The sequence below is a fragment of the Pseudonocardia oceanicola genome, from assembly GCF_047200735.1.
GTDB lineage: Bacteria > Actinomycetota > Actinomycetes > Mycobacteriales > Pseudonocardiaceae > Pseudonocardia.
This window is the reverse complement of the sequence record NZ_JBJZON010000013.1, coordinates 114826-171734: the sequence shown is the minus strand read 5'-3', so window position 1 is coordinate 171734 and position 56909 is coordinate 114826. Positions and strand designations below refer to the sequence as shown.

Below are 56909 nucleotides of genomic sequence, written 5' to 3'. Positions count from 1 at the left end.
CGAGCTGTAGGCGCGGCTTCGGCTCCGAGGCCGTGGCACTAGCGATCCTTGGTCGCTAGGGGTTTGGAACTTGTCCAGCGTTTCAGGCGGCCGCCGACGGGAGCCGGGCCTCGGCGAAGCGGGCGTTGATGTGCTGGTCGATGGTGCGCAGCGCGGCCCGAAGGGGCGGCGGCGTTGGTGGTGCGCTGGCCATGAGTGGTCTGAGCAGGCGGTTGTGGACCTTGGTGTAGAAGATGGCGAAGGCGAGGCCGTCGTCGGTGAGCCGGTAGAGGTTGCGGCCCTTGACGCGGGTGATCAGGCCGTTGCGGCGCAGTCGGGTCAGGTCGTAGCTGGCCCGGGACATGGGGTAGGGCTGGCCGAGCAGTCCGGTCATCAAGGCGCGCAGGCTCTGGTTGGTGATGCCGGTGACGGCGAGCATGCAGACGCTGAGGGCGCCGGCCAGGGCTTGGACCCGAGGGTCTCCGAACCGTAGGGCCGGGGCCCGCCGCCCCTCCCGGGTGCGGGTGGGGTGCGCGATCCGCTCAAAGGTGTCCCGTCCCGGGTTTGATGGAGGCCATCAAGCCTGGAGGATGATCGACCGATGGTCGCCCCGAGGAAGTACCCCGACGAGCTGCGGGAGCGAGCGATCCGGCTCGTGTTGGACGCGAAGGCCGACCCGGCGTCCGGGAGCGGGAACGTCTACAAGCGCATCGGCGAGCAGTTGGGGATCAACCCGGAGACGTTGCGGGGCTGGGTGAAGCAGGTCGAGATCGACAACGGCACGAGGCCGGGCACGACCACCGACGACGCCGCGCGGTTGGCGGAGCTCGAACGTGAGGTTCGGGAGCTGCGGCGGGCGAACGCCATTCTGAAGTCGGCTTCGGCTTTCTTCGCGGCGGAGCTCGACCGCCCCAGCAGATAGTCCTCGACTACATCGAGGCGAACAAGACCGAGTTCGGGGTCGAGCCGATCTGCGCGGCATTGAAGGACGCCGGCGTGAAGATTGCCCCGAGTACTTTCCATGCGTCGAAGAAGCGGCCGCCGTCGGCGCGGGCGCTCACCGATGCCGAGAATCTGAAAGAGATCGAACGGGTGCACCGCGACAACTTCAGCGTCTACGGCAGCCGGAAGGTGTGGGCGCAGTTGCGCCGCGAAGGCGGGGTGAATGGTCGGCAGGTGGCACGCTGCACCGTGGAGCGGCTGATGCGCCGCCACGGGCTGCGTGGGGTGTCGCGGCTGCGGGTGCCGCGCACGACGGTCCGGGATCGGCGGCAGGACCTGCGGCCGGACCTGGTCGACCGCGACTTCACCGCGCCCGCCCGAACCGGCTGTGAGTTGCCGACATCACCTACATCCGCACATTCTCCGGCTGGGTGTACGCGGCGTTCGTCATGGACGTGTTCTCCCGCCGGATCGTGGGCTGGCAACTGTCGCGCAATCTCTACACCGACCTTGCCCTGGACGCACTGAACATGGGCATCTGGACACGACAGCGCACTGGCGCGGACCTCTCCGAATTGATACATCATTCGGACCGCGGCGTGCAATATGTTGCCGTGCGCTACGGCGAGCGCCTCGCCGAGGTCGACGCGGTCGCTTCTGTCGGGTCGGTCGGTGATTCCTACGATAACGCGATGGCGGAGGCGTTCAACTCGCTGTTCAAAGCCGAACTCGTGCGGAACCGAGGACCGTGGCGCGGGATTGAGGACCTCGAGCTGGCCGTCGCGGAGTACATCGACTGGTACAACCACCGCCGCCTGCACGGCGAGCTCGGCCTGATCCCACCCGTCGAGCACGAAGCTCTACACGCCAACACCGAGACCGCCCGGCAGCCCGCCGGAGCGTGAGAACCGAGCCTCTACGAAACCCGGGACTTGACAGCGCCGCAGGCGGCCGTCTTCGCGGTTCGCCGGGGGCGGGTTGTGTCGTGCTGGCGGTACTGGGTAACTTCGACGGCGGTTGAACATCAGCCCGTTTCGCGGTGGTTGCCGTACGCGCTGGTGTCCTGCCTGTGCTCCTGCTCCTCGTCGCCCCGTGATCGTGTTGTCGGTTGGCGCTCGGGAGGCCCCGGTGGTGGGTGTTGGAGTCATGCAGTGAGAGTCGGGTCGCTGGGGGACGGCTCGTTGTCTGTCGCTACACCGCGCGAGGATCTCTACGTCGTCGCCGTCCAGGGGGTGCTCGACCGCATCCTCAGCACCAGGCTGCTGCGGTTGGTAGACGCCCGGGTGCGGATCAGCTGTGTCCACAGGCGCGCGACCAAACACCTCGTGGTTGACCTGTGCAACGTTCCCGCCGTGGGCCGTGGCGGTCTCGAGCTCCTCGAACATGCCCGACACGCCACCGACGCCCACGGGTTGTCCCTACATCTGGTCGCCCCGGACCCGCAGCCGTGGCCGCTGTCGCGGCGTGCTCGCGAGCTCGTCTCCCGGGTCGGAGTCTTCTCCTCGGTCGATGAAGCGCTGCGGCTGCTGTGAGCACAGGGCGGGGCTGTTGAGCACCGGGGCGGCCAGGGGCACGGCGCCCGAAGAGAACAGGTCAGAGGGGACCAAGTCAGAGGGGACCAAGGCAGAGGGGATCAGGTCAGACGGGATCGGCGAGATCTCCCTGACGTTGTCGGGCGGCGCTGCGATCGCCCGCCCGAGTGGGCGCCTCGACGGGGTGAGCGATCTTGTGGATCTGCTCGTGCGGGGGGCCGGATCGGCGATCGTCGTGGTCGTGTTCGATCTTCACGACGTCACCGAGGTCACGCCCGAGGCGGCCGGGACGATGGCCGAGTTCGCACGTGTCGCCCGCCGCAGAGGCCTCCAGGTCAACGTGATCGGCAACGACGAACGAGTCCTCGGGCCGCTGCGCGACAACGCCCTGATCGCGGTGTGGAACACCGTCGGCCCCAGCGCGACGGCCGCGGCAGGTCCAGACACACATGAGTAGCCCTCTGCGCGTCGTGCCCGCGGCCGCAGCGGTCCCAGTCCCCAGCAGGGATAGCTCATCGACGGACAAGGCGACGAGGGGCCACTCCAGGGGGCTGCCGCGCCGGCTGCTGGCCGTCTTGGTGCTGTTCGCGGCCGCCGCTTGCGCGGGCCCGGAGCCCGCGCCGGTGGCGGTCCCGGTGTTCGTGCCCTCCCCAATCACCGGAGCCGAGGCCCTGTCAGGCCTGGCGCGTTCGGGATCCTGCGAGGCGGTGCTGCCGCCGGGCGAGGTCGAAGCGCTGCTCGCCCTGCCCATCGACTCAATCACGCTACGTGAGACGCGCTACCCGCCTGAACCCGAGATCGGGCGGGACGCACGCATCCGTTGCCAGTACAGCCGCGCGGGCAGCGCCGGTCAGGGTGGCGCCGGTCAGGGTGGCCTCCTGCAACTGTCGACGACCCTCGCCCGGTACCGCGACGCCGACGCCGCGACGCAGCAGTGGCGGCTCAACACCGACGCACAGCGCCGGGGCCGCCCGAGCCAGGACACGCAGCTGGGCACGGCTCCGGCGGTCTTCGTCGAGCATCCCGACGGGCAGGAGCTGATTGTGAACGGCGAGGGCGTGACCGTGACGATCACGGTGTTCGACACCACGGCCCAGGTGCCGGGACGGGGCCCCGGGAGGTGCTCACCGACTTCGCCCAGCGGGTCCTGGCCCGCCTCCCACCCCCACCGGTTCTCCCACCCTCACCTGTTCCGGGGCAGTGATATGAGCAGTGATATGAGCAGTGATGTGAGTAGCGAACCCGAGTGGCATGCCGACAAACAAGCCTTCCTCGACCAGCAGGGCGGACACGACGCCCTGGCGACGCACCCTAGCCCGGACAGCGAGCTGCGGCGCCGACGCGGGGAGTTCGGTCCGCTCGCCGCCCAGTTCGCCCACCTGGCGTCGCGCCTGTTCTCCGCCGGCACCGCAGCCGACGTGCTCGACACGATCCTGGATGCGGCCGCGGGCCTGTTCCCGGAGGCTGATCTGGTCAGCATCACCCTGCGCACCGGCGACTCCGGGTTGGAGACCCCCGCTGCCACGCACGAACTGGCCGCCAAGATCGACGCGCTGCAGCAGATCTATGCCGAAGGGCCCTGCATTGACGCGACCAGTATGGACGGGGCTGGCGTGGGCGGGGCAGCAGATGCCGGCGGGGCAAGCGTGGTCGCCGACCATGACCTGAGCGTGTCGAGCCGGTGGCCCCGCTTCGGGCCTGCGGCCGCCGCACTCGGCGTGCGCAGCGTGGTGAGCTTCGGGCTGCTGCCGGCCGCGCCGGTTCCTCGACTGGGCGCGCTCACCTTCTACGCCTACGAGCCGCATATCCTCACCGCCTTCGACCGCGACATCGGGCTGCTGCTGGCCGCCCACGCCGGAGCGGCCCTGGCCGCCGCGCGCTCGGTCGAGGCCGCCGACCTGCGAGTGGCCAACCTCGAACGCGCCCTGCTGAGCCGCGACGTCATCGGCCAGGCTAAAGGCATGCTCATGGCCCAACGCGGCATCACCGCCGCGGAGGCGTTCGACATCCTGCGCGCCACCTCGCAACGGCTCAACGTCAAGCTCAGTCAGATCGCCCAAGCGGTCGCCGACCGCCGGATCGAGCTCTAGACAAAATCCGATCTCCCTGCGCTACAGCAGTAAGTGCAGCTGTGGTATTGGTGGTTTGTGCGGCGCCGTGGCGCCTGGCCGTACCTGGTAGATCCGGGCGCAGATTCAGCGCCGTGCGCCGGTTCAGCGCACATTCCGTGGTACCGATCCGACGCCAAGGCAGTCGATCCGCAGGCGACGTGGAAGGAGGCAGCAGATCATGCAGGCCGCAGTCAACGACCGGATCATCGTCGAGTCCGCAACGCTGGGTCGGGCCACCCGCCTCGGCGAAGTCCTCGCCGTCCTCGGCGAGCACGGAGCCCCGCCCTACCGCGTCCGATGGGCCGACGGCACCGAATCGCTCTACTGCCCGGGCCCGGACGCCCGCGTCCGCACCACCGGCCAGCCAGTCACCCCCGAGGCAAACGCCGATGACTTCACGCGAGGCTGAGAAACGCACAGCAAGCACTCGGCTTGAGGCTAGGAAGCTAGGGCCGACGAAGTCGGCGTGATCGAGTCATGTTTGGAAGTCATGCGGCGAAGCCGGCCTGGCGGGTGAACTCATCGAGGGCTCGCTGGTAGTCGCGGGCGGCGGTGCGCAGGGCGCTGGGTGTGGGTGGGTCAGGGTCGGCGAGCTGGGCGAGGCCGGGCTGGAGCAGCCGGGTGTGGATGTCAGTGATCAGCTTGGCGTGGGCCAGTCCGGTGTCGCTGACCCGGTAGCGGTGGCTGCCGGGGACCCGCGCGATCAGGCCGTGGGCGCGGAGTCGGCGCAGGTCGTAGCTGACCTGCCCGGCCGATAGCCCGGTGGGGGCGAGGCCGAGCAGCTCGGCGAGCAGCCCACGCAGGTCGGGGTTGCGGAACCCGTTCGGGAGCAGCCGGAACACCAGCAGCGCTTGTAGCAGTGCCTGCGCGGTGATCACCCAGGCGCAACCCGGCGATGCGCTGCCCGTCGGCAGTGTGGATGGGCTGGTGGACGGCGGTGAAGGCTTCGGCGGCGCGGATCGGGTTGTGGCTGAGTCGTTGGGCGCCGAGCAGGCGCCGGTTGGCGGAGAGGCCGATCTCCCGCAGCGCGGGCAGATGGGTCAGCCGTTTACGGATGCCGAAGTCGCCGGGGTCGTTGATCGTGGTCTCGGTGCGCAGCGCCCGTCCTTCCTTGTGGTACTGCTTGATCATGGTGTGCTTGTAGTCGATGTGCAGGCTCGGGGTGACTCCTTCGGTGAGCACCCGGGTGCGGAACCGGCCGGGCGTGGGGCGGGGCCCGCGCCGCATCAGCTTCCGGTTGAAGATCAGCGACACCTGGTCGGGGCGGCCGGCGTCGAGGTTGTCCCGGATGACCTGCTCGAAGAACACCCGCCCACAGATGGGCCGGTCCAGTACCTGGGTCAGGGAGAACTCCGCCTGCAGGACCGAGCACTCGTAGCGGTAGCCCGCGGCCCGGTCGGCGTCGCTGAACGGGTTGGGCAGAAGGGCCAGCCACTTGTCCAGCAGCGCCTGGATCTGTGTCGGGCCCAGCCGAGCGCAGAGCGCCTGGAGCCGCTCGCCATCGCCCGGGTCATCCAGGGCCGCGAACCCGTTGTCCAACGCGGTGTAGCCGATCCCTTCCCGGGTGGCCTGCCGCTTGGCCCACTCATGGCCGTTGAGGCACAGCTTGGCGTTGTAGGGGAAGTAGGAGCAGAACTTGAGGAAGAACGGTCCGAAGTCGGCGTCGACGGCATAGACGTAGTACTGGTTGACCACTCCGGTGGAGGCCACGATCCATGGATAGGCCGCGCCCTCGGCGTTGCGGCGCTTCTCGGTCCGGAACAGCGTGGTCTTCTCCTGGGCGCGGCCGATGAACAGCACCCCCTCCTCGGCGGAGAACTCGGCCAGATGGGCGTGCATGACCTCGTCCTTGCGCTCGCCCTTGGCGAAGTCCACCCACGGCACTCGCTGCTCACGGGCGAAGCGGTGCAGCGCCGCGCTGAAGGCGTCGGTGATCTTGGCCAGTGGCGCGGTGGAGGCGATCGGCAGATCGAGCTGGTGGTGGACGTAGGCGACCAGCCCGGCCGGGTACTGCAGGCCCGGCACGTAGACGTTGAGGTACATCCGGTCGATGCATTCGATCTCGAACAGCACGTGATCAGCGAGGACATCGGCGACACTGCGCGGTAGCGTCATGGCCGGCTCCGGTCGGACGGGCGGCCAGTAGGCCACCAACCGCCTCGACGCGGTTCATACACCGGACCGGCCCGCCGGTCACGGTCTCACCCCGCCCGACTGGAGCCCCGCCACCCCGCCCGGCCACGGCACGGCTCGTCGGGCTGGGGCGCAGCCCCGGTTAGATCTTGCCTCGCAGCTGCTGCAGCCAGTCCCGACGGGCCTGGCAGGTCACGATGGCTTCTCGTCGGCGCACAGGGAGGCCAGCGCCGTGGCGCGCGGCAGCAACGTGCGCGTCGAGGGCCCGGCCTCCCAGGTGCGCCAGCCCCCGCTGAGGAGGTCGAGCGCGCGAAGCTCTGCGGACATCCAGCCCAATGACGACTCGTGATCGTCGGCCGTAGCGGCCCGCCCGCCGACGCCCCACCCGACGCCCATCAGCGGACGACCCGACGGACCAGATCCTCACGTGCGAGCGGGCCGGATGCGGCGAGGACCGCCACCGCCGTCGTGGCCAGCAGCTCCTCGTAGCCGCCCGGCTCGAACCAGCGGCGCAACCGCCGGACGACCTCGACGTCGTCGCCGGCCGCCCGCGTAGGGCTCAGCACCCCGCGGGCGAGCCGGGCCAGCCCGACCTTGCGCAGGATGTCGTGCAGCACCGCCAGCGGAGGCAGGTCCTCCTCGATCGACGCCGGCCGGTCCAGCGGGTACGAGTCCGGCCGCTGCTCTTGCACCGCCCGCACGACCGAACGCGGCAGCCGTCCGCCCGGCGTCAGCTTCACCCCGCCCGCGAGCAGATCGAGGACGATCCCGCACGCTCTCCGGCACCTGGCCGACCGTCTGCCGGATCAGCAGGCTCGTCGCGTCCCGGTCGAAGACCGGGAGCTCACCCGCCCATTCCCGCAGGTGCTCGTGCTCTTCGTGCTGCGGGTCAGCGAGCACCTCGAGCAGGTGCTCATAGCCCGGCGCGCCGCCGCAGTCCTCCGGCGGGCAGGGACCCTCGCCCTCCACACAGCCCGGACCCTCGCCGCCGGTGCCGACGACCTCGACCTCGTGCTCCCAGCTGTCGCCGAAGTCGTAGAGGTACTCGAGCCGCGCCGGCAGTTCTCCGAGTAGGACTGTCGCCTCGTCGCGCGGCTGGAGGTCGTCGTCCCGGTTCGGATCCGGCACGCCGTACCGGACCCCGTCCGCCTCGAACATGTGCAGGTGGCTGTCGGTCCAGCCGAGCGCCACCTGGAGGAGCTGGTGCAGCTCGGCCAGCGTGACGGCGGCGGGCACGTCGATCACCCGGACGACCTCCGGTTCGACGTCCCGCATGGTGATCCGCAGCTGGGTGGTCTGCATGGCCGGCACGGTACCGACGCTTCGCGGCCCGGACCGCTCGGGGCCGGCGGTGACGTGGCCGTGGCAGATCTCGGCGGCGCAGGTGGGCGCCGCGGCGAGGATGTCGGCAACACCGACGAACAGCGTCAGCCGCTGCCAGCGACACCCCGGTAGACCCCAGCATGGCGGCATCTGCCCCGGCCGGCGGCCGGTACGTGATCAGAGTGCCGTCGGGCAGGATGAGAGTGTGGTGGCCTTTGATCGAGTGGACGGCGCGGCCGAGGTGTGGCCGGGTGAGGCCTACCCGTTGGGGGCGAGCTACGACGGTGCGGGAACGAACTTCGCGTTGTTCTCCGAGGCCGCTGAGCGGGTAGAGCTGTGCCTGTTCGACGACTCCGGCGTCGAGGACCGTGTGGAGCTGACCGAGGTCGACGGGTTCATCTGGCATGCCTATCTGTCCGGGGTGGGCCCGGGGCAGCGCTACGGGTATCGGGTTCACGGCCCGAACGATCCGGCGGCGGGGCTGCGGTGCAACTCGGCGAAGCTGCTGCTGGACCCGTACGCCAAGGCCTTGGACGGGCCGGTGGACTGGCACGAGTCGCTGTTCGGTTACCGGTTCGGTGATCCGGCCCGCCACAACGACGACGACTCGGCCGCCCGCCAGGCCCGCGCCGTCGTGATCAGCCCCTACTTCGACTGGGGCACCGACCGGCCCCCACGGATCCCCTACAGCGAGTCGGTGATCTACGAGGCGCACGTGCGCGGCATGACCGTGCGGCATCCGCAGGTCCCGGCCCGGCTGCGCGGCACCTACGCCGGGCTGGCCCATCCGGAGGTGGCCGAGCACCTGCAGCGGCTGGGCGTGACGGCGGTGGAGCTGATGCCGGTGCATCACTTCCTCGACGAGCACCACCTGATCACCCGGGGGCTGAGCAACTACTGGGGCTACAACACCATCGGGTTCTTCGCCCCGCACGCCCGCTACGCGGCCTGGGGTCGGCGCGGCGAGCAGGTGACCGAGTTCAAGGCCATGGTCAAGACGCTGCACGAGGCTGGAATCGAGGTCCTGCTCGACGTCGTCTACAACCACACGGCCGAGGGCAACCAGCTCGGCCCCACCCTCGCCTTCCGTGGCATCGACAACCCGGCCTACTATCGACTCGCCGAGGACCGCCGCTTCTACGTCGACTACACCGGCACCGGCAACACCCTCAACGTCCGCCATCCGCACACCCTGCAGATGATCATGGACTCGTTGCGGTACTGGGTGCTGGAGATGCACGTCGACGGGTTCCGCTTCGACCTGGCCACGGCCCTGGCCCGGGAGTTCTACGAGGTGGACCGGCTCGCGGCGTTCTTCGATCTGGTGCAGCAGGACCCGGTGGTCTCGCAGGTCAAGCTCATCGCGGAGCCCTGGGACGTGGGCCCGGGTGGCTACCAGGTGGGCAACTTCCCGCCGCTGTGGACCGAGTGGAACGGCCGCTACCGCGATGCCGTGCGCGACTTCTGGCGCAACCGGCCCGGCACGGTCGGTGAGTTCGCGTCCCGGCTGACCGGCTCGTCGGACCTGTATGAGTCCAGCGGCCGCCGCCCGTACTCCTCGATCAACTTCGTGACCGCGCACGACGGCTTCACTCTGCACGACCTGGTCAGCTACGAGCACAAACACAACGAGGCCAACGGCGAGGACAACCACGACGGCCACGACGACAACCGGTCCTGGAACTGCGGGGTCGAAGGCCCCACCGACCTCCCCGAGATCGTCGCGCTGCGCGAGCGACAGAAGCGCAACCTGCTGACCACGTTGTTCTTGTCCCAGGGGGTGCCGATGCTCTGCCATGGTGACGAGCTTGGCCGCACCCAGGGCGGCAACAACAACGCCTACTGCCAGGACAATGACATCTCCTGGATCGACTGGGAGCGCGCGGCGGGTTTCGCCGGGCTGACCGAGTTCACCGCGCGGCTGGCGCGGCTGCGCCGCGAACACCCGGTGTTCCGGCGCCGCCGGTTCTTCCAGGGTCGTCCGGTGCGCGGCACCGACCTCGAGGACATCGCCTGGCTGACCCCGTCGGGACAGCCCATGACCGACGCCGAATGGACCGACGGGCTCGCCCACGCCTTGGCGATCTTCTACAACGGAGAGGGCATCCCCGAGCCCGACCGCCGCGGCCGCAAGCTGCACGACGACTCCTTCCTGCTGCTGGTCAACCCCACCCCAGCGCCGGTCGCCTTCACCATCCCCGACCACCGCTACGGCACATCCTGGGCGGTGCACCTCGACACCGCGCACCCACAGCGCGGCCCTGAGCCGCGACCTCACCAGCCGCACCCGACCAGCACCCTCGCCGCGCCGGAACTGCTCGCCCGACGGGGCGCCGCCGCGCTCCCCCTGGCAGCACCCGGCGGGCCCCCCGAGATGGCGGACGAAGTGCCGGAGGGCCGAGAGCTCGTCGGAGCCGGCGAGGCCGTTGTCGTCGACGCGCACTCCCAGCGGCTGCTCATCCGGGTGACCGGCGGGACCGTCTGAACCCGGCGCCCACCTCGCGCCATACTGTCCTCCACCACCCCCGACGCCGAGGTTGCCGACGCCGGCCGGCCGAGCCTGCCGCGGGGAACTGCAGCCCGCCCGATTCACCCCGCCGAAGGCCACCGCGCACGGCTGGCACGCCCCTTCGCCGCCGATCACCCGGGCGTGGGTAGGTCCGTCAATGCCCGCGGAGCGGCCCGAACCCGCCAAAATATCTTCCACTCGCGGGATGAGAAAACTTGCGTCGATGGTTTAAAGTTGTGGCCGGCGGGACAGCACCCGCCCGCAGGCAGCACGGGAAGTTGCTGCAGGTCACTGGTGGAGGTGAACAGCGATGCTGATGCGTACTGATCCGTTCCGTGAGTTGGACCGGTGGGCCCAGCAGGTGTTCGGCCAGCAGGGCAACCACACGCGCCCGGTCGCGATGCCGATGGACGCCTACCGGGCCGGCGAGCAGTTCGTGGTGCAGTTCGACCTGCCCGGCGTTGAGCCCGCCTCGATCGACCTGTCGGTCGAGCGCAACGTGCTCACCGTCAAGGCCGAGCGGCACCAGGCCATCGAGGAGGGGGCCGAGTCGGTCGTGGCCGAGCGCCCCTACGGGGTGTACTCGCGGCAGTTGTTCCTGGGCGAGACCCTCGACACCGAGCACATCGAGGCGCACTACGACAGCGGTGTGCTCACGCTGAGGATCCCGATCGCAGCGCAGGCGAAGCCCCGCAAGATCGAGATCCAGGCCGGGGACGACCACCGGCAGCTCACCAGCTGAGCAGGCTGAACGGTCGCGGGGCTGGCGGGCGCGGCCCTGCCAGCCCCTACCGCGTCCTGAACGCGGAACTCGGACGCGTGTCTTGAACGAGGCTTTCTGACGGGTAGGGAGAGGAGGTGACCGGTTCATGGAGATCGGTCTTGTGCTGCTGCGCGCGGTGGTGGGGTTGCTCATGGCCGGACACGGGGCCCAGAAGTTGTTCGGCTGGTTCGACGGCCACGGCCTCGACGGAACCGCCGGGTTCCTCCAGTCGCTGGGCTGGCACCCCGCACGGAGGTTCGCCGTGCTGCTGGGGGCGTCTGAGCTGCTCGGCGGGCTCGCCCTGGCTCTCGGGTTCGCCACCCCGCTCGCAGCCGGTGTGGTGATCGCCGTGCTCGCCAACGCCGCATGGGTGGTGCACCGACAGCACGGGCTGTGGAACACCAACGGCGGCTACGAGTACCCACTGGCCCTCGCCGGCGCCGCACTTGCCCTGGCCTTCACCGGCCCGGGCATCTACAGCGTCGACACCGTCCTCGGGTGGCCGCTGGCCGGACCGGTGTGGGGGCTGATCGCGCTCGGCATCGGCCTGCTGGGATGGCTGGGCGGCGTCACCGCCAGGATCCTGCGCCCTGCCGGGCGACACTTCACACCGAACCGGCTGCGGGTCGCCTGATCAGCCCCTGAGCAGATCACGCCCTAAGCCGAGGCTCCGCGCCCGTCTCACCGGCGCCCGTCTCACCGCACCCTCGGTGAGACGGGCGCAGAGCCCTCCTACGAGCACGACAACCCCGGCCAACTTCTGGTACCCGGCTGATGGCGGAGTTGCCAGGACCACGAGGCGACATCGCGGATGAGGACGGCCGGCACTTCCGCTCGCCCTTCCGTCCGGTTCTCCAGCCCCTCCCCCGTCCGGCCTCGTTCCCGTCCAGCCTTGACCTCAGGGCGAGCTGGGTCGGTGGAACACCGTCGACGGGGGCCCGTATTCATCTGTGCCTCCCGCGATCTGGACTGGCTCGCGGTACGCAGCGGAAGGTCAGACCTGGCGGCTGCCAGCGCGTGTGTTCTGACGGCGCGCCGATTTGAAGTTCGGCACACTGCCGTGCGGCCTGATGGGCCGATCGGCAGGTGCCGACCGGGGCCTGCCCCCGCCCGGCGGAGGCCGACAGGCCGCGCGCAGTTGCCGAGCACGGTCATGCCCCTTCAGACCAGGTCCTTTCCGCGACGCAGCAGTGGCGAGCTGAGCTTGACAGAGCCGAGCGCGACCAGCGCCCATGGACACCTTCGATGACCTGCTCGACGCTGGACTCGCCCGGGTGTTCCGCCGGGCTGGCCCTGCACCTCATCGCCCTCGAGCTGCCTGAGGACCAGCGCGACCGGCTCGCCGCAATGGTCGACCACCTCGATGCCGCGGCGGCGAATCTTCGGTATGCAGCGTTCCATCAGGGTGGTCGTCATGTCCTGCCACTGCGCAAATCACGAGAGGCAGGCAAGGCCACGGCGTGTAGCTCTCACGTGGTGTCAGCCGAGCGCCGGTACTGGATGGGGCGACATGCCGGGCGATCGTCATGTCTGCGCGCTTCTCCGCGCACTTTGCGCTGCGAGCGGTGACGTCGTGAGCGGTCAGCGCCCGGCAGAGGGGTGAGGCGACCACCTTGCGGCTGCCGAGATGGCATTCGGTCTCGGATCCCGGCGTATCAAAAGCCATCCGAGATCGGCGGGGCGACGGCAGGCATTGCCCCCCGAGCGGGGCCGTCCCGAGGCGCCCCTGCCCGGCCGTCACTGGGCGGCCGCACCGCTTCACGGCGCCTGCTTGTCCCAGGACCTGCTTGGGTCCTGGGAGTTGAGCGAGATCGGGAACTTGCAGGCCCGGCCGGCCGCAGGTGCGGCACAGCCGGGCTCTGCCGGCTCGGCGACGGCGAGGCGGATCAGGCGAGGTCGAACCGGTCGAGTTCCATGACCTTGGTCCAGGCCTTGACGAAGTCGGCCACGAACCTCTCGCGGGCGTCCTGGCTGGCGTAGACCTCGGCGAGGGCGCGCAACTCGGAGTTGGAGCCAAAGATGAGGTCGACCGCGGTGGCGGTCCACTTCAGCTCGTCGGTGGCCGCGTCGCGGATCTCGTAGACGTTCTCCTCGGCCGGCGACGCCTTCCACCGGGTACCGGGCGCGAGCAGGTTGGTGAAAAAGTCGTTGGTGAGCACACCGGGCCGGTCGGTGAGCAAACCGTGGCGGGTGCCGCCGTGGGTTGCTCCGAGGGCGCGCAGCCCGCCGACGAGCACGGTCATCTCGGGCGGGGTCAGGTCGAGCATGTAGGCGCGGTCGACGAGCAGCACCTCCGGCTGGAGCTTCTCGCCCGGGCGCAGGTAGTTGCGGAACCCGTCGGCGCGCGGCTCGAGCACCCTAAACGACTCCACGTCGGTCTGCTCCTGGGTGGCGTCCGTGCGGCCGGGGTGAAACGGCACGCTCACCTCGATGCCGGCGTCGCGGGCGGCCTTCTCGACGGCGGCCGAGCCGGCCAGCACGATCAGATCGCCGAGGGAGATCTTGGCCCCACCGCCGGAGTTGAACTCCCGCTGGATGGCTTCGAGCGTCTGCAGGACCGGCGCGAGCTGCTCGGGCTGGTTGACCTCCCAGCTGCGCTGTGGCTCCAGACGCAGCCGCGCCCCGTTGGCGCCGCCGCGCTTGTCGGTGGAGCGGAAGCTCGCCGCCGACGCCCAGGCAGTGGTGACCAGCTGGGCGGTCGTGAGACCGGATTCGAGGACCTTCGCCTTCAGGGCGGCGATGTCGGCCTCGCCCACGAGCTCGTGGGCGAGGGCCGGCACCGGGTCCTGCCACAGCTGGGGTTCGGGGACCCACGGACCCAGGAAGCGGCTGGTCGGGCCCATGTCGCGGTGCAGCAGCTTGTACCAGGCCTTGGCGAAGGCGAGCGCGAACTCGTCGGGGTCGTCCAGGAAGCGCCGTGAGATCTTCTCGTAGACCGGGTCGAAGCGCAGCGCCAGGTCCGTGGTGAGCATCGTCGGCTTGTGCTTCTTGTTCGGGTCGTACGGGTCCGGGATGATCTCCGGGGCGTCCTTGGCGACGTACTGCTTGGCGCCGCCGGGGCTGGTGGTCAGCTCCCACTCGTAGCCGAAGAGGATCTCGAAGAAGCGGTTGCTCCACTGGGTCGGCCGGTCGGTCCAGGTGACCTCCAGCCCGCTGGTGATGGTGTCGGGGCCCTTCCCGCTGCCGTGGGTGCTCAGCCAACCCAGGCCTTGGGCCTCCAGCGGGGCGGCCTCGGGTTCGGGGCCGACGTGGTCATCGGCGACACCGGCGCCGTGGGTCTTGCCGAAGGTGTGGCCACCGGCGATCAGCGCGACGGTCTCCTCGTCGTTCATCGCCATCCGGGAGAAGGTCTCCCGGATGAAGTGCGCGGCCGCCCGGAAGTCGGCGCTGCCGTGGGGCCCTTCGGGGTTGACGTAGATCAGGCCCATCTCGGTCGCGCCGAGCTCGGGCACCATCTCGGTGTCGGTGAGGTAGCGTTCGTCGCCGAGCCAGTCGTCCTCCGGGCCCCAGAAGATCTCCTCGGGCTCCCAGGTGTCCTCCCGGCCGAACCCGAAGCCGAAGGTCTTGAAGCCCATCGACTCCAGGGCCACGTTGCCGGCGAACACGAGCAGGTCGGCCCAGGAGATCTTCTGGCCGTACTTCTGCTTGACCGGCCACAGCAGCCGACGCGCCTTGTCGAGGTTGGCGTTGTCGGGCCAGCTGTTGAGCGGTGCGAACCGCTGGGCGCCGTCGCCGGCTCCGCCGCGACCGTCATGGATGCGGTAGGTGCCCGCGGCGTGCCAGCTCATCCTGATCATCAGGCCGCCGTAGTGGCCGAAGTCGGCGGGCCACCAGTCCTGCGGGGTGGTGAGCACCTCCTCGATGTCGCGCTTGAGCGCGTCGACATCGAGCTGGGCGAACTCCTTGGCGTAGTCGAAGCTCTCCCCCAGTGGGTTGCTCTTTGAGGAGTGGGCGCGCAGCACCGACAGGTCGAGCTGGTTGGGCCACCAGTCCCGGTTGGTGTGTGGCCGGCCCGACGCCTTCGGCGCCGGCGAGTCGATCGCCGGGTTCTCGCTCTCGCTGCCGTGGGAAGTCACCGAGTCGTGCGCGACCGGGCAGCCGGCCGCCGCCTTCTCGTCCACGGCCTGCGCGCTGGAGGGGACGTTGTTCTGGGTGTCACTCATCTATTTGGCCTTCCGAGCTTGCGATTCCTCCGGGGTGTGGGCGGTCGAGCAGCCGGGGCACACGCCCCAGTAGACGACCTCCGCCTCATCGATCACGAAGCCGTGGTCTTCGGAGGCGGTGAGACATGGGGCCCGTCCGATCGCGCAGTCGACGTCGGCGATCGCACCGCACGAGCGGCACACGACGTGCTGGTGGTTGTCGCCCACCCGGCACTCGTAGCGGGCGGTGGTGCCGGCGGGTTGGAAGCGGCGTACCAGACCGGTGTCGGTGAGCGCCCGCAGCACGTCGTAGACCGCCTGGCGCGACACCGTCGGCAGATCGGCCCGTACCAGCGAGACCACCGCTTCGGTGTCGATGTGGGGATGGTCGCGCAGCGCGGCAAGCACGGCCAACCGCGGTCGGGTCACTCGCAATGACACCGACCGAAGCTCCGCCTCGAAACCGGACGTCACGTCCACGAGCCTAGAACCCTTTCTGGATCGGATCAAATCCTTCAGTCGGTCGCGGGCGAGCGCAGCCACAGCCGGTCTGGAGCGCGTCGAGGTCCGGGTGAGTGCGCGGGTAACGACACCGGACGGCCTGCCGCCCGGTGAGGCCTTGGCGGCGCCTGACCGCAGGAGGACCGGGAGTCGCTCGGCATGAAGGGCAGACGCTGAGCGGCGCCGCGCCACGCGCCCGGCGGCCCCGGTGATACCCCCGGACGGCAGGGTGGCGACCCTCAGTGGATTTCAACGACCGGGTGATAGCGGACGGGACCAACACGCAGATCGGCTGGCGGTGGTGGGGTGTGCCGGCGAACTCGCACCGGGATCTCGTGGCCGCCGGCGAGGTGTGGATCGGGGCGAGGCTCGGGGCGGCGCTGGGGTTCGGCGGGCTGTTGGGCGTGCTCGGCGCGCCAGCGCCGGTAGGCGGTGATCACGGCGGTGCGCCGGTCGCGGTCGGGGTGCGGCGCGGCGGGGTGTCAGTCCCGCACGGTCCGTCGGTAGGCCGCGGTGATCTCCGCAGCGGTGGCGTCAGGGCCCAGCCCCAGTACGGTGTAGGCGTCGAGCGGGTCAGATCGTCCGGTGTTCATCGGAGTTGCGGGGTCAGGGCGTGACGGCGTGGGGTTCGGCCGGGCTGAGCTGGCTGATCGCGGAGTAGAAGTCACGGGCGGCGGTGGAGGCGGCATCGAGTGCCTGCCGCAGATCTGCCAGGTCACGGCTGGCACGGGTCAGCGGCGGGATGCCGGGTTGACCGTCGGCCTGGTACACCTGCTCGGCATGCGCGAGGTGGCCGCTGGTGTGTTCGGCCAGCAGTGCGGCCAGGTCGGTCAGCTCGCCGGTCAGTTGGATCAGCTGCCAGCCGGTGTTGCGCAGAAGCGCCAACGAAGCCGGCCGGGCCGGATCAGCGGCGCGCACGACACGCCGAATGTGACGGACCGCAGCGGACAACGCGGTCGCGATGGTGGCTGGTCCCCGGCTGCTGCTCATCGCTGGGTCCTTTCGCGCGATTCGTCCTCTCGTCATGTCTCTGCCGGCGTGGTGTCTCTGTCGGCTCGATGGGCCTGACCGTGCCGCGCGATCCCACCCGGGCGGTCGGGGACCGCCTGGGTGGGGCAGGCGGCGGGTTGGGTCGGCGGGGTCGGGCTCGGTCGGCGTTCTCAGGCGTTGATCTGCTGGGCCTCGTTCCCGCCGCTGATGGTGATCTTGCGAGGCTTGGCCTGCTCGACGATCGGGATCCGCAGTGTCAGCACACCGGCGTCGTAGTGTGCGGTGATGTTGTCCGGGTCGAGTGTTTCGCCCAGGAGCAGCTGCCGGGAGAACACCCCGCGGGGGCGTTCGGACACCTGCACCTCGGCGCCCTCGTCGTAGTCTGGGGTGCGTTCGGCCTTGACGGTGAGCACGTTGCGCTCTACGTCCAGCTCGATCGAGTCGGGCGCGACGCCGGGCAGGTCGAGCTGCACCACGTACTCGTCGCCGGAGCGGTAGGCGTCCATCGGCATCATTGTCGGCCGGGTTGCGGTGCCGTTGCCCCCGAGCAACTGCTGGGTCAGTCGGTCCAGCTCCCGGAACGGGTCGGTCCTCATCAGCATCGCACGCCTCCTTCTGCGTGGTTCCCACCAGCCGCCTCCGGCGGACCGTCGGCCGAAGGCGACTGAGCCGTCTCCGAGGGGCTCGAACACCCAGCTCAGAGTCCTTCCTGACGTTTCAGAGTCCTTCCTGACGTTCTTCCTGACATGGCGCAATCGCTCGTGACGAGTCCGCGATCCCGGCCCCGCCGCACCTACGGCGGCGGGGCCGGAACCGACGGACGCCGATCAGTGTCAGGCCTTGTTGTCAGGCCGTTGCCGATGCTCTGGACAACGCTCTCCAGTGCGGGCCACCGGCGACGCGTCACGAGACGCAGGGCCAAGGACCGCTGTCAGGTCTGTGCTGCCAGGGTCCGTGGGCGTGGATGAGATCTAGGTGCTCCGCACGGACAACGCCCACCAGACGGCACCGGGCTTCAGACGTATCTACCGTCGCATCACCTGTCTTCCGTGCTGCTTGCTCTCCTGATCGCAGAACAGGGCTGGGCATCGGAGGGGAACGTTGCCGACTCCCACCCCGCACCGCCGGCACCACCTGCGCCGAGCGGGCCGCCCCAGTTCGGGAGACGCGGGTTCGACGGAGGCCGCGACGCGGCCAGAAGGGCCCGGAGTCAGGTCGGGGCTGGAGGAAACGTCCTGGGGGTGAGCCCGCCGGGAGGCCTCGGGAGCTCCCGAAGTTCGCGGCCATGATCGCGTCGAACTCCGCGCGTACCCAGGCCTGGTCCGCGCAGACCAGCTCGACGAACTCGCTGGTCACCGACGCGTGGCTAGTGTTCGGCATCGTCGATTCACTCCCCGGCAACGTCAACTTTCGACACCAGGTCATGTACCGCATCTCGCGCCCTTATCTCTATCGTTTGATGGAGATTCTGTCAAGTGTCTCTTGAAGTTCTAGTAGGCCTGCTCTGGTCTCCGGTGGCCTCTCGATGTGGGCTCGCGCGGCAGCCAAGCGACCGCGACGTGGGACCGCGGTGACGCTGCGGAAGGGATGGGCACCGTTGCCGGCGTGACCGGGTTCAGCTCCAAGGATCGGTCGACTGCGCGCTCGCTGCATGCGGCGGATGGAAGAGCACTTCCCGGCGGGACCCTCAGGTGCGGGGAGCACCGCGCAGCGCCCCGGGCCGGGCGCCGGCCGAGCTCGGCAGGATCCTTCGCTGCAGTAGAACTGCGCCCAGTGTCCGAGGAGGCGCACACAGGAGGCGATGCAACCGGAGTCGCGGTGCGTGCAGAAATGCAGCACCTCAGGCGTGCCCGGGCGGTACTGCTCGAGACCTGGTCGAGACTGCTGCTGCTCGGAAGCGTCAGCTCGGTGCATGAGCCGCGCGCTCCAAGGCCTGCTGGCCTCCTCCCCAGCTTCGACGGGCCGGGAGCGACGACGAGCGCAACGGTGGCGGCGCGGTCGATCGCACATCGGGCAAGGTCCCCGGGCACTCAAGACGGACAGCGCTTCGGCGCTGATGCCTCGCAGTCTGTGCACGTCGATCACCATGATCGTGCTGGGAGGGGCAGCAGCGGGCGCGCACGCCGCGGCGAGCAGGTCCTGCCCCTCACCGATGCCGGCGGGACAGAACACGAAGACTGCAGGGCCGCTGACGCTCACCTGCGTCCTCTCCCCCGCGCTGGCCCAAGGAACGACACCGGCCCCCAGCTGTGCTCCCGGGGACGGCGCAGCCCCCGGGAACGGCGCAGCCCCAGGTACGGCGCAGCCCCCGGGAACGGCCGAAGGCACCCCCCGAGGACCGGCTTCGCGAGTGATCAGTGCGGCGGTCACAGCGTCTGTAGGGCGGCCGACAACGTCGGGAAGGTGATCACAGGGCCGACGTCGTCGCGTCCTCGGGGCGGTTAGGCGCGAACTGCACAACATCCACCGCCATGGCTGTCACCTTCCCCTCGCCGGGCGGCACCGCTCCCCTGAGCGACACGGTGCGCAACCGCGACTCTTGCTTCACTGCCTTGAACCACAGCTCCACATGCCGTGCGCCGCACACGAAGCCAAACTTGTGATCCCTAGTTGCGGAATACTGAAGTAAGGAGTGTATGTTATGGGTGTCGTCAGTGACGATCAGGTCCGGTGGGCACCGCACCGGCCTGGAGCTCAGGGAAGGAGTGCGCCTGCGATGCTGATGCGTGTCGATCCGTTCGGTGAGCTGGACCGGTTGGCCCGTCAGGCCTTCGGCGCTGCGTCCGGGACGTGGTCGCGTCCGGCGCCGCTGCCGATGGATGCCTACCGGCACGGTGACACCTACGTTCTGGAGTTCGATCTGCCCGGTGTGGCTACGGAAGCCGTCGAGCTGACCGTGGAGCGCAACGTGCTCACCGTCAAAGCCGAGCGTCGGCCCACCGCCGCCGACGAGGTGCAAATGCAGATCAGCGAGCGGCCGCTGGGCGTGTTCTCCCGGCAGGTGTTCCTCGGCGAGGGCCTTGACACCGAGCACATCCACGCCGACTACCACGACGGCGTGCTGACGCTGCGGATCCCGGTGGCCGAGAAGGCCAAACCCCGCACCATCGCGATCTCCACCGGCTCCGACCAACAGGCCATCGAGGCCTGATCTCCCCCGGGGGCTGTGCGGTGACCTCGGCCCGGTCCCTGGCGGGAAGCCGGTTGCGCAGACAACGCGGTCCGAGGGATCAGCTAGGGCCCGTGGCGGCTCGGTGTTGGACTGGTCGTGGGGGCGCATACGGGTGCGGGGACAGGTCGCGACGGGTCCCCGCACCCGTATCAACTCTTCAGCGCCTCCGGCTGGTCGGCCCGCTAAGCCGTTGGCAGTGGGTGGGCTGGTCCCCGTGCTGACGCTCGGCATGCGTCCGCTCGCCCGGATTCGGTCTGACACGGGTGGCACGTCGTCGGCGCGCTCCGCTGTATGCACGCTGATGGCCGAGATCAAGCCTCCCAGGGCCAATGCTGAGAGGGGGTGCCTGCGCCTGGATCTCCAGCTCCCGGGCATCCCTACTTCGCCCCTACTTCGCCCACGACGAGCAAGCTCGAGGGAGAGGAACATGACCGTGTCGCATGTGTGGCTTCAACTGCTCGACGGAAGCCTGGTCCGTGCCGATCAGATCACCGAGATCACCGTGCACCAGACCCCGGAGATCGCCGGCAAGCCCGCCCGCTGGCTGCTCGACGCGGTGGTGGCCACTCCGGTCGGCAGCGGCGACCCGGCCGGTTGGCGCAGCGGCCCGCTGCACCGCACCCTCGCTCAGATGGACACCGCCCCGCGCGAGGCGCCAGCCGTACTCGCTCGCCTGCTGGCCCAGCTCTACGCCGTGGACGCGGCCGGCATCGTCCGGGCCGACACCTCCGACCTCGGCACGGGCCCCCACCCAGGGCACACCATCGCCGCCGGGAACGTCCGCTTCGGATTCACCGCCTTCCCCGGAGTGGGCTCCACCCCGGGCTCGAGCGACCGAGGCATCGGCGGCCAGGACGACCCTGCCATCCAGCTGGAGCGCACCCCCGGCTCGGCGGACGGGACTGTAAAACGAGGAACGGCGTAACACCGATCAAGGAGTGTGGCCCCTGATGACCGAGTGAAGCCCTCGGCACGCCCGACCCCAGGTGCTTTCGTGTGACCCTCGAGCCGGCATGAAGCCCGTGATCTCAGAGGAGAAGAACGACGGTGCCGAGTGCGGCGAACACCACTGCAACGAGGATCAGCGTCGCGGACCTTGTCGACGAACAGCGGGTCCTTGGACAGCTTCCAGGTGTCGACCTTGTGGGGGCCAGCCCGAACGTCCGCCACACCCTGTCGGCGAACAAGACACCCAAGATCTGCGCGTGGGCGGCCCGGCACAAGGTCGACCTGTGCTTCATACGACAACCGCCTGCAGATGGCCGACGAGCTGCTCGAGCGCGCCGACCGCACCCCGCGGTGACAGTCCCCGTCCACCGCTTCCGGCTACGCCCTCTCCGATCCCGCCGAGATCGCGCGCTCGCACGACGCGCGGGAATCCCTCGGTGAGCTCGTGGCCGCAGCTCACCCCCGACCCGGCCCCGCGAGCAGCTGCCCCCACGATCTCAGCCCGTCGGCGGCGAGCCCGGCCGAACTGGTGGCTCGACGAGGTCCTCCCACGGGCGGTGCTGGTGCTTCTCGGGATGTTCCTCGCCCTGATCCTTCCGAACCCGGTCAATGTCTACGGCCCTGCCATCGGCGCTGGGACGGCCGCCGTCCTGACAAGCTCCTCGGTCGACCAGGAGTGCCAGTCGGCGCGGACACCCTGAGATCAACCACCACCCCGAGCGGCCGCACCGGCACGGCGTGTCGCCACACCAGCTTTCCGATGCCGGATGCGTCGAGAACAGGCGAGGTGCCGTGCGGGACGTAGTCGTGGCTGGCCCTTGCCGGAGCGCCGGGCAGCATCGGGAACACCGGCTGGGTGCGGTCCAGGGCCTAGATCTGGGTCTTCTCATCCACGCACAGCACCAGCGGGCGTTCGGGCGGGTCCAGGTAGAGCCCGAACACGTCGCGGACCTTGTCGACGAACAGCGGGTCCTTGGACAGCTTCCAGGTGCCGACCTTGTGGGGGGCCAGCCCGAACGTCCGCCACACCCGCGACACCGTGGACTGCGACATCCCCAGGTGGGCGGCGATCGAGCGGGTCGACCAGTGCGTCGCGTCCTTCGGGGCGGATTCCAGGGTCTCGGTGATCAGCCGTTCGACCTGCTCGTCGGTGACCGTGCGGCCGCCCCGCCGCGGCTCGTCGACCAACCCGCCCAAGCGGTGCTCGGCCAAGCGCGACCGCCAGGTCGTCACGGTCGGCCGCGACACCCCCAGTCGAGCGGCGATCTCGGTGTTCGACAAGCCCTCCGCCGCAGCCAGCACGATCTTGCTCCGTGCCGCCAGCCTCTGGCGACTGACCCCCCGCGGGCGGCCGGCGCTGGCCATCAGCGGGTACCGAGCCGGACGGGCCGGAGCGGCCACACCGGCAAGGTGGCGCGATGCTGCTGCATCAGTCGGGTTCCGGACGGGACACGCCGCAGGCATCGCGCGCGCTGCGGGACCAGACCCTGACGTCCCGCTTGTTGTGCTCTCTGCGATGGGCTCCGACGCGTTCACCGACGAGCTTCATACCCCTGAGATCAAGGCCGGGTCGTGGGAGTCAGCTCAAGCCAAGCACCGCTGCTTCGCTGATTTTGTGGCGTCCATGCCGCGGGCCGAGCTGCGCCGTGTCGACGACGCTGGACACTCCGGCCTCATCTGGGAGCGCTCTGATGTCGTCCTCGACGCGATCCGTCACGTCCTGGCAACAGGATCCGGACCGCACACTCGTGTATGAGGTGGGGCGCTCCCGCGAACTCCGTGGCCCGGGTCTACAGGCGGGTGGCCAGCACGACGTGGGTGCGCGAGGTGACGTGCAACGAGCCGCCGAGATCGTCGTCGATGACGCCCCTCAGGGCGTCCACGAGGCGGTTGAGCCGCCGCGGGCCGAGCGCGATGTGGTCGCTGAGTGTCGTCACCAGCCCGAGCCACTCGTCCGCAGAATAGATCCATGCGCCGTTGAGGGTGTGTGACCGGACCCGGGCGAAAGCGGGGTCTGCTACCACGGCGTCGTCGTCGTGGAGCCACGAGGGCGGGCGACCGTCGGAGCACGTCTCGGGTGCGTGGGCGCGGTAGACGGCGTCGAGCGCCGCGAGCGGCTCGTCGTCCAGGATTCGGTGGGTCAGGAACCGCGCGAGCGTCCCGCCGGGAGCGAGCACGGTCGCCGCTTTGCGAGCGCCTCGATGCGGGTCGATCCAGTGCCACGCGGCACCGCAGGTGACCAGGTCGAAACGGCGACCGGCGTCGTCCCACTGCTCGAAGGTCCCGATCTCGACCTCAACGCCGCGGGCACGGGCGACGGAGGCCATCTGGACATCGGGCTCCACCCCGAGAACGTCCAACCCACGCTGGAGCAGCGGTGCAGCCACGCGACCGGTTCCGCAGCCGACGTCGAGGACGCGCTCTGGACAGAGGGCGACGAGTTCGTCGAACAGCTCGACGGGGTAGAGGGGACGGTGTCGGTCGTAGGCCGATGCCGAGACCCCGAAGCCTTCCGCGAGGGCGCGATCGGCGTGCGACATGCCTGCTGCCATGACCCGACGCTAGGCCCTTCGAGGGGGATACTCCTCCCGTTTACCACGCCCGGGTCGAATCAGCTCTCGACCAGAGAACGCGATCCTGCACCACGTGCCCGCCCGCGGGGGGTCACGTCACCCTTGACCTCAAGCCGAGTGCAGGACTGACGATGGCGCTCATGGACTTCGACGTCGATGAGTTCCTGCAGGCGCCGTTGACGGCCCGTGTCGCCACCTCAGGCCCGACTGTGCGTCCCACCTGGTTCCTGTGGGAGGAGAGAGCTTTCTGGATCCTGACCGGCCCCTGGTCCCGGCTGGCCGCACATGTCGCGGCGGACGCCCGGGTGGCGCTCACCGTCGACGTCTGCGACGTGACCTCGGGCCTGGTCCGGCAGGTGGTCGCCCGCGGCCGCGGCGAAATCGTGCCCTTCGACGTCACTCGAGGACGCCGGAAACTCACCCGCTACCTCGGCCCCGACGAAAGCCTCTGGGACACACGGTTCCGCGACTACCTCAGCGCAGGCCCCGCCGGACGAGGCGCCGTCTGGCTTCGGATCCATCCCGAGCGGATGACGGCCACGGACTTGAGCTACCGAGTCCCCGCCGAGTAGGGCCGGACCGCCGAGGTGGGCGCGGTGGCACTGTGGTGGGCATGGGGGATGAGAAGGACTTTCGACGTGAACGGGTACGGCGACAGCGCTTGATGAGTGCACCTCCGAACGAGGTCCCGGTGTGGCTGCCGTGGCCGGCGGTACTGGCGCGGGGTGAGGATGTGGCCGTCCTGTTGGTCGGGCCCCGGCTCTACAGCACGTGCATGCAGCTCGACATCCATGTTCGTGGCCGCGGCGGCGCTGCCTTCGATCTACACATGGCGGCCTCCGGGCGACCGGACGCGAACGGAGACGCGCTGTGTCTGGGAGTCCCCGGAGTCGACGGGTTCGCCGCGACGAACCTGCGCCGCTCGCCGTCCGCGCAGCCGGAGGAGGTCCCCACGCCAACGCCCGGCGGCGGAGGGGGAGGCTTCGGGGCCGTCGCCTCGACCTATCTGCTGCGCCCGTCACCACCGGCGGGACCGGTCACCCTGCGGTGCGCGTGGCCCGTGCGCGGGCTCTGTCAGCAGGCTCGAGGAGACCGGCGTCGAGTTCGACGGCCGCCTGGCCGAACTCGCCGAACAAGCCGAGGTGCTCTGGCCGCTGGAGGACGAAACGCCCTGGTCCATGACGCCACCCGCACCCAACGTCCCACAGAGCGGCTGGTTCGCAGCACACGCGCCCGGCGGCTGAGGGCCGCTCCCACCTGAACCGGAGCGGCAGGCAGCTTCTCAGTCAGAGGTGGTAGGGGGCGAGTGTCTCGACCAGGGCCTCCTCCGTCGTCATCCGGCCCTCGGCGACGGCCTTGAAACGCCGCAGGCCTTCGGGCTCGGTTCAAGTCCGTCGGCGCGGACCGAGGCGAGTGCCTCCGCGACTGCTTCTCGCCGCAGAGAAGCATCGTCATCCGCACCGTCGCTCGCCATCTGCACAGCATCCTCTCCTTCTCCGCGACCAGCGAACGGGATCCGCACGCCAACTCGGCCGCAACCGGGCGGAGCCATACTCACCTCATGCCCGCGCTCACCGATCTCGACGAACTCCGGTCGCGCGCCGCCAGCGCTCTGGACCTCCGTCCCGTGAGGATCGTCGTCGACGACGACGCCGCCCGCGCACTGGAGGACTCGCTCGATCGCGCCGGACTGCTTCTGCTCGGCGAGCTTCACGGCGTCCGGCAGACACCGCAGCTCATCGCCGCTCTGATCGACCGACTCGACATCGGTGTCCTGGCGCTCGAGTGGCCGCAGCAGCTCACCCCAACCGTCGATGGTTACCGCCACACCGGGGTACTGCGCGATCACGACCTGCTCTGGCTGGGCGACGGTCGGCTCACGCCCGGTCATCTCGCTCTGCTGCGCGATCTCGCGCAGCGCGAACCGGCCATCGGCTGGCTGGCCTTCGACTCCTGGGGCGGGGCCCCGGCCCTCGAGGGCGCATCCCCGTGGACCGCTCGTGACCATGCCATGGCTCGCCGCATCCTCGACGGCGCACCGACCACCGGTCGCACCCTCGTCGTCGCCGGCAACGGCCACACGCCCACCGAACCGACCGCCAACGGCATCCCCGCCGGCGCCTGGCTCACGCAGACTCGCCCTGGGCTCCGCGCCATCAGGATCAACTACGGCGACGGCACCATCTACAACCTCGGCACCAGGCCGCTGTCCGGCCGCGGGCAGCCCACCGACGACTATCGGCTACGCCTCGACGACGACCGCCTTCTCCTCGACCATCCCAGTCCGGCTGAGGCCGACGTCCCCCACCGCTCGGACGTTCTCCCAGCCGACCACCCGGACACCCGACGCTGAGCCAGCGATGCGGCGGCATGCGTAGTGCTGGTGCGCGCTCGCCTCTCATAGGCGCCCGCGTCCCGCGGCAAGTCGTTCTCAGAGTCCGTTGTTGCGGCGCGCCCACCGAACCCCGAACACAAGGTGCACCTGCACAGAGCACGACGGCCGCGTCCGACCTCCAGCTCACCGCAAACTATCCATCTCCCGGGGAACCGAGCAGTGTCGGGCATCGGCGGATCCCGCGCTGTGGCTACTCGTCCCGCGGGCGGTACCGGACCCGTACCAGCCAGCCGACCCACGCGATGAGACCGACGAAGTACAGGACGAGGGGCAGCCAGATCGCTACTGGCGCGAGCGAGCCGTCGAGGCTGTTGGCCGCGAGCGTCATCCAGAGCGGAACGAGGGCGAGGAACGCGAGGGTCACGCCCGTCACCACTGCCACGTCGTCGGCCAGCATCCGGCGCACGGTCTGCACCCGCTGAGGCACCGTCCAGTAGCCACGGTTCGGGATGTTCATGGCACCCAGTGGTCCGTGTTGCGCCACGAGGATGGTCACCACAGCCAACGCGGCCATGCCCACCCCCAGCGCGATCCAGACCCCGATGACCTGGCCGGCCGTGCCGAACCTGTCTGCGTCTCCATCGGCGGCGAGGTGCGTCGGGACGGCGCCATCCGGCAGCCGGCCCGCAGCCCAGAACGTGACGAGCGCATAAACGACGCCGCCGGCCCCGACGACGATCCATGGTCGCAACGCGTCCCCCGATCCCGCCCCTGTCCGTATGAACCAGTATCCCGCGATGAGCCGGAGCCGCATTGGGTCCGAGCTCTGACTACTGCGACGGGCCGCAGGCCGGAGCAAGTAAGCCGAGCGGTGCGGGCGTGGCCGCGTCGCCGGAGTGGTGCTCTTGATCCCAAGAGTTCGGCGACGCTCGTCGTCGATCAGGCCAGCTCGAGGGGGTGGGCGCCCAAGGTGGCCGCAGCCCCGGTGGTCACCGCCGTCTCGGCGATCGTCGTGCCTGCGGCGACACCGTGCTCGGCCATCGCCTGGTTCATGATGTCCCGTTCACCGAGGAAGCACCCGTCATCCTGGTCGATGATCACCTCGGTGCGGCGCACCTCGTCCTCGTGCACGAACGCGACGCCTTGCCGTCCGGAGACGTTCCGTGCCCTCTCGACGACGAGGTCGGGAACGAGCTGCAGCGCCTCGCACAGCGTCGCTCGAAGCGGAGCGGGTACCCGCCCGGTCCGCAACGCGTCCCGGGCGTACTGCAGAGGCCCGCAGTACCCCGGCCGCGCGGGTGGGCTGTCCTCGTCGAGACGCGCGAGCAACAGCTGCGGGTCCCGCGGGAGCGCCTCCAGGAACTCGGCGTTCGGGCGCTGCCAACCGCCAGGGTGCGGCCGGGGTGAGCGTCCGCTGCCGGCGGCGAAGTAGTCCCCGAACGGCGCCTGCCAGCGACCGGTGGGCCACCGTGGGGTCACGTCGACGCCGTGCTCACGGGCACGTTCCACGCTGCCTGCGAGCCACCGCTCGGCCCCGGTGAAACGGCGCTCCCAGAGCCAGTCCTCCGCCGGATCGGTGGGAATCCACTCGGTGAGGATCTGTTCGACCATGGCCGTGTAAGGGCCACCCACCTCCGGCCCGAGACCGTGAAAGCCCGTCCACCAGGCCCGAGTCTGCACCCACAGGTAGCCGCCCGAGGGCACCGGCCGATCCCGGAAATCGCGCACTCCAGGGCTGGTCGAACTCACTCCGACGGCCGCCGCTCCTCGCGCCGCACCGTCGCGGTCCCGGCGACACCGGACCACCTCGACGCCCCGCCCGACACCGTCACGGTGCGGTTCCCCGCATCCTCCGGGGCGGTGGGCAGGTCGGGCCACACGTCAATGACCGTCGCGGCGAGCTCGCGGATAGGGCCGGAATCCAACTCTGTCCGAGTCTCGGTGATCTCGTGCTCGAGCCACTGCACGACCACGGTGAGCGGGCCCTCGGGCGGCAGCGGAGTCAGGTACAGCTCCACCATCCGATGGAACTGCCCCCACCGGCTACCGGCCCCCATCACCAGCAACGGCACCCGGGGATCCGGCGGCTGGCCGACACCGCGGCCGCCGCCGTCGAGGTAGGCCGCGCTACGACCGTCCGCGAAGACGACCCCGATGTGCAGACCCACCGGGCGAGGAGCTAATCGAGTCGGCGGCACACCGGAAAGGTCCCGCGGGACACGCATCAACGCCCGCACCGACAGGCTGACCCCCTCCGGCCAGCACTGCGCCGAGTCCAGCGAGACCACCGCCGAGCTGCTCCGACCCAGCCGCACATCCAGCGGGACGATCTTCGGGATCACCCAGTCCCACGGCGGCTGCCCACGAGCCCGGACCCCGGCCGGCCGGGCATACAACGTCGCCGGCTGCAGGCTCGCCTGCCCCGCCGCCAACGCCTCCTCGAAGAACGACATCACGCCCCCCTCGTTGCTTCCCCCGCCGCGAGGCTAGCCCAACTCCCCACGCTCGGCCCTGCGATTCGTCGCCAGCGCGCTCGCCCCCGGTGCGCGGACGTCGAGGTGTCCCGGTTCCGTTCTGCGGTCAGGAAAGTCGGCGTCGATCGTCAGAGTGCGGGCGGCGGAAGGTCTGCACCAAATGGCCCTCGGCGTCGAGGAACATCAACTTCCCCAAGGGACGGTCCACCTCCGCCGACGCTCGCGAGGTCAGGACCTCCGGAGTCGGACAGACCGCGCCCTCCGCTCCTTCGGGCCTGATCAGAGTCAGGAGCGCGCCGTCGTCGGTCAACCACCAGGGCCCGCTCCGGCCTTTGCAGTCGTAGCGGGCGTACCAGGTCCCGTACGCGTGAAAATCAAGCGACGGGCGCGCGGCCAGGTCGGTCGGCACATCGGGCACCTTCAGCGGGATTGCCACAGCACCACAAGTTCTCGCGCCTTCTGCTGGGCTGCGGCTGAGGGGTCGCCTACGACCGAGCAGGCCAGGATGGGTGCGAGAGCGATTGCCCAGGCGCAGGCGCGGTCGGGGTCGACGCCCGGGACGGATCGGCCGAGCTCGTCGGCACGCTCTCGGAGATCGACGTCGCGAGGCAGGGCAGGCCCGAGTACCCAATCGGCGAGATCGAGGTGCGGGTCGCCGACACACGCTCGGGGGTCGATGGCGACCGCGCCGTCCGTGACGCTGCGTAGCACGTTGCCCGGGTGCAGATCCCCGTGGACCAGGTGTGGCGCGCCCTCATAGCTCCGCGCCAGTGCGATCGCTCGCCCTTGCATCGCGTCGAGACCGATGCCGAGGACACCCGACGCCGCCGGGAGCCGATCCAGCCGGAAGCGAGTGAGCTGGATCAGGAACCGGACCCGATCCTCCACACCCACGGGGACGACGTCCGACAGCGTCCCGCTACCGCAGACCCGGCTCCGCCCCCGAGCGGTGCGCTCGACAGGATCCGGCCGGGCATCCGTTCTGCGTCTTTGCGCCCTGAGCGTGCCTCGTCAGGTGAGGTCCCACAGGAGCCGGTAGAAGAAGAGCCGCTCCGGGTCGGGTGCCACGCCGTAGGCGTCGAGCAGGCGGTGTTCGTGTCCAGGGCCGTAGTTCCAGACGGTGCTCCAGGTGGCCGCGGCCAGATCGGCCCAGCGGTCGGCGACACCGAGGCTGCCAAGGTCGACGTGGCCGCAGCAGCGGCCGTCGTCGTCGAGAAGCGTGTTGGGCACGCAGGCGTCGCCGTGGCACACGACGAGCCGGTCCGGCTCGGGAGGGTCGTCCAGGATCCGCAGGGCCTCGTCAAGGGTGAGCCCGAACCGGTGCGGGTCGGGGTTCTGGATGCGGGCGCGACGGGTGGCGACGTCCCAGCTGAACGGGCAGTCGGCCGCCGGGAGCGCATCGTGGAGGGCGCGCAGGCCGGCCCCTACCGCCTCGACCGCCCGCTCGGGCTCGGCCAGCCATCGGTTCTCGACGGCGTTCCGGCCGGGCAGCGGCGCGGTGACCAGCCAGGAACCGTTGGAGTCGCCTCCGTGCTCGAGCAGCGTCGGGACGGTGATGAACGGTGCGACCCAGGCCAGGCGCTCGGCTTCTGGAGTGAGGTCGACGCCGGGCGGGGCCCATTTGATGTAGCAGCGCCCGGGGATCTCGTAGGTGAGGCCACCGAGCATGTTTTGCCAGACCGGGCGCAACTCCGCGCCCGCTGCGAGCCAGGTGACGACCGCCGGCACCGGCACCTCGTCGCCCGGCGGGCCCGCGAGACCAGGAGGACGTCCACATCCACCTCCAGTCAACGACGGGCGAAGGCTTCCGCGACCCTCACAGACGGGTAGATCACGGACATGTCGCCGGCGTGCAGCCGGTAGTTGAAGCTCGCTCGCGGCTGGCGCGGCTCTGAGGGCAGCTCAGGACTCTCTGTCGAAACGCATCGAAGCGACCTGCGCCCATCGGTGATCACGTTCCTCAAATGGGTGTCGGAGTGGAAGGCCGCGTGCATCATGGCGCCGCCGACTCTCGCATCTCCGCCAAGTAGATGTCGATCGAACGAGGCTCCATAGCCTGGCACGACCGCAACAGCGTCAGACACTGGCGCAAAGGGCGAAGCAAGCGACGGGTTCCGCCCTGGCCCGCAACAGGATTCTCGGAACTCGCTCACTTTCGTGTTCGACCTGCTGGCCCTCGAAGGCGAGGGCCTACGCCCCCTGCCGTTCGCGGGGCGCCGTCGCCACCTGGAAGAGCTGCTCGAGCGCCGTCTCTCGGACGGCCTGGTGCTCATGCCCGACTCCACCGACCCGGTAGTGGCGCGACTATGGAAGCGCGAGCACACCGCGTCCGGGATCGAGGGCGTCTTCGCCAAGCGGATCGACCAGACCTACCGCGCTGGCGGGCGCTCGTGGCGCAAGATCAAGGCACGGATGACAGACGAGGCCGTCGTCGGGGGAGTGATCGGCTCGCTGGACGACCCCGACGCGCTCATCGTCGGCCGATACGGCGAGCACGGTCGGCTGCGAATCTCCGGCCGGACGACTCCACTCCGCAGGGACGCCCGAGCCTACCTCGGTGGGGTCCTCGTCGCGGCTGTGTGCACGTCGCGTTCTCGGATGGGCGCCGCGGGTACGAGGAAGGTCAGCACGATGCGCAGAGCCTGATTCCGCCTCGTGACGGGTGGGTGCGGGTCGCTGTCGCGGAGGCGGTGAACTCGGCGAGCAGGGCCGCCGCGGGGCCGGTGAGCGCCGGCAGCAGCTCCGCCGGCAGACCGCTGACCGCGCTCCAGTCGCGATCGACCTCGAAGGGCCGGCCCTGGCCGGGGTCCGTCAGATGCACCCGACGGTGGCCGCGGCGTGTCGTCGGTGGTCGCGTGCTGGCGGGCACGGGAGCACATGGTGGGACCGGATCGCTTGTGCGGGGCGAATCCCAGCATCCCGGCCTGTGTGGACAGCCGAAGGGCGAGATCGCCTGCGAAGGTCAGCTGGGTTTCCCGACCGGGCTGTGGGCGAACTCGCGATGGACCAGCAGACATCCGCGGCACAGCCGCTCGACGGTGTGCAGTGGGATCCGGGCACGTCGGCAGCGTCCACATCGTCCTGGTGGATAGCGGGCGCGGGCGTGGCGCCATGACGACATCCTCGGCAGCGACGCGTGGTGATGCCCCAGCCGTAGCAGTCCTCGCAGGAGCGCACCGGGTGGCGAGGCTGGGCAGGGGCTCTGCGTGGCTGGAGCAGCCCGCCGCGGTCGAGCAGCCGTGCTCCTGCTGCCTTGAGCGGTAGCGCGATCTGGTCGAGCATCTCTTCGGCGACGTGGGTCTCGCCGTCGGCGTCGCGGAGCGCCAAGGCCAGCCGCAACAGGCTCATCACCATGGAAGGCCAGGTCGGGCTCAGACCCGCGTTCGCAGCCGCTTCCTCGGCGAGGGCGGACAGCAGGATCTCCTCCTCGCAGCGGCGCCCCGCGATCCGGTGACGCCGAACGCGAGCGAGGACTTGCCGGAGCCGGACACTCCGGTGACCGCGACGACGGCGTCGCGGGGGAAGTCGACGTCGACCGACCGCAGGTTGTGGACCCGCGCTCCGCGGACCTCGATGAAGCCGCGGTCACCCACCGATGTAGGACATCTCGATCTTGGGTCCGCTCGCCGCTCCGCGGCTGCGCAGCTCCGAGTACCGGTCGTCGCGCTCGCGCCAACGTCGGCCGATCAGGGCGTCGAGCTCGGTGTCCGGGGCTCCGGCCTGCAACGGTGTCCGCAGGTCGGTGCCGGCCCCGGCGAACAGGCAGGTGTAGAGCTGCCCTCTTGCAGAGATGCGGGCGCGGGTGCAGTCCCCGCAGAAGGGCGCGGAGACCGACCGTATGAAGCCGATCTCGCCGCCACCGCCGCGGTATCGGTAGCGCTCGGCAACCTCGCCACGGTAGGCGGGGTCGACGGGCTCGATCCCGAAGCGGGCGTCGAGGGCGGCCACGATCTCAGTGGCGGGGACGACCCATCGAGCCGCCAGCCGTTGGTCGCGCCGACGTCCATGTATTCGATGAAGCGGACGGTGCACCCGGTGCCGCGGAAGTACCCGGCGAGGTCGAGCAGCCCCTGCAGACCGGGACCGTCGTTGATCTCGCGCCGCACCACCGTATTGATCTTCACCGGCCCGAGACCCGCAGCCTGCGCGGCGTCGATCCCGGCGAGGACGTCGGCCACGCCGAAACGGGAGTCGGTCATGGCGCGGAACACGTCGTCGTCGAGCGAGTCGAGGCTGACGGTGACCCGGTTCAGTCCGGCGGCGGCCAGGGCGGGCGCCAGGCGGGCGAGCAGGGAGCCGTTCGTGGTGAGTGCGATGTCGATCTGCTTGTCGGTGTCCGGTCGGCGCAGCTCCGCGAGCCGCGTGATCAGGGTGGGGAGGTCGCGGCGCAGCAGCGGTTCACCGCCGGTGAGCCGGATCTTCCGGACTCCGCCGTCGACGAAGAGGCCGGCGAGGCGGGTGATCTCGTCGACGGTGAGCAGGTCGGGCCGGGGCAGGAAGGCGTGGTCCGGACCGAACCGCTCGCGGGGCATGCAGTAGGTGCAGCGGAATTTGCAGCGATCGGTCACTGAGATCCGCAGGTCCTGCAATGCGCGTCCGCGCTGGTCGGTGGTGGTGGACAGCGGCACGGCGATCGTCATGGGAAGCTCCAGGGAACCCCGCCGCACCGGCCCGGGCGGGCGGGCCGGTGCGGCGGTGTGGTGGACGGGACTGCGAGCGGGCGTGCCCGTGCCCCGTCAGGACCCGGCCACCGGCCGCGCGACCAGCGGGTCCACGACCTTCGCGACGTCGACCAGGTTGTCGGAGTAGACCCCGGCGTTGCCGAGCTGGTTGTGCTTGTCGAGGGTGATGGTGTTGACGGTGCTGCCGGATGCCTTGTTCTGCCAGTGCCCGACGTTCGCCATGACCAGGCCCTTCATCACGATGTCGTCGACGACGGCAGGCCCGGCGAACGCGCCACGGTCGTTGAACACCCGCACGACATCGCCGGCGGCGATGCCGCGCTCGGCGGCGTCCTCGGGGTGGATCCAGACCCGCTGGTCGCCCTGGACGTCCTGCTTGTCCGCGGCGTTGGCGTACTGGCTGTTGAGGAAGGCGTGGGGCTTGGGCGAGACGATGTTGAGCGGGTACTTCGCGGCCAGCTCGGGATTCGACTCGGGCGACTCGAAGGGCGGGACGTAGTCGGGCAGCGGGTCGAGATAGCCGCCGGGCTGCATCTTGTCGTACATCGACCGCCACACCGGGACGACGAAATTGCCGCCCTCGGCGAGGCTGGACTTGAACTCGCACTTGCCCGACGGCGTCGGGAAGTTCCCTTCGGCGTGCGGGGCCCGCTCGTGGGGCAGGCCGACGTTGAGCCGGGCGTAGCCGGTCTCTTTGAGCGAGTCGTAGGTGATTCCCTGCAGTGCGGGGGCGTCCCAGTCGTGGAAGTCCCGCAGCATCTGCTCGTCGGTGCGGTCCCAGTAGTCGTCGGTGAAGCCCATCATCTTCGCCAGCCGGCGGAAGAGCTCCGAGTTCGGGACGCACTCCCCCGGCGGCTCGATCGCGGGCTGGTTGAGCGAGATGTAGAGGTGGCCCCAGGTGACCATGATGTCGAGCTGCTCGGCCTGCATCGTGGCGGGCAGGACGAGGTCGGCGAACTTCGCGGTGTCGTTGACGAAGTGGTCGCTGACGACGGTGAACAGGTCCTCGCGCAGCAGCCCGGCCATGGTCTTGGCCTGCGCGGGCCCTTGGGAGACGGGGTTGGAGTTGTAGACGAACAGCGACTTGAGCGGCGGGTCGAGCTCCATCTCCCCGGTGAGCGCCATGCCCAGGTCCAGCTCGTTGATCACCCGGGTGCCCTCGGGGATCCACTCGGGCATGCAGATCTTGTCGAACAGGGTCGGGAACTCCCAGATCGGCATCTCCATGGTGCCGCCGCCGACGTGCCGCCACGCCCCGACCAGCGCGGGCAGGCAGGTGATGGCGCGGATGGCCTGGCCGCCGCCGCGGCTGCGCTCGATCGCCACGCCTTGGCGGATCGCGGCCGGCTGGCTGGTCGCGTACTCGCGGGCGAGGGTCCGCACGTCGTCGGCGGGAATTCCGGTGATCTCCTCGACGCGCTCGGGCGGGTAGTTCGCCGCGCGCTCGGCGAGCTCGTCGAACCCGACGGTGTACTTCTCGACGTAGTCGGTGTCGGTCAGCCCCTGGGCGATGATCTCGTGGATCAGGCCCATCGCGAGCGCGCCGTCGGTGCCCGGGCGGATGGGGATGTGCCAGTCGGCCTGGCGGGCGGTGCGGGTCCGGACCGGGTCGATGACGACGATCTTGGCGCCGTTGTCCTTGCGCGCCTTGAGCAGGAACGGCCAGCCATGGAGGTTCGTGCTGGTCATGTTCATGCCCCACACGATGATGTACTTCGAGTGGGCCATGGACTCCACGTCGAGCCCGCCGGTGCCGCCGACGGTCATGTGCCAGGCCGTCGACGAGCCGGACTCGCAGTAGGTCTTCTCGGCGACGGTCGACCCGAGTCGGTTGAAGAAGGCATCGCCCGAGGTCAACCCGTTGATCACGCCCTGGTGACCGAGGTAGGCGTGCGGCATGATCGCCTGGCTGCCGTACTCGGCGATGATGTCGGTCCAGCGCTGCTTGATCTCGGCGAGCGCCTCGTCCCAGGTGATCCGGACGAAGTGGCCCGTACCCTTCGGGCCCACCCGCCGCAGCGGGTACAGCACCCGGTCGGACTGGTAGTGGTGCTCCGGGAAGTTCTTCAGCTTCACGCACAGGCCACCCTTGGTCATCGGGTGGTCCGGGTCGCCCTTGACGTCGACCAGCTTGCCGTCGGAGACGTGGAACAGCATCGCGCACGTGTCCGGGCAGTCGTGCGGGCACGCGCCTCGGACGATCTTGAGTTCGCGGCCGGTGGTGGTGCCGGCCTCAGGAGCGAGCGTCATCGGGATGAGCCTCCACAGGACTGGTCTGGGAAAGGGCGCCGGATTCGGATGGCGGTTCCCCTCAAGTCACGCAGTCAGGCATTTCCCCGGCATGACCGGAATGTAACCCCGTGTAAATCAAGGATCGGTATCTGCAGATGCAGATACAGTCGGATAGAGGAGCGGTTCAGCCACGTTTCCTGGCGATGAACGAGCAGCTCAGCTACTTGCCACAGGCCCGGCGGCTCCCTACGGTCCATATTTGCAGATGTCTCGGACAGGCGTCAAACGACTACGGTCGACCCAGTCCGATCCACTCGAAATGAAAGAGCGCGCAATGACGACACAGACCTCCGAGTACGCCCGTTCCGCGATCACCGCCGAGGACTGGGAGCCGTTCGTGGTCGGCGGCGAGGCCATCGGCGAGGTCCACTGGATCCGCACCGAGGGCGCCGAGGGAGCCACCCTGAACGTGGGCCTGTGGCGCTCGGAGCCGCAGAGCTTCCCGTACCCCTTCAACGCCGACGAGACCATCCACGCCCTCGAAGGCGAGCTCGTCATCGACCTGGTGGAGACCGGGGAGAAGGTCGTCCTGGCTCCGGGGGACGTCGCCTCCTTCGTCAAGGGCACCAAGTCCACCTGGACGGTCACCAGCCCGTTCAAGAAGCTCTTCGTCATCAGCGGCTGAGCGTCGCGCCCGCCCCGCCTTTGGCGCAGGCGGGCGCCGCCGTCCGACCTCCCTGTCCCCGAGCCGCGCCCCCGAAGGACCTCAGTGACCGCGACCCCCACACCACCGGGAGAGGAACCCACCGCCGAGGCAGGTTCCGTCGATCCCGACGGCTGTGCGCACGAGGCGCCCTCGTCCCCACACCCGCCCGCCCCCGCGACCGACACGGTGCGTGCCGATCCGGTCGCCGAGGCGTTCCGGTCCTGGCTGCGGACCTGCACGAGGGCGGGCTGGGCACCCGACGCGGTGGTGGAGACGGTGGAGGTGCGGCACTCCCGGGGCAGGGTGACCGCCGGACCGGTCACCGCCCGCTGGTCCGTCCCGGCCTACCGCGCGGCCGCGATGGACGGTGTCGCGGTGGCGGACGCCGCCCTCGTCGACACATATCCCCAGGTCCTCCCCCCGGAGGCGGTCGTCTGGGTGGACACCGGCGACCCGATGCCGGAGTCCGCGGACCGGGTCGTCGTCCGGGAGGTCGTGAACGCGCGACCGGACGGGACGGTGGAGATCCTGGCGGCGCCGGGCGGGTGGCACGTGCGTCCGGTCGGGGAGGACATGACCGCCGGGTCGGCGGTACTGCCCGGAGGCCACCGCATCCGCCCGGTCGACGTCGCCGCGCTCGCCGCGGCCGGGTACGTCAGCATCACCGTGCGGCGCAGGCCCCGGGTGGCGGTCGTGCCGACCGGTGACGAGATCCGCCCGCTCGGCAGCGCGCTGAGCCCCGGAGAGATCCTCGACACGAACTCCCTGATGCTCGAGGGGCTCCTCGCCGATGCGGGCTGCGAGGCCTGGACGCTCCCTGTGGTGCCCGACGCCCCGGACACCCTGGCCACCGCCGTCGCCGTCGCCGCCCACACCGCCGACCTCGTGCTGGTCATCGCCGGCTCCAGCGCGGGCCGCGACGACCACACCGACGCGGTGATCACCGGGCTCGGGCAGGTCGCCGTGCACGGCGTCGCGATGCGCCCCGGTCACCCCGTGGTCCTCGGCGTCCTCGGCGGGACCGCGCCTGAGCACGACCACCGGCGGCCGGTGGCCCCACCCGTCCCGGTCGTCGGCGTCCCCGGGTACCCGGCCTCCGCCGAGCGGGCGTTCGAGGGTTTCGTCGCTCCCCTGGTCCGGCGAATCCTGGGCGTGGACGCCGCCGACGCCCATCCGCTGGCGGCTCGGTTGGCGGTCCCCGTCGCCTCCAGCTCGGGGCTCGACGAGTACGTGCGGGTGCGGGTCGCCGCCGTGACCGACCCGACGACGGCGACCCTGCACCTGATCGCGGTCCCGTTGCCGCGCGGGGCGGGAGCGCTGTCGACCCTCACCAGGGCGGAGGCGATGCTGCGCGTCCCCGTCGGCGTCGACGGGCTCGCCGCGGGCACGTCGGTGCAGATCGTGCCCATCACCGGGGCGACCTTCGCCGCGGGGACCACGGTCGTCGTCGGGCGTTCGTCCGCTGCCGTCGACGCACTCGTCGACGCCCACCGCGTCGACGCGCCCGACTGCGTGCTACACCACAGCGACCTGAGCGACGAGGACGCGCTCGCCGCGCTCGCCGCGGGCCTGTGTCACACCGCCACGGCGGCGCTCCCGCTCGGACACGCCCACGCGGAGGCGGTGGACCGGTTGGCCGAGCGGCTCGGCGCGATCACCGTGCTGGAGATCGCCCGGGCCGGAGACCGGGTGGACGCGCTGATCGTGCCGGCCGCGGCGTTCGACAGCGCCCCGATCGTCGGGCTGCGGAGCACCCTGAGCTCGATGCCGTTCCGACGACGGCTGCGGGACCTGCCCGGACACTCGGGCCGGACCAGCGGCCGGGAGACCTGGCACGCCCCCTCTGTGAACCCGGTGAACGGAGCCCCGTCATGTGCTACACGGTGAAGTCGATCGACGACGTGCGCAGCCTCGTCGTCGCCACCCGCGGCCTGTCCGGGCTCTCGGACGTCCCGTCGTTGATCGCCAAGGCCTGCCGCCGGATGTTCGACCTGGTCGGCGCCGACATGGTGGCCGTGGCGCTCTACGACGGCGCCGACACCCTCGTCGTCGGGGCCTCGGAGGGGATCGCCGCCGAGCTGGGCGGGATCCGCCTGCCCCGCGGCGCCGGACTCGGCTGGCGGGCCCTGCAACGGTCCATGCCCGCCTCCACCGGCAACTGCGCCGCGGACGCCGAGCACCTCGACGACCTCGTCGAGGCGATCACCCCCGAGGACATCCGAGGCCTGGCCGCCGTCCCGCTCACCTTCAACGACAACTGGCTCGGCGTCCTCTATGCGGGAATGCGCGAGCGCCGCGTGTCACCGCGCACCACGCTGCTGATGAACGAGTTCGGTGCGTCCCTGGCCCCACTGCTGGTCACCGCGGTCCGCGCGGACCGCGCCGGGCAGATGGCGGTCGAGGAGGAGCGGCAGCGCATCGCGCAGCAGCTGCACGACACCGCGGGCCAACTCCTGTTCCAGATCTCCATGTCCGCCAAGGAGATCCAGCAGTGCGCAGGCGCTGACCCGGAGTCCGCCGTGGAGGCGGCCCGGTCGATCGAGACCGCGGCGGCCGAGGCCTCGTCGTATCTGCGCGAGGCGATGCACAGTCTCCTACCCGCCGACGATGCGCTCCCGGTCACCATGCGCCGCGACGTGGCCGTCTTCTCGACCAGGACCGGCATCACCACCGAGCTCGTCACCCTCGGCAGCCCCGTCCACGCAGGCCCCGAGGTCGAGGGTGTGCTGCTCTCGGCCCTGCGCGAGGGCCTGCACAACGTCGAGAAGCACGCGGGCGCCTGCGCCATCCTCGTGTCCCTGGCCTACCAGTCCCACCAGCTCTCCCTCGCGATCGAGGACGACGGCAAGGGCCTGCCCGTGGACTTCGACCTCAACCCCGTCCCCGGCCGCGAAGCCGGACTCGGCATCCCTGGGCTGCTCCAACGGGTGATCGGCGCGGGCGGTGTGCTACGCCTGAACGGCAACGACGACGGTGGCACCAGCCTGCGCGTCACCCTTCCCCTCGTGGACGGCGCATGACCACCGCCGCCGGAACCCGTCTGAGCACCGTCCTGATCGCCGACGACCATCCCTTGGTCGCGCACGGCATCGAGCGCGTCCTCACCACCGCAGGTGACGAGTTCACCGTGACCGCCGCCTGCCACTCCGGGCGCCAGACCCTCGTGGCCGCCGCGGAACGACAGCCGGATCTGATCCTGCTCGACGTACGCCTCGGCGACATGAACGGCGCCGAGGTCTGCCGCAGGCTGGGCGCCGAGGCGCCGAGGGCGAAGGTCATCATGATCACCGCGTTCGACGACACCGAGAACCTGCGCCGCTGCCTCGAGGCCGGGGCCGCCGGCGTGCTCCTCAAGGGCTCGCTCGATCTCGACCTCACCCAGGCCCTGCGGGACGTCCGCGACGGACGGATGGTCATCGACGCCGGCATCGCGAGGGCACTCGAGGCCGCAGGAGAGATCCTCGCGCCCGACGGCACGATGGTCCCGCAGCTGCGCCCCCGAGAGCTCGACGTGCTGCGGCTCATGGCCGCCGGGATGACCACGCGCGACATCGCCGCGGAGCTCGCGCTGAGCATCAACACCATCCGCACCTACACCCAAGCCCTGATGACCAAGCTCGGTGCGCACACGCGGGTGCAGGCGATCGTGTTCGCCCAGCAGCTCCAGATGATCTGAAGGACCACACCCGTCCACCCCGCCCACGAGGGCTGCGGGGTGACCCGGCATGCGAGAAGGAACGAGCCGTGCCCACTCCCCTCCGCCACGTCGCCGTCGTCGGCGCCGGTCCCTCCGGGATCTTCGCCGCCGCCGAGCTAGTGAAGCGCCCGGACCTCCACGTCGACGTCTTCGATCGCCTCCCGACCCCGTTCGGCCTGGTGCGCTACGGCGTCGCGCCCGACCACATCACGATCAAGAGGGTCGCGGCGGCGCTGACCAGGACCCTGACCCATCCCCGGGTGCGGTTCGTCGGCAACGTGACCGTCGGGACCGACGTCACCCTCGACCGGCTGCGCGGCGCCTACGACCGCGTGCTCGTCGCGACCGGTGCCCCGCACGCCCGCGAGCTCGGCATCCCCGGCGAAGACCTCCCCGGCGTGTACTCCGCCGCCGACCTGGTCTCCTGGTACAACGGCCACCCTCTCGGCGGCATCGGGTTCACCACCGACACCGACTCCGTAGCCGTCGTCGGCGCCGGCAACGTCTCACTCGACGTCGCCCGGGTCCTCCTCAAGGGCGGCGCCGGACTCGCCGAGACCGACGTGCCCGATCCGGTCCTCGCCGCACTCGATCGACGCCCAGTCCGCGACGTGCACATCATCGTCCGCCGCTCGGTCGCCGACGTGAAGTTCAGCCCACCCGAGCTCGCCGAGTTCGAGCGAATCGACGATCTCGACCTCGTTGTCGACCCGGAGCAGCTCTCGCTCGGGCCCGACGCGCTCGCCCGCTACGGCTCCGATCGCACCGTGGCCGCCCGGGTCGACACCTTCCGATCCTGGGCGGCGCGGCCCCACACCGGCGCCGGGCGCCGGTTGCACGTGCACTTCCTGCGCAGTCCGGTCGAGGTCCTCGGGACCGGGTCAGTGGAGGCCCTGCTTCTACAGGTCACGGCCGTCGGCCCGGCGGGGCGGGTGGCGACGAGCCGGAGCGAGACACTCCCGGTCGGGGCCGTCGTCCGCTCGGTCGGCTACCGGGCCGCTCCGCTCCCCGGTCTGCCGTTCGACGCCGACCAGGGCCTCGTGCCCCACGCCGAGGGCTACGTCGGCGACCGGACCCACGTCGTCGGGTGGGTCAAACGCGGACCCAGCGGGGTCATCGGCACCAACAAGGCGTGTGCGATCGACAGTGTTCGAGTCCTCCTCGCCGCCCTCGACGCCGATCCGGCCCGCATCGATGGCGCCGAACGCACCGCGCTACTCGCCGAGCTCGCCGAGGTCGAGGTGACCTGGCCCGGCTGGATCGCCATCGACGACGCCGAACAAGCCCGGGGCGCCGCCTCGGGCCGCGTCAGGACCAAGATCACCGACGTTGCCGAGATGGTCGCCATCGCCCGCAGCAGCTGCTGACCAGCCCACCACCGAACGGAGTCTCGTGCCCTACGTCATCACCGAAGCCTGCATCGACGTCATGGACCGCACCTGCGTCGACCAGTGCCCCGTCGACTGCATCCAGCAGGGCGAGCGCATGCTCTACATCGATCCCGACAACTGCATCGACTGCGGAGCCTGCGAACCGGTCTGCCCCCAGGGAGCAATTCACCTCGCCGACGCCCTACCCGGCCCCCTCCAGCCCTACGAGTCCATCAACGCGGAGTTCACCGCGGGGACCGCAGGCGGACCAGCCGGAACGGGTGGACGGACAACGCCGGTCGACCACCCCACCGTGGTACGCCGAGACGCCGCTGCGGCGGAATTTCGTGTCGGCCGTGGCGACCGAGCTGGGCATCAGCGACGACGCCTACCACGATGAGCTCTACTCCGGCCGCACCCGAACCGACGTGACGATTCCGGCCGGCAAGCTCGTCAAGATCCTGGGTCTCTTCTTCGGCTTGACCGCCGCGGTGTCGGTCCTGCTCGTGGGCGTGGTCGCACTCGTCGCTCTCTTCCTGTCGGGCCCGTACGGCGAGGACTTCTCCGGCCTCGCCAGATCCGCCGTCACGGCCGGGCTCGTACCGGCAGCGCTGCTTTCCGCCCTGATCGCTCTGACGAACAAGACGCTCCAGGTGGATCGGAGCACCGGCAAGCCGGATAGCGACGAGCAGTTCGAGGCGATCTTCAAGCGCCTGGTGGACAAGTCGAAGGCGAAGCGCCTAGTCGTGTTCGTCGACGAACTCGACAGGTGCGCCGCGGACGAGGTCGTCGCCACCCTCGACGCTATCCGCACTTTCCTCGGGGTGGACAGGTGCGTGTTCGTGATCGCGGCGGACCAGCGGGTCCTTGAAGAGAGCCTGACGCGGGCGGCTCGGCAGGAGACGCCGGTCGACGAGGTCAATCCGTACTACAGCACCGGCAGCGCCTACCTGGATAAGGTGTTCCAGTACCAGATCAGCCTCCCGCCGCTCATGTCCCAACGCATCACCGAGTTCGCCGCAGACCTGGTGCGGGCCCGGGCGGGCCTGTGGTCGGAGATCAACAGCGCCTATGTCGTCTCGGTGCTCATCCCGACCCACGTCGCCAGCCCTCGCCGTGTGAAGCACCTGTTGAACACCTTTGCCCTTACCTACCGGCTCGCCCAGGACCGGCACCGACGCGGGCTCCTGGTCGAGAACCCGATCTCGTCCGCCGCCTCGGTGGCGAAGCTGGTCTGCCTCCGCGTCGAGTTCCCACTTTTCGCCCGGGACCTGGAGATCGACGCACGGCTCCCTGAGATGGTCCTTCGGTTCCATGCGGCGAAGAACGCGGATCCGGACGAGTCATGGCCGGAGCCGGCCGTGGAGCGCGCCAAGGCCTCTGGGATCACCGGAGTCGCCCCCACCACGATGCTGACCGACGACGAGGACGAGCCCTCCGCAACCTCGTCGGAGCCGGCCGCTCAGAGCAATCGTCAGCTCATCGACTACCTGCGCCGGACCACGACGATTCCCGGCCCGAGCCGTGATCTCGTCTTCCTGCACAGCACCGGCACCGCTTTCGGGCTCGAGGGGCAGACCGCCCTCGCGGTGGAAGCAGCGGCCGAGAACGCAGACATCGACGCCGTCGTCGAGAGACTCGACCGTGCAGACCGGACGACGCGCGAAGGCATCGTGCGCCTGCTCGACCACCTGATCCGCACGAGCGTCGGTGTCGGCGCGACGAACGCTGCACGAGCCCTGCTCGGTGCCTTTCGGCACGACGACACGCTGCCGGTCACAGACATCGCCGACTCCACTAGCGCGATGATCGCGATCCTCGCCGAGGCCGAGCCGGGCATCATCGACGCGGATTCAATCACCCCCGCGTGGTCCCTGGCTGCCGCCGGCTCCGAGGCCGGGGCACTGGCGCTGCGACAGGTCGTCCTCGACAAGGCCGACAGCGACCCCGATCTCGATGCCTCCTTCATCCTTCCGGCACCGGAGCCTGCCCTTGCTGGCGACCCGAGCACGCTCGCCAGGCTCGTGACCCGCGAGCTCGTCCGGGAGAACGGCGCGGAGTCGATTCTCCTTCTGCAGGAACTCGACGACCTGACCTCGTCCCGGGTGATGGCAGTGGCTTCCGATGCTCTTGCCGACTCGTTGGCCGATGCGATCGACGCACACGAGGAGACCCGCAAGACGGTGGCGGCACCCGCTCCGACCGCGGGTAAGCCACGAGCCGCGCAGGCCACGACGGTCGAGGAAGCGTTCGATCCCGAGCAGATCATGCAGACCCTCGCGCGCTACGCCGGTGGGCGAGCGAACTCGGGTTCACCGCTCTCGCAGCAGATCGTTGGCACCTTGCTGCGCGCGGACCGCCGCTCGGCCCGAAACGCGGTCGACAGCATCCTCAATGGCCTGCCTCCCACCGACGAGAAGGCCTCTGTGGAAGCGTTCCTGCAGGCGACGAGCAAGCGGAGCCTCGATCAGTGGCCCCGATGGCTCGGAGCGATCAACCCGGACGCTGTCGATGCAGGCCATCGCCGGGCCGTCGTCACCCTCCTGTCGAGCCTGTGGAGGAACACGAGAGACCAGAACTCACGCCTTTCCACGATCGAGGCCGCGGTCCGCAGTTGCGCTGGCCTGGTTGACAGGCTCCCCAGCGGGTCGCGACCGGACCTCACGGCGGACGCGGTGGACGTCGTCGAGAAGCCCGTGACCGACGAGGCGTCCGCCCTCGAGCGCTCGCGGCTGCTCCGCAACTTCGAGCCCCTCGTTGACGCGAAGATCGTGAACATGGTGGCGGTCTACAACGCCGCACTCCCGACTCTGCTCCAGACCTTCGCCTCGGAGATCGACAGCGCCATCACCGTGGACAGCGGGCTCGGGCGGTACCTGTCACGGGACGCCGTCGACATTGTCCGGACGGCCTCGTCCAACGACGAGAACGCCTACCAGCTCGTGAAGGACATCCCCAACCGGGTCGCCGTGTGCACCTGGCTGCCCGAGCCCTTCAGGACCGAACTCCGGTTGAGGCTGGCGCAGGCGGCCGACCTGCCGCTTAGCGCCGATGAGACGCTCCCCGATGCAGACGACATGGTCGAGCTCCTCCAGGACCACGGATCCGCGGGAGCCGTGGCGGTCGACACGTGGCTCTCCTTGGTGCGACCCGACAGCTCCACCGTAACCGTCGTGCTCTCGGCTCTGCGCGAAGCCCGTGCACTCGACGAAACGACCGTTGCGACCATCACCGACCTGCGGCGGGGGTGGACCAAGGGCGCACGTCTCGACTTCCTACGCGCCCACATTGTGGACCCGAACGCCGGTCCGCTCAGTCCCGACGAGGTCGAGTGTCTCGGCCTCCGCGACGCGAGTCCGAGCGAGATCACCGAGCTCATCATCGAGCGCTTCGTCGGGTGCAGGAACAACACCCAACGCAAGGCCGTCGTCAGTCTCATAGGAGCCGCCGGCATCGCCGACGGACCCGCACGCAGGAGGTTGATCGAGACCGTCGTCATCCCCCTGTTGACACCATCCGTAGGCGAACCTCAAATCGGCATGACTGAGATTGGACTCGATGCCTAGCATCAGCTCGGCGCGCCCTTGCCCCACGGTGTTAAAAAACTCTGGGCGAGGCTGTTCGTCAGGCCGTCACCGGGAGCGATGCCCTCGAAAGCAAGGCTGTAAAGGTTCTGGGGCCGCTCGGATATCCGATCGAACGTTCTGACTGGTTCTTCCAGAGGAAATCGGTGAAGTACTCGGGCTGAAAACCTGGTGCACTTGCCCCGGCCGAACGGAGGCGGTCGGCGCAGGAGAGAATCCGCTTTCGGAACGGGGGGCCGATGGAGTCTGAGGAGTGGTTCACTCTCGAACGCGATGTGTATCGCGACGATCTCGTCGAGCGGTGCGAAAGGTTCTCGGATGCCGCTCGTGTCGGCGACTGGGCGACACTTCACCAGATCCTGGACGAGGAGGAGTTCGCCCACCTACCGTGAACATGCCACAGTTCGGCGGACGCAGCGGCTTCGCACCGCTGCACCAGGCCGCTTGGCACGGGGCGGGGCCCGAGGTCATCGGACGACTGCTGGAGCGAGGAGCATGGCGGACCCTGACCGACACCAGCGGCAGACGCCCCGTCGACATCGCCCGTGACCTCGGCCACGACGACCTGGTGCCGCTGCTGAGCCCACACGAGGAGCTGCCATCGAACGCGGCGGACATCACGACGTACCTCCACGCCATGATCACCGTGGTGGCACGTACCGACCGGACCCGATGAAGTGGCTCCCCCAGCTCGGGCCGCTCGTCGAGCTCGGGCCTGAGCGCTCGCTCTGGTTCAGCGTCCAGGGGATGTACGGGGGTTTCGATCTGCGATGGGACGGCGAAGCCGTGATCTCCCACAGCTGGTGCCGCGTCTTCGGTGGGTCGGGGACGCGGCACCGCGCTCATAAGGACGGTGTTGAGGTACTGGCCACCCGCACTGACTTGTAGTTACAAGAGCACGAAGGTCAAGAACTCGCGGCCGTTGCGCACGACTCTGAGCTCGCAGTTCAGGATGTCCTCGGCGAAGCCGATTCGCCGGTGGGCACCCCGGAGCACACGTTCCAGGTCGGACGCGGAATCAGGATCCGCGATCGTGGAGAAAGCGCTCAAGGTCTCGCTGCCACGACGGAGCTCGAACTTGAGGAGCTGCGCTGGAGCTTCTTGTGTTTCGGCGGCCGGGACGGCGGTCTGCTCGGCCACTATCGCAGCGGTGACGACCGGCTGTTGACTTTCGTCACCTTCCACAACGCCCCACTCCCTCAGCAACTTGAAGGCACGATGCACCGTGCTCACGGACAGCCCGCGCTCACGAGCGAGGACCTTCATGCCGGGGAGGTGACTGCCGGGCGGATAGAGCCCTGCGAGGACGTCGCGGCGGGCGACCGCGAGGTCCTCCCGCGGGGTTCTCGGGTCAGCCATCGCCCGCTCATCGGCAGTCGAAGACGCGGGTCGGGCGGGCAGTCGGGTCGACAGACCTGTCGCGGCGCGCTGGTCTGCCTCCGCCAGCCAGGCGGCATAGACCCTAAGGGTCGTCGTCCCTCCCCCGCTATGCCCAAGTCGGCCTGCGACGGTGCGGACGTCCACGCCCGCGGCGATGAGCTCCGTCGCCGAATAGTGACGCAAGGAGTGGAGGTGGGTGTCGATGCCAAGACGAGTGGCCATGCGGCTGTAGCGCTGGGAGACCGAGCCGGGGACGAGGGGCTCGCTGCTGTCGGGTGCCAGCGAGAAGACGAACGCGTCGGCCGGTAGGTCGATGCCGAGGAGCCGGGCTCGCTCGGCCGCCCGTTCGCGGTGTTCGGTGAGGGCGGCGACGGTCTCGGTGTCCAGGGTCACGCGGCGCTGCTGGTGCGTCTTCGTCGGCTTCTCGACGAGCTCGGTGCCGTACTGGGCGATGGCGCGGCGGTAGGTCAGCATGCCGGCGTCGAGGTCGACCTGGTTCCAGCGCAGCGCGCAGATCTCGCCGCGGCGGGCGCCCGTTGTCATCGTCAACCACACGAGAGCGCCCCAGTCCGGCTCGCGCCAGGCCTCGTCGAGGATCCGGGCGCACTCGGCGGTCGTGGGTGGCTGCGGATCGGGTTTGCCCGCCGCGGGCGGTGAGGCGAGGGAGACCGGGTTGAACGAGACCCACCTCCACCGCACGGCCTTCTCGAACGCACTGTGGAGCACGAAGTGGATGTGTCGCACCGTGGCCGGAGCGAGAGGCTTGCCGGCATGCGGACGGCACCGCTCGTCGCACTCGTGCTCGCGCGGGGTCCGGTGATCGACGAGCCCCTTGGTGCGGCAGTGGATCCTGCAGCGGCGGAGCTCGGCGTAGAGCGAGTCCAAGGCGTCCGGGTCGATCGCGCCCGCCTTGACCTTGCCCAGGAACGGGCGGACGTGCTTCTCCAGGTACTTCGTGTACATCTGCTGCGTCGATGGGCCGACATCGAGCACATCGAGGTAGCGGTCGAGCAGCTGGTTCAGGGTGGCGCTCGTGCGCGGGTTGCGTTGCTCGTCGACCTGGTTCGCGAGCCGGCGGAGCGCCTTGTCGGCTTCCGCCTCGGCCTTCGGGCCCGCGGGGATCGTCTCGCGCAGGTAGTGCCGCTTGCCGGAGACCGGGTCGGTCCCGGCGTAGACCATCACGCGGAGTGCGCCGCTGGGCAGCGTCTCGATGCCGCCACGGGACCGCTTGCGGCGTCCCCGTGGAGTGGTCATGGAGCGAGAGTAGAACCCACTTGCACCATGAATGACTCCACGCGACGGATCCGTCGATCATGACGAGAATGAACCCGCTGGTCAAGGCGGTGGGCGCGGTAGGGATCGAACCTACGACCGCTCGGGTGTAAACCGAGTGCTCTCCCGCTGAGCTACGCGCCCGGGATCGGGGCGGGCAACCGCCCCGAGTGCGGCCTACAGGGCCGCCAGGGCTTTCTTCCAGCCCTCCTGGTCGCGGGCCTCACCGGGCTGGTTGACCTCGGCGAAGCGGACCACACCGTCGGTGTCCACGAGGAAGGTGCCGCGGACGGCCATGCCGGCGCCCTCGTTGAACACGCCGTAGGCCTTGGCGACCTCGCCGTGCGGCCAGAAGTCCGACAGCAGCGGGAACGTGTAGTTCTCCGCCGTGGCCCAGGCCTTCAACGAGAAGGTGGGGTCGGTGGAGACCGCGAGGATCTGCACGTCGTCGTTCTGGAAGGACGAGAGGTCGTCCCGCACGGTGCAGAGCTCGCCGGTGCAGATGCCCGAGAAGGCGAACGGGTAGAAGACCACCAGGACGGCCTTGTCGCCCTGGAAGGACGAGAGGCTGACCTCCTGCTTGTCCTGGTCCTTCAGCGTGAAGTCGGGGGCCTTGGTGCCCACCTCGGGTGCCATGGTTCGTCGATCTCCTCGAGGGCGTGCGGGAGCCCGCCGGCGGGGGCCGGCGGGCGGGTCGCACCGAGCCTAGGCCACGGCGGCGTCGGACGGACACCACCGCCCGACCGCCGCGACGCAGGCCCCGGGCTCCCACCGGATCACCCACGCACCCGAGGCGCCCCTACCTCTTCTTGCCCGCCTTCGGGGACATCAGCCGGGCCCCGGCCCAGTCCTCGCCGACACTGACGTTCGATGTCTGCGCCAGGCCGGCGGTGGGCGCGGCCTCCGCGATCTCGCTGGGCTCGAGATGGCCGCTCCGCCCCGTCTTCGGGGTGAGCACCCAGATCATGCCGTTCTCGGCGATCATGCCCCGGGCGTCCACGAGGGTGTCGACGAGATCGCCGTCGCCCTCCCGGAACCACAGGAGCACGACGTCGATGACCTCCTGGGCGTCTTCGTCGAGCAACTCCTCGCCGATGACGTCCTCGACGGCCTCGCGGACCGCCTCGTCGACGTCGGTGTCATAACCCAGTTCCTGGACGACCATGCCCGGCTCGACGCCGAGCTTGCCCGCGATGTCGGACGACCGTCCGGCATCTTCCGCGGCGACCACGCGTGCACCTCTTTCCTCGAGTACGGCGGCACGCCGACGCGCCACCGAGAGTCGGTTCGGATGCGGAATCCGAACACGACCATGCGGCCCCGCGCAACCGCCGTTCCGTGATCACGCGACGAGGGGCACGATAGGGGGTACCGCTCGGGGCACCCGCCAGGCACGACCCCGGGGAACGCGACACACTGCACGAACACCTGTACGAGCCAACCAGGGAGACCCCTTGACCGGCCAGAGCACCACCGGCGGCGACAACCCGGGCCGCAACGGCACCGAGACGCGGCGCGTCCACGTCATCCGTGACGGCCTCGCGGCACACCTCCCGGACATCGACCCCGAGGAGACCGCCGAGTGGCTGGACTCGTTCGACGCCGCGCTGGACAACGCCGGCCAGCAGCGCGCCCGCTACCTGATGCTCCGGCTGCTCCAGCGCGCCCGTGAGCGCCACGTCGGGGTCCCGTCGCTGACCAGCACGGACTACGTCAACACCATCCCGACCGACCGCGAGCCGTGGTTCCCCGGCGACGAGGAGGTCGAGCGCTCCTTCCGCCGCTGGATCCGGTGGAACGCGGCGATGACGGTGCACCGTGCGCAGCGGCCGGGGATCGGCGTCGGCGGGCACATCTCGTCCTACGCGTCGTCGGCCACGCTCTACGAGGTCGGCTTCAACCACTTCTTCCGCGGCAAGGACCACCCCGGCGGCGGCGACCAGGTCTACATCCAGGGCCACGCCTCCCCCGGCGTCTACGCCCGGGCCTACCTCGAGGGCCGGCTCACCGAGGACCGCCTCGACGGCTTCCGCCAGGAGGTCAGCCACGGCGGCCCGGGCCACGGCCTGCCGAGCTACCCGCACCCGCGGCTGATGCCGGACTTCTGGGAGTTCCCCACGGTCTCGATGGGCATCGGCCCGATGAACGCGATCATGCAGGCGCGGTTCAACCGCTACCTGCACGACCGCGGCATCAAGGACACCAGCCACCAGCACGTCTGGGCCTTCCTCGGCGACGGCGAGATGGACGAGCCGGAGTCGCGCGGGCTCCTGCAGATCGCCTCGACCGACCAGCTGGACAACCTGACCTTCGTCGTCAACTGCAACCTGCAGCGGTTGGACGGTCCGGTGCGCGGCAACGGGAAGATCATCCAGGAGCTGGAGGCCTTCTTCCGCGGGGCCGGCTGGAACGTCATCAAGGTCATCTGGGGCCGGGAGTGGGACGCCCTGCTCCACGCGGACCGCGACGGCGCCCTGGTCAACCTGATGAACACCACGCCCGACGGCGACTACCAGACCTACAAGGCCAATGACGGCGCGTACGTCCGCGACCACTTCTTCGGCCGGGACCCGCGCACCAAGGCCATGGTCGATCCGCTGACGGACGACCAGATCTGGGGCCTCAAGCGCGGCGGCCACGACTACCGCAAGGTCCACGCCGCGTACAAGGCGGCGACCGAGCACCACGGCCAGCCGACGGTCATCCTGGCGAAGACGATCAAGGGCTACGGCCTGGGCTCGCACTTCGCCGGCCGCAACGCGACCCACCAGATGAAGAAGCTGTCCCTGGACGACCTCAAGCAGTTCCGGGACGAGCAGCGGATCCCGATCTCCGACGCCCAGCTCGAGCAGGACCCGTACCTGCCGCCGTACTACCACCCGGGCGAGGACGCGCCGGAGATCCGGTACATGCTGGAGCGGCGTCGCCTGTTGGGCGGGCCGCTGCCCTCGCGCCGCACCAGGTCGACGCCGCTCGTGCTGCCGGGCGACAAGGTCTACGAGGCCGTCCGCAAGGGCTCGGGCAAGCAGGAGGTCGCCACGACGATGGCGTTCGTCCGGCTGCTGCGCGAGCTCATCAAGGACAAGGAGATCGGCGGACGGTTCGTGCCGATCATCCCGGACGAGGCCCGCACCTTCGGCATGGACTCCATGTTCCCGACGCAGAAGATCTACAACCCGCACGGGCAGCAGTACACGTCCGTCGACGCGTCGCTCATGCTGGCCTACAAGGAGTCCGAGCAGGGCCAGCTGCTGCACGAGGGCATCAACGAGGCGGGCTCGGTGGGCTCGTTCACCGCCGCGGGCACCTCCTACGCCACGCACGGCGAGCCGATGATCCCGGTCTACGTCTTCTACTCGATGTTCGGGTTCCAGCGGACCGGGGACTCGATCTGGGCGGCGTCGGACCAGATGGCGCGCGGCTTCCTGATCGGCGCCACCGCGGGCCGCACCACGCTGACGGGCGAGGGCCTGCAGCACAACGACGGGCACTCGCTGCTGCTGGCGGCCAGCAACCCCGCGGTCGTGTCCTACGACCCGGCGTTCGGCTTCGAGATCGCCCACATCGTCCGGGACGGGCTGCGCCGCATGGTCGGCGACGACCCGGAGAACGTCATCTACTACCTGACGGTCTACAACGAGCCGTACCCGCAGCCGGCCGAGCCCGAGGGCCTCGACACCGAGGGCGTGCTCAAGGGCATCTACCGGTACCTGGGCTCGAACAACGAGGACGGGCCGCAGGTGCGCCTGCTGGCCTCCGGCGTCGCGCTGCCGTGGGCGATCCGGGCGCGGGACATCCTGGCCGAGCAGTGGGGCGTGGGCGCCGAGGTGTGGTCGGTGACGTCGTGGGGCGAGCTGCGGCGCGACGGCGTCGAGGCCGAGCACCACAACCTCGTCCACCCGGACGCCGAGCCGCGGGTGCCGTACGTGACCCGCGTGCTGGGCGGCACGGACACCCCGGTGATCGCGTCCACGGACTGGATGCGCGCGGTGCCGGACCAGATCCGCCAGTGGGTGCCGGCGCCGTTCGTCACCCTCGGCACGGACGGCTTCGGCCTGTCCGACACCCGGCCCGCCACGCGCCGCCACTTCGCGGTCGACGCCGAGTCCATCGTGGTCGGGGCGCTGCAGTCGCTCGCCGCGCGGGGGGAGGTCGAGAAGAACGCGCCGGCGGAGGCCGCCGCCGAGTACCGGATCGACGACCCGCAGGCCGCCGGCCCCCAGACGTCCGACTCCGGCGTCGCCTGATCGGGGGTGGGGACCGCCGGGCGGGTGCCCGGACGGTCCCCTCCCGACGATCAGGTGACCCTCGCCGTGTTTCGGTCCCGTTCCAGGCCGAATACACAGCTCACGACCCCTCGGCAAGCGACGCGAATCACGCTAGGCTCCGCCCGACGCCGAGCCTCCGCTGGTGGATCGGTGTCCCGACCAGGGCGCGGACAGTAGCGGCCGGCCGGCGTTTCCCGGGGCGAGAGCCTCGAGCACGTACGAGGAGAGCAAGAATGGCAGAGGGCACCGTCAAGTGGTTCAACAGCGAGAAGGGCTACGGCTTCCTCGCTCCCGACGGTGGTGGCGCGGACGTGTTCGTGCACTACTCCGCGATCCAGGTCAACGGCTACAAGAGCCTCGACGAGGGCCAGCGCGTGTCCTTCGACATCGAGCAGGGCCAGAAGGGGCCGCAGGCCACGCAGGTGACGCCGATCGGCTGATCCTGCCCGTCCCGGCCGGCCGGTCGGGACGGCACCCACCAACCGGCGCACAACCCGTTCCGCTTTCCTCGCCCGTCTCGGCGCGAGCCCCGCACGGCACGTGTCAGCGAACGATCCGTACGTCGTCGAGGCCGGGGTGACCACTCGCGCGGTCACCCCGGTCGCCGACGTCCGGAGCCGGTGGTCCACCACGGACCGGCTCGGGCACAACCGTCCGGCGAGCCGCCCCGGGGCGCTTTCGACGTCCGGGTGACTCAGACCGGCCGCAGGTCGCTCCCCATCGCCCAGACCAGCACCTCGGCGCCCTCCGGGCCCGCGGTGAGCGCCGGTCTGCCCGCGGAGGCGACGCGTGCGGAGCCGACCACGGGCGCGCTCACCCGCAGTTCGTCACCTCCGCCCAGCTCTCCGGCGGGGGTGACCGCCCTGCCTGCCGCCAGGAAGACGTGCAGGTAGGGCGCCTCGGGGAGGGTCCAGGCCGCGCCGGCGGGGAGGCGGGCGGCGTGCAGCTCGGCGTCGGCGCGGCGCAGCGGGAGCGGCCCGTCGCCGGCCCGGGCCGCGGTCACCGAGCCCGACGCGACGAGGAACGGGCGGCCCGAGGCCAGCTCCCCCGCCACGTCGCGGCGGGCCAGCGCGGGCTCCTGCAGGGGGCGGTCCGGGACGAGCCACGCCTGCACGAACCGCACCGGCGCCGCCCCGCCGCACCGCTCGGCGTGCTCGACCCCCGTGCCCGCGGAGAGCACCTGCGCCGTCCCGGGCCGGACCACGCACGCGTTGCCCAGCGAGTCCGTGTGCGCGAGCTCGCCGGACACGACCCACGTCACGAGGTCGACCTCGTCGTGGGTGTGCGTGTCGTAGCCCGCGCCCGGCGCGACCCGCTCGTCGTTGTGGGCGAGCAGGGCGCCGAAGAAGGTGTTCGCCGGGTCGTAGTGGGCGCCGAAGGAGAAGCCGTGCCGGGCATCGCAGCCCGCGTGCTCCGTCCGCGGGCGATCCGCTCCCCGGCGCAGCTCCACCCGCCGCTCCCGGCCGGTCGCACGACCGTTCCCACCGCCGTCCACGAGGTCCTCCTTCCGGCGCGTCCGACACGCCGCTGCGTGCCATGCTTCCGGCATGACCCTGTCCGACGTCCGGGCGGTCTCCGCGGCCACCCTGCGCCGCCTCGAGCTGGCCAGCGGTGACCTCGCCGCGGCCTGCCTGTCCGCGATGGAAGACGGCCAGCCGTGGTTCGCACGCCTGCCCGCCGACCAGCGCGCGGGGGTCCTGCTCGTCACGCAGACGGGGGTGAGCAACTTCGTCGCCTGGCTCGGGGAGCCCGACCAGACGATCCGGCTGACCGCCGAGGCCTTCCGGATCGCCCCGCGCGACCTGGCCCGCCGGCTGTCCCTGCGGCAGACCGTCGACCTCGTGCGGATCGCCACGGACGTCTTCGAGGAGCGGCTGCCGCCGCTGGCGGCCGACGAGGCGGAGTACCGGATCCTCGTCGAGGCAGTGCTCCGGTTCGGCCGCGAGATCGCCTTCGCCGCGGCCACCGTGTACGCCAACGCCGCGGAGACCCGTGGGGCCTGGGACGCACGCCAGGAGGCCCTCGTCGTCGACGGCGTGGTCCGCGGCGACGCCGACGACGCACTGGTCTCCCGCGCGGCGGCGCTCGGCTGGGACCCGACCGCCGCCGTCCGGGTGCTGGTGGGCAGCCCACCCGCAGCGGACGGCGGCGACGCGGCCGAGAGCCTCTCCGGGATCCGCCGGCACGCCACCCGGCTGGGCCGGTCGGTGCTGGTCGGGGTGCAGGGCAGCCGGCTGGTGCTGCTGCTGACGGAGCCGCGCGGCCGCATCCCGCCCGACGACCGGCCGCGCGCGGGCGCCCACCCGATCGCCTCGCTGGTCGCGGACTTCGGACCGGGTCCGGTCGTCGTCGGGCCACGGGCGCCGAACCTCGCCGCCGCCCACGTCTCCGCCCGCGGCGCCCTCGCCGGTCTCCGGGCCGCGCCCGGCTGGCCCGCCGCACCCCGGCCGGTCGACGCCGACGACCTGCTCCCCGAGCGCGCGGTCTCGGGCGATCCCGGTGCACTGCGTCTGCTCGCCGAGTCCGTGGTGACGCCCCTGGACGCGGCCGGCGGGGAGCTGCTGCGCACGCTCGCGACCTACCTGGAGGGCGGCGGGGCGCTCGAGGCCTGCGCCCGCGCGCTGTTCGTGCACCCCAACACCGTCCGCTACCGGCTGCGGCGCGTGAGTGAACTCACCGGCCGCTCCCCCTCGGACCCCCGCGACGCGCTCGTGCTCCGCACCGCGCTGCTCGCGGGCCGCCTGGCCGACCCCGCGAGCCCTTCCACCCCGGCCTGACCTGGCTGAACCCTCCAGACCTCGCTCGGCACGAGTGGAGGTGACCGGCGGGTAGCGTGCCGCCCGTTGGAGGAACCCCACAAATCGGGGTGGCCAACGTGGTGCGTGCCGGTGTTCCGTTCCCCGCCGCCGCAGTGTTGGCTGTAGCGCTGTGATCGCCTTGCTCGCGCCCGGTCAGGGGTCGCAGTCCCCCGGCATGCTCGCGCCCTGGTTGGCGGACCCGGCTGCCGCGGAGACGGTGACGTCCTGGTCGGAGGCCACCGGACTCGACCTCGCCCGCCTCGGCACCACCGCCGACGCCGACGAGATCAAGGACACCGCGGTGACCCAGCCGCTCGTCGTCGTCAACGCCCTGCTCGCCGCCGCCCGCCTCGCGGACGCCCTCCCCTCGACCGCCCCGACCGCCGGGCACTCGGTCGGCGAGCTGGCGGCCGCCGCGATCGCCGGCGTGCTCACCCCCGACCAGGCGGTGCGGCTCGCCGCGATCCGCGGCCGTGCGATGGCCGACGCCTGCGCCCTGGAGCCCTCGGGCATGGCCGCCGTCCTCGGCGGTGACGAGACGGCGGTGCTCGCCCGGCTCGAGGAGCTCGGCCTCGACCCGGCCAACCGCAACGGCGCCGGCCAGATCGTCGCCGCCGGCCCGCAGGCGGCGATCGAGGAGCTGGAGAAGGCGCCGCCGCAGGGGGCCCGGCGAGCCGCGGTGCTGCCCGTCGCCGGGGCCTTCCACACGCGCTTCATGGCCCCCGCCGAGGACGCCGTGCGCGCCGCCGCGGCCGAGCTCGACCCCGCCGACCCCGCCCGCCCGCTGCTCACCAACTCCGACGGCTCGGTCGTCAAGGGCGGTGCCGCGGCCCTCGACCTGCTGGTCGCGCAGGTGACCCGGCCGGTCCGGTGGGACTCCTGCATGGCGACGCTGGGCGAACTCGGCGTGACGGCGGTGTTGGAACTGCCTCCGGCGGGCACCCTGGTGGGGCTGGTCCGCCGCGACCTCAAGGGCGTCACGACGCTGGCGTTGAAGACCCCCGACGACCTGGACAAGGCCGTCGCGCTCATCGAGGAGCACGCATGACGACGTTCCGCCTCGCGCCGCCCGTCCCCGGTGCGCGGATCATCGGCCTCGGCAGCAGCCAGCCCGAGCACGTGGTGACCAACGACGACCTCGCGCAGCGGGTGGAGACGAACGACCAGTGGATCCGCGACCGGGTCGGCATCGCCGAACGCCGGATCGCCCAGGAGGTCTCGTTGGTCGACATGGCGGCCGAGGCCGGCTCACGGGCGTTGAAGGACTCCGGGCTGACCACCGCGGACGTGGACACGGTCATCGTGGCCACCTGCACCATGACCGCGCCGATCCCCAACGCCGCGGCGCAGACCGCCGAGCGGATCGGGATCGCCGCCCCGGCCGCCTTCGACCTCAACGCCGCCTGCGCCGGGTTCTGCTACGGCCTCGGCACCGCCGCCGACCTCGTCCGCGCGGGCTCGGCCCGCACCGTCCTGGTGATCGGCGCGGAGAAGCTCTCCGACTGGCTCGACTGGGACGACCGCTCGACCTGCATCATCTTCGCCGACGCGGCCGGCGCAGCCGTGGTCACCGGGGCGCAGGACCCGGACGAGATCGGCGTCGGGCCGGTGTCCTGGGGCTCGGCGGGCGACATGGCGCACGCGATCCGGATCCTCGAGGAGAGCACCAACAAGCTGCACCAGGAGGGCCAGACGGTCTTCCGGTGGGCCACCACGCGCATCGCCCCGGTCGCGCTCGACGCGATCGCCAAGGCCGGGCTCACCCCCGCCGACGTCGACGTGCTGGTGCCGCACCAGGCCAACCTGCGGATCGTCGAGGCCATGGCCAAGAAGCTCCGCAAGGAGGGGGCGCGCGAGGACATGCGCGTGGCCGACGACATCGTGTACTCCGGCAACACCTCGTCCGCGTCGATCCCGTTGGCACTCGACCACATGCGCGCCGCGGGGAGGATCCGTTCCGGCGAGATCGCCCTCCTCGTAGGCTTCGGCGCGGGACTGTCGTACGCCGGCCAGGTCGTCCGCGTCCCCTGACCCAGATTTGTCGAGTTCCACCCCATCCAGAAGGAGCACGCCCGTGGCTGACACCGCCGAGATCCTGTCCGGCCTCGCCGAGATCGTCGAGGAGGTCGCCGGCATCGACACCGCCGAGGTGACCGCCGAGAAGTCCTTCGTCGACGACCTCGACATCGACTCGCTGTCGATGGTCGAGATCGCCGTGCAGGCCGAGGACAAGTTCGGCGTGAAGATCCCGGACGACCAGCTCGCCGAGCTCAAGACCGTCGGCGACGCCGTCTCGTACATCGAGAAGAACCAGTAGGTCCGCCCCGGCCCCTCGGGGTCCGACCACCGGCGGGAGCACACCCGCCCACCGCCCGCTCGCCAGAAAGGCCCTCCATGACCGACGTCGTCGTCACCGGCTACGGCGCGACGACCCCGCTCGGCGGGGACGCCGCCTCCACCTGGGACGCCCTGCTCGCCGGCAAGTCCGGCGTG

53 protein-coding genes, 1 tRNA gene, 5 pseudogenes and 1 other annotated feature (1 of these 60 running past the window's edge) are annotated in these 56909 nt (G+C 70.4%); of the genes and pseudogenes, 32 read left to right on the top strand and 27 right to left on the bottom strand.

Translation table 11 applies throughout. The features are described from left to right. Positions 1-82 precede the first annotated feature (82 nt). Positions 83-418: a helix-turn-helix domain-containing protein gene (locus tag ACL02T_RS19655; protein WP_412832165.1), complete on the bottom strand. Its 336-nt coding sequence runs from the start codon at positions 416-418 to the stop codon at positions 83-85. A gap of 162 nt (positions 419-580) precedes the next feature. On the opposite strand from ACL02T_RS19655, the pseudogene ACL02T_RS19650 reads away from it, so the two are divergent. The 5 genes and pseudogenes from ACL02T_RS19650 (at position 581) to ACL02T_RS19630 (ending at position 4973) form a co-directional block, all read left to right on the top strand. Then, positions 581-1826: pseudogene (locus ACL02T_RS19650) on the top strand (IS3 family transposase). Beyond that, positions 862-990: a sequence feature (AL1L pseudoknot), on the top strand. (Overlaps the previous pseudogene by 129 nt.) Positions 1827-2102: 276 nt before the next feature. Further along, a complete protein-coding gene (locus ACL02T_RS19645; protein WP_412832164.1) occupies positions 2103-2453 on the top strand; it encodes an STAS domain-containing protein in 351 nt (116 codons plus the stop codon). A 16-nt stretch (positions 2454-2469) separates the two neighbouring features. Beyond that, positions 2470-2910 carry an STAS domain-containing protein gene (locus ACL02T_RS19640; protein WP_412832163.1) on the top strand — a complete coding sequence of 147 codons (441 nt, stop codon included), beginning with the start codon at positions 2470-2472 and terminating at the stop codon, positions 2908-2910. Between the two features lie 121 nt (positions 2911-3031). Next, complete coding sequence (locus tag ACL02T_RS19635) at positions 3032-4543, top strand: ANTAR domain-containing protein (RefSeq protein ID WP_412832184.1); 1512 nt, start codon at positions 3032-3034, stop codon at positions 4541-4543. 199 nt (positions 4544-4742) lie between these two features. Continuing rightward, positions 4743-4973 (top strand): DUF1918 domain-containing protein, encoded by a 231-nt coding sequence (locus ACL02T_RS19630; RefSeq protein WP_412832162.1) that lies wholly within the window; start codon positions 4743-4745, stop codon positions 4971-4973. Between the two features lie 221 nt (positions 4974-5194). On the opposite strand, the gene ACL02T_RS19625 is transcribed toward ACL02T_RS19630, so the two are convergent. The 4 genes and pseudogenes from ACL02T_RS19625 to ACL02T_RS19610 all read right to left on the bottom strand — a co-directional run. Further along, a complete protein-coding gene (locus ACL02T_RS19625) occupies positions 5195-6679 on the bottom strand; it encodes a hypothetical protein (protein WP_412832161.1) in 1485 nt (494 codons plus the stop codon). Between the two features lie 210 nt (positions 6680-6889). After that, positions 6890-7024, bottom strand: a complete 135-nt coding sequence (locus tag ACL02T_RS19620) for a hypothetical protein (RefSeq protein ID WP_412832160.1) — start codon at positions 7022-7024, stop codon at positions 6890-6892. 68 nt (positions 7025-7092) lie between these two features. Continuing rightward, the gene (locus ACL02T_RS19615; protein ID WP_412832187.1) at positions 7093-7437 is read right to left on the bottom strand and encodes a hypothetical protein; all 345 of its coding nucleotides are present in this window, start codon (positions 7435-7437) and stop codon (positions 7093-7095) included. A gap of 136 nt (positions 7438-7573) precedes the next feature. Next, positions 7574-7972: pseudogene (locus tag ACL02T_RS19610) on the bottom strand (plasmid pRiA4b ORF-3 family protein); the annotation flags it as partial. Here ACL02T_RS19610 and ACL02T_RS19605 point away from each other — a divergent pair. From ACL02T_RS19605 to ACL02T_RS19590, 4 genes are all read left to right on the top strand, one after another. After that, positions 7901-8152 (top strand): hypothetical protein, encoded by a 252-nt coding sequence (locus ACL02T_RS19605; protein ID WP_412832186.1) that lies wholly within the window; start codon positions 7901-7903, stop codon positions 8150-8152. The pseudogene ACL02T_RS19610 and the gene ACL02T_RS19605 overlap by 72 nt on opposite strands. A gap of 76 nt (positions 8153-8228) precedes the next feature. Beyond that, positions 8229-10505, top strand: a complete 2277-nt coding sequence (gene glgX, locus ACL02T_RS19600) for a glycogen debranching protein GlgX (protein ID WP_412832159.1) — start codon at positions 8229-8231, stop codon at positions 10503-10505. A gap of 334 nt (positions 10506-10839) precedes the next feature. Continuing rightward, complete coding sequence (locus ACL02T_RS19595; RefSeq protein ID WP_412832158.1) at positions 10840-11271, top strand: Hsp20/alpha crystallin family protein; 432 nt, start codon at positions 10840-10842, stop codon at positions 11269-11271. Between the two features lie 127 nt (positions 11272-11398). Beyond that, a complete protein-coding gene (locus ACL02T_RS19590) occupies positions 11399-11926 on the top strand; it encodes a DoxX family protein (protein ID WP_412832157.1) in 528 nt (175 codons plus the stop codon). Between the two features lie 527 nt (positions 11927-12453). On the opposite strand, the gene ACL02T_RS19585 is transcribed toward ACL02T_RS19590, so the two are convergent. From ACL02T_RS19585 to ACL02T_RS19565, 5 genes are all read right to left on the bottom strand, one after another. Continuing rightward, entirely contained in the window at positions 12454-12708 is a 255-nt protein-coding gene (locus ACL02T_RS19585) for a hypothetical protein (RefSeq protein WP_412832156.1), read from the bottom strand. A gap of 470 nt (positions 12709-13178) precedes the next feature. Next, positions 13179-15455 carry a catalase/peroxidase HPI gene (gene katG / locus ACL02T_RS19580; protein ID WP_412832155.1) on the bottom strand — a complete coding sequence of 759 codons (2277 nt, stop codon included), beginning with the start codon at positions 15453-15455 and terminating at the stop codon, positions 13179-13181. Next, positions 15456-15908 (bottom strand): Fur family transcriptional regulator, encoded by a 453-nt coding sequence (locus tag ACL02T_RS19575; protein ID WP_412832154.1) that lies wholly within the window; start codon positions 15906-15908, stop codon positions 15456-15458. Between the two features lie 633 nt (positions 15909-16541). Then, a complete protein-coding gene (locus tag ACL02T_RS19570) occupies positions 16542-16925 on the bottom strand; it encodes a hypothetical protein (RefSeq protein ID WP_412832153.1) in 384 nt (127 codons plus the stop codon). Between the two features lie 170 nt (positions 16926-17095). Further along, positions 17096-17527, bottom strand: a complete 432-nt coding sequence (locus ACL02T_RS19565) for an Hsp20/alpha crystallin family protein (RefSeq protein WP_412832152.1) — start codon at positions 17525-17527, stop codon at positions 17096-17098. Between the two features lie 683 nt (positions 17528-18210). Between ACL02T_RS19565 and ACL02T_RS19560 the strand changes: the two genes are divergently transcribed. The 3 genes from ACL02T_RS19560 to ACL02T_RS19550 all read left to right on the top strand — a co-directional run bounded on the left by ACL02T_RS19560 (position 18211) and on the right by ACL02T_RS19550 (position 21022). Continuing rightward, entirely contained in the window at positions 18211-18411 is a 201-nt protein-coding gene (locus tag ACL02T_RS19560) for a hypothetical protein (protein ID WP_412832151.1), read from the top strand. Between the two features lie 1230 nt (positions 18412-19641). After that, positions 19642-20076 (top strand): Hsp20/alpha crystallin family protein, encoded by a 435-nt coding sequence (locus ACL02T_RS19555; RefSeq protein WP_412832150.1) that lies wholly within the window; start codon positions 19642-19644, stop codon positions 20074-20076. Between the two features lie 448 nt (positions 20077-20524). Further along, on the top strand, positions 20525-21022 hold the full coding sequence (locus tag ACL02T_RS19550; protein ID WP_412832185.1) for a hypothetical protein: 498 nt from the start codon (positions 20525-20527) through the stop codon (positions 21020-21022). Positions 21023-21792: 770 nt separating this feature from the next. On the opposite strand, the pseudogene ACL02T_RS19545 reads toward ACL02T_RS19550, so the two are convergent. Continuing rightward, a pseudogene (locus tag ACL02T_RS19545) lies at positions 21793-22374 on the bottom strand (IS630 family transposase); the annotation flags it as partial. A 187-nt stretch (positions 22375-22561) separates the two neighbouring features. Between ACL02T_RS19545 and ACL02T_RS19540 the strand changes: the two are divergent. Beyond that, on the top strand, positions 22562-22801 hold the full coding sequence (locus tag ACL02T_RS19540) for a hypothetical protein (protein WP_412832149.1): 240 nt from the start codon (positions 22562-22564) through the stop codon (positions 22799-22801). A 34-nt stretch (positions 22802-22835) separates the two neighbouring features. On the opposite strand, the gene ACL02T_RS19535 is transcribed toward ACL02T_RS19540, so the two are convergent. Further along, the gene (locus tag ACL02T_RS19535) at positions 22836-23597 is read right to left on the bottom strand and encodes a class I SAM-dependent methyltransferase (protein WP_412832148.1); all 762 of its coding nucleotides are present in this window, start codon (positions 23595-23597) and stop codon (positions 22836-22838) included. Between the two features lie 161 nt (positions 23598-23758). On the opposite strand from ACL02T_RS19535, the gene ACL02T_RS19530 reads away from it, so the two are divergent. Together ACL02T_RS19530 and ACL02T_RS19525 are read left to right on the top strand one after the other, a co-directional pair. Next, a complete protein-coding gene (locus ACL02T_RS19530; RefSeq protein ID WP_412832147.1) occupies positions 23759-24190 on the top strand; it encodes a pyridoxamine 5'-phosphate oxidase family protein in 432 nt (143 codons plus the stop codon). A 989-nt stretch (positions 24191-25179) separates the two neighbouring features. Further along, positions 25180-25971, top strand: a complete 792-nt coding sequence (locus tag ACL02T_RS19525) for a hypothetical protein (protein WP_412832146.1) — start codon at positions 25180-25182, stop codon at positions 25969-25971. A 232-nt stretch (positions 25972-26203) separates the two neighbouring features. Here the strand turns inward: ACL02T_RS19525 and ACL02T_RS19520 are convergent, their stop codons facing one another. The 6 genes from ACL02T_RS19520 to ACL02T_RS19495 all read right to left on the bottom strand — a co-directional run bounded on the left by ACL02T_RS19520 (position 26204) and on the right by ACL02T_RS19495 (position 30155). Further along, complete coding sequence (locus tag ACL02T_RS19520; protein ID WP_412832145.1) at positions 26204-26767, bottom strand: hypothetical protein; 564 nt, start codon at positions 26765-26767, stop codon at positions 26204-26206. Positions 26768-26892: 125 nt separating this feature from the next. Next, complete coding sequence (locus ACL02T_RS19515; RefSeq protein WP_412832144.1) at positions 26893-27564, bottom strand: hypothetical protein; 672 nt, start codon at positions 27562-27564, stop codon at positions 26893-26895. A gap of 134 nt (positions 27565-27698) precedes the next feature. Continuing rightward, the gene (locus ACL02T_RS19510; RefSeq protein WP_412832143.1) at positions 27699-28409 is read right to left on the bottom strand and encodes a hypothetical protein; all 711 of its coding nucleotides are present in this window, start codon (positions 28407-28409) and stop codon (positions 27699-27701) included. A gap of 124 nt (positions 28410-28533) precedes the next feature. Continuing rightward, positions 28534-28863: a hypothetical protein gene (locus tag ACL02T_RS19505; RefSeq protein WP_412832142.1), complete on the bottom strand. Its 330-nt coding sequence runs from the start codon at positions 28861-28863 to the stop codon at positions 28534-28536. Continuing rightward, on the bottom strand, positions 28848-29321 hold the full coding sequence (locus tag ACL02T_RS19500; RefSeq protein ID WP_412832141.1) for a phosphotransferase: 474 nt from the start codon (positions 29319-29321) through the stop codon (positions 28848-28850). Before ACL02T_RS19500 ends, ACL02T_RS19505 begins: the two co-directional genes overlap by 16 nt. A 117-nt stretch (positions 29322-29438) precedes the next feature. Further along, on the bottom strand, positions 29439-30155 hold the full coding sequence (locus ACL02T_RS19495; protein ID WP_412832140.1) for a phosphotransferase: 717 nt from the start codon (positions 30153-30155) through the stop codon (positions 29439-29441). Positions 30156-30575: 420 nt separating this feature from the next. Here ACL02T_RS19495 and ACL02T_RS19490 point away from each other — a divergent pair. Then, positions 30576-31073: pseudogene (locus ACL02T_RS19490) on the top strand (ATP-dependent DNA ligase); the annotation flags it as partial. A gap of 725 nt (positions 31074-31798) precedes the next feature. Here ACL02T_RS19490 and ACL02T_RS19485 read toward each other — a convergent pair. The 4 genes and pseudogenes from ACL02T_RS19485 to ACL02T_RS19470 form a co-directional block, all read right to left on the bottom strand. After that, positions 31799-32020 carry a hypothetical protein gene (locus ACL02T_RS19485; protein WP_412832139.1) on the bottom strand — a complete coding sequence of 74 codons (222 nt, stop codon included), beginning with the start codon at positions 32018-32020 and terminating at the stop codon, positions 31799-31801. Then, a complete protein-coding gene (locus ACL02T_RS19480) occupies positions 32013-32375 on the bottom strand; it encodes a GTP 3',8-cyclase MoaA family protein (RefSeq protein WP_412832138.1) in 363 nt (120 codons plus the stop codon). The genes ACL02T_RS19485 and ACL02T_RS19480 overlap by 8 nt, the downstream gene beginning before the upstream one ends. A 197-nt stretch (positions 32376-32572) precedes the next feature. Continuing rightward, positions 32573-32959: pseudogene (locus ACL02T_RS19475) on the bottom strand (radical SAM protein); the annotation flags it as partial. Between the two features lie 204 nt (positions 32960-33163). Further along, positions 33164-35359: a molybdopterin-containing oxidoreductase family protein gene (locus ACL02T_RS19470; protein WP_412832137.1), complete on the bottom strand. Its 2196-nt coding sequence runs from the start codon at positions 35357-35359 to the stop codon at positions 33164-33166. A gap of 316 nt (positions 35360-35675) precedes the next feature. Here ACL02T_RS19470 and ACL02T_RS19465 point away from each other — a divergent pair, with 316 nt between their 5' ends. The 9 genes from ACL02T_RS19465 to ACL02T_RS19425 all read left to right on the top strand — a co-directional run bounded on the left by ACL02T_RS19465 (position 35676) and on the right by ACL02T_RS19425 (position 45374). Then, positions 35676-36026 carry a cupin domain-containing protein gene (locus ACL02T_RS19465; protein ID WP_412832136.1) on the top strand — a complete coding sequence of 117 codons (351 nt, stop codon included), beginning with the start codon at positions 35676-35678 and terminating at the stop codon, positions 36024-36026. An 84-nt stretch (positions 36027-36110) separates the two neighbouring features. Beyond that, complete coding sequence (locus tag ACL02T_RS19460) at positions 36111-37934, top strand: molybdopterin-binding protein (protein WP_412832135.1); 1824 nt, start codon at positions 36111-36113, stop codon at positions 37932-37934. Further along, positions 37919-39067 carry a GAF domain-containing sensor histidine kinase gene (locus tag ACL02T_RS19455; RefSeq protein WP_412832134.1) on the top strand — a complete coding sequence of 383 codons (1149 nt, stop codon included), beginning with the start codon at positions 37919-37921 and terminating at the stop codon, positions 39065-39067. The genes ACL02T_RS19460 and ACL02T_RS19455 overlap by 16 nt, the downstream gene beginning before the upstream one ends. After that, on the top strand, positions 39064-39723 hold the full coding sequence (locus ACL02T_RS19450) for a response regulator (RefSeq protein WP_412832133.1): 660 nt from the start codon (positions 39064-39066) through the stop codon (positions 39721-39723). Before ACL02T_RS19455 ends, ACL02T_RS19450 begins: the two co-directional genes overlap by 4 nt. Before the next feature lie 68 nt (positions 39724-39791). Further along, positions 39792-41111 (top strand): FAD-dependent oxidoreductase, encoded by a 1320-nt coding sequence (locus tag ACL02T_RS19445; RefSeq protein ID WP_412832132.1) that lies wholly within the window; start codon positions 39792-39794, stop codon positions 41109-41111. A gap of 25 nt (positions 41112-41136) precedes the next feature. Continuing rightward, the gene (locus ACL02T_RS19440; protein WP_412832131.1) at positions 41137-41514 is read left to right on the top strand and encodes a ferredoxin family protein; all 378 of its coding nucleotides are present in this window, start codon (positions 41137-41139) and stop codon (positions 41512-41514) included. Then, complete coding sequence (locus ACL02T_RS19435; protein WP_412832130.1) at positions 41471-44680, top strand: KAP family P-loop NTPase fold protein; 3210 nt, start codon at positions 41471-41473, stop codon at positions 44678-44680. The genes ACL02T_RS19440 and ACL02T_RS19435 overlap by 44 nt, the downstream gene beginning before the upstream one ends. Before the next feature lie 257 nt (positions 44681-44937). After that, positions 44938-45090: a hypothetical protein gene (locus ACL02T_RS19430; RefSeq protein ID WP_412832129.1), complete on the top strand. Its 153-nt coding sequence runs from the start codon at positions 44938-44940 to the stop codon at positions 45088-45090. After that, on the top strand, positions 45087-45374 hold the full coding sequence (locus ACL02T_RS19425; RefSeq protein ID WP_412832128.1) for an ankyrin repeat domain-containing protein: 288 nt from the start codon (positions 45087-45089) through the stop codon (positions 45372-45374). The genes ACL02T_RS19430 and ACL02T_RS19425 overlap by 4 nt, the downstream gene beginning before the upstream one ends. Before the next feature lie 212 nt (positions 45375-45586). Here the strand turns inward: ACL02T_RS19425 and ACL02T_RS19420 are convergent, their stop codons facing one another. The 4 genes from ACL02T_RS19420 to ACL02T_RS19405 all read right to left on the bottom strand — a co-directional run bounded on the left by ACL02T_RS19420 (position 45587) and on the right by ACL02T_RS19405 (position 48581). Continuing rightward, on the bottom strand, positions 45587-47257 hold the full coding sequence (locus ACL02T_RS19420; RefSeq protein WP_412832183.1) for a tyrosine-type recombinase/integrase: 1671 nt from the start codon (positions 47255-47257) through the stop codon (positions 45587-45589). 165 nt (positions 47258-47422) lie between these two features. Further along, positions 47423-47494: transfer RNA gene (locus ACL02T_RS19415), tRNA-Val, on the bottom strand. A gap of 33 nt (positions 47495-47527) precedes the next feature. Then, positions 47528-47986, bottom strand: coding sequence for a peroxiredoxin (locus tag ACL02T_RS19410; protein ID WP_412832127.1), 459 nt, complete (start codon positions 47984-47986; stop codon positions 47528-47530). A gap of 163 nt (positions 47987-48149) precedes the next feature. Continuing rightward, entirely contained in the window at positions 48150-48581 is a 432-nt protein-coding gene (locus tag ACL02T_RS19405) for a DUF3052 domain-containing protein (protein ID WP_412832126.1), read from the bottom strand. A 223-nt stretch (positions 48582-48804) separates the two neighbouring features. Between ACL02T_RS19405 and aceE the strand changes: the two genes are divergently transcribed. Continuing rightward, positions 48805-51597 carry a pyruvate dehydrogenase (acetyl-transferring), homodimeric type gene (gene aceE, locus ACL02T_RS19400; protein WP_412832125.1) on the top strand — a complete coding sequence of 931 codons (2793 nt, stop codon included), beginning with the start codon at positions 48805-48807 and terminating at the stop codon, positions 51595-51597. A 254-nt stretch (positions 51598-51851) separates the two neighbouring features. Next, positions 51852-52058 (top strand): cold-shock protein, encoded by a 207-nt coding sequence (locus ACL02T_RS19395; protein ID WP_037052393.1) that lies wholly within the window; start codon positions 51852-51854, stop codon positions 52056-52058. Positions 52059-52312: 254 nt separating this feature from the next. Here the strand turns inward: ACL02T_RS19395 and ACL02T_RS19390 are convergent, their stop codons facing one another. Then, the gene (locus tag ACL02T_RS19390; RefSeq protein ID WP_412832124.1) at positions 52313-53113 is read right to left on the bottom strand and encodes a pirin family protein; all 801 of its coding nucleotides are present in this window, start codon (positions 53111-53113) and stop codon (positions 52313-52315) included. A gap of 52 nt (positions 53114-53165) precedes the next feature. Here ACL02T_RS19390 and ACL02T_RS19385 point away from each other — a divergent pair, with 52 nt between their 5' ends. From ACL02T_RS19385 to ACL02T_RS19365, 5 genes are all read left to right on the top strand, one after another. Then, a complete protein-coding gene (locus tag ACL02T_RS19385) occupies positions 53166-54395 on the top strand; it encodes a PucR family transcriptional regulator (RefSeq protein ID WP_412832123.1) in 1230 nt (409 codons plus the stop codon). Between the two features lie 151 nt (positions 54396-54546). Then, the gene (locus tag ACL02T_RS19380) at positions 54547-55464 is read left to right on the top strand and encodes an ACP S-malonyltransferase (RefSeq protein WP_412832122.1); all 918 of its coding nucleotides are present in this window, start codon (positions 54547-54549) and stop codon (positions 55462-55464) included. After that, entirely contained in the window at positions 55461-56447 is a 987-nt protein-coding gene (locus tag ACL02T_RS19375) for a beta-ketoacyl-ACP synthase III (RefSeq protein ID WP_412832121.1), read from the top strand. Before ACL02T_RS19380 ends, ACL02T_RS19375 begins: the two co-directional genes overlap by 4 nt. 43 nt (positions 56448-56490) lie before the next feature. After that, positions 56491-56733, top strand: coding sequence for an acyl carrier protein (locus ACL02T_RS19370; protein ID WP_037052399.1), 243 nt, complete (start codon positions 56491-56493; stop codon positions 56731-56733). A 77-nt stretch (positions 56734-56810) separates the two neighbouring features. Continuing rightward, positions 56811-56909 carry the beginning of a beta-ketoacyl-[acyl-carrier-protein] synthase family protein gene (locus ACL02T_RS19365; protein ID WP_412832120.1) on the top strand. It continues 1140 nt past the right edge of the window, so the window shows 99 of its 1239 coding nt (coding positions 1-99); it begins with the start codon at positions 56811-56813; the stop codon falls past the right edge of the window.

Coding starts and splice junctions, on each gene's coding strand:
- ACL02T_RS19525 (WP_412832146.1), top strand. CDS start 25,180: ATGCCCGCGCTCACCGATCTCGACGAACTCCGGTCGCGCGCCGCCAGC.
- ACL02T_RS19550 (WP_412832185.1), top strand. CDS start 20,525: ATGACCGTGTCGCATGTGTGGCTTCAACTGCTCGACGGAAGCCTGGTC.
- ACL02T_RS19535 (WP_412832148.1), bottom strand. CDS start 23,597: ATGGCAGCAGGCATGTCGCACGCCGATCGCGCCCTCGCGGAAGGCTTC.
- ACL02T_RS19565 (WP_412832152.1), bottom strand. CDS start 17,527: ATGCTGATGAGGACCGACCCGTTCCGGGAGCTGGACCGACTGACCCAG.
- ACL02T_RS19455 (WP_412832134.1), top strand. CDS start 37,919: ATGTGCTACACGGTGAAGTCGATCGACGACGTGCGCAGCCTCGTCGTC.
- ACL02T_RS19385 (WP_412832123.1), top strand. CDS start 53,166: ATGACCCTGTCCGACGTCCGGGCGGTCTCCGCGGCCACCCTGCGCCGC.
- ACL02T_RS19560 (WP_412832151.1), top strand. CDS start 18,211: ATGATCGCGTCGAACTCCGCGCGTACCCAGGCCTGGTCCGCGCAGACC.
- ACL02T_RS19590 (WP_412832157.1), top strand. CDS start 11,399: ATGGAGATCGGTCTTGTGCTGCTGCGCGCGGTGGTGGGGTTGCTCATG.
- ACL02T_RS19395 (WP_037052393.1), top strand. CDS start 51,852: ATGGCAGAGGGCACCGTCAAGTGGTTCAACAGCGAGAAGGGCTACGGC.
- ACL02T_RS19585 (WP_412832156.1), bottom strand. CDS start 12,708: ATGACGACCACCCTGATGGAACGCTGCATACCGAAGATTCGCCGCCGC.
- ACL02T_RS19450 (WP_412832133.1), top strand. CDS start 39,064: ATGACCACCGCCGCCGGAACCCGTCTGAGCACCGTCCTGATCGCCGAC.
- ACL02T_RS19540 (WP_412832149.1), top strand. CDS start 22,562: ATGGGCTCCGACGCGTTCACCGACGAGCTTCATACCCCTGAGATCAAG.
- ACL02T_RS19410 (WP_412832127.1), bottom strand. CDS start 47,986: ATGGCACCCGAGGTGGGCACCAAGGCCCCCGACTTCACGCTGAAGGAC.
- ACL02T_RS19530 (WP_412832147.1), top strand. CDS start 23,759: ATGGACTTCGACGTCGATGAGTTCCTGCAGGCGCCGTTGACGGCCCGT.
- katG (WP_412832155.1), bottom strand. CDS start 15,455: ATGAGTGACACCCAGAACAACGTCCCCTCCAGCGCGCAGGCCGTGGAC.
- ACL02T_RS19620 (WP_412832160.1), bottom strand. CDS start 7,024: ATGTCCGCAGAGCTTCGCGCGCTCGACCTCCTCAGCGGGGGCTGGCGC.
- ACL02T_RS19420 (WP_412832183.1), bottom strand. CDS start 47,257: ATGGTCTACGCCGGGACCGACCCGGTCTCCGGCAAGCGGCACTACCTG.
- ACL02T_RS19375 (WP_412832121.1), top strand. CDS start 55,461: ATGACGACGTTCCGCCTCGCGCCGCCCGTCCCCGGTGCGCGGATCATC.
- ACL02T_RS19470 (WP_412832137.1), bottom strand. CDS start 35,359: ATGACGCTCGCTCCTGAGGCCGGCACCACCACCGGCCGCGAACTCAAG.
- ACL02T_RS19430 (WP_412832129.1), top strand. CDS start 44,938: ATGGAGTCTGAGGAGTGGTTCACTCTCGAACGCGATGTGTATCGCGAC.
- ACL02T_RS19465 (WP_412832136.1), top strand. CDS start 35,676: ATGACGACACAGACCTCCGAGTACGCCCGTTCCGCGATCACCGCCGAG.
- ACL02T_RS19655 (WP_412832165.1), bottom strand. CDS start 418: ATGCTCGCCGTCACCGGCATCACCAACCAGAGCCTGCGCGCCTTGATG.
- ACL02T_RS19595 (WP_412832158.1), top strand. CDS start 10,840: ATGCTGATGCGTACTGATCCGTTCCGTGAGTTGGACCGGTGGGCCCAG.
- ACL02T_RS19570 (WP_412832153.1), bottom strand. CDS start 16,925: ATGAGCAGCAGCCGGGGACCAGCCACCATCGCGACCGCGTTGTCCGCT.
- ACL02T_RS19555 (WP_412832150.1), top strand. CDS start 19,642: ATGCTGATGCGTGTCGATCCGTTCGGTGAGCTGGACCGGTTGGCCCGT.
- ACL02T_RS19625 (WP_412832161.1), bottom strand. CDS start 6,679: ATGACGCTACCGCGCAGTGTCGCCGATGTCCTCGCTGATCACGTGCTG.
- ACL02T_RS19515 (WP_412832144.1), bottom strand. CDS start 27,564: ATGGTCGAACAGATCCTCACCGAGTGGATTCCCACCGATCCGGCGGAG.
- ACL02T_RS19520 (WP_412832145.1), bottom strand. CDS start 26,767: ATGCGGCTCCGGCTCATCGCGGGATACTGGTTCATACGGACAGGGGCG.
- ACL02T_RS19630 (WP_412832162.1), top strand. CDS start 4,743: ATGCAGGCCGCAGTCAACGACCGGATCATCGTCGAGTCCGCAACGCTG.